Genomic DNA, 55,938 nt, shown 5'->3' with positions numbered 1-55,938 from the left:
AGGGGCGTTGGGTGGTGTTCATGGGGCCGAATCCTTTGAGGGGTCGGCTCCATTCTGGAGATCTTTAGAACGGCGAAATGCTCAAAAAGAAGCGGGCAAGCCAGCCTATTCCCTGCACATCATGCTTGGCGCCTCGTCCTGTTTGCTCCACTCTGACGTTGGCGACCTGGGTAGAGGTGACCGAATTGCCGGGTTGAATGGTGTTGGGGTCGACCTGCCCGGAGAACCTCAGGATGTCGACGTTCTGCCCGACGCCAATCTGTTTTTCGCCCGACACAATCAGGTGCCCGTTGGGCAGTACTTCGACCACGGTGGTGGTGATCGTGCCGGTGAAGGTATTGGTGGCTGAGGTCTTGCCGGTGCCGTCGAATTTGTTGTTGTTCGAGCCCGTGGCACCCAGCTTGGCCAACTGCGTGGCGTTCATCAGCGGCAGGGCCGAGATGGACGCATCCAGCGAGGCCTTTTTCTCGATGGTGCTGGTGTTTTCTTGTTTGGCGGAAATCGACTCGCTGATCACGATGGTGATCACATCGCCTACCATTCGGGCGCGCGGGTTTTCGTACAGGGGGCGATAGCCTGAACCCTGAAAGATGGCGCCGTTGTTGGCGGGTACATAAGCTTGGGGCGACGGGCGGGCCTGAGTGGGTTCGACCACGTCGACCTTGGGGGCGATGGTGGCTGCGCAGCCGCTCAGAACGATGCAGGCGGCCAGCGACGATCCGAGCAGCTTGTTCATCACAGTTGTCCCAGCTTTTGCAGCATCTGATCCGAGGTCTGGATAGCCTTGGAGTTGAGTTCGTAGGCGCGCTGAGTTTGAATCATGGTGACCAGCTCTTGCACGACGTTCACGTTGGAGCTTTCAACGTAGCCTTGGGACAGCGAGCCCAGATTGGACGTCGTTGGCGCACCGGTTTGCGGCGCCCCCGATGCCGCCGTTTCGGCAAACAAATTTTGCCCCTTGGGATCCAGGCCGGCCGGGTTGATGAAGGTCGCTAACTGGATCTGCCCCAAGGTCTGCAGGGCGGTTTGCCCTGGCAGGGTGTAGGTGATGGTGCCGTCGTTGCCTATCGTCAGATTGCTGGCTTCGCGTGGCACGGTGAAGCCGGGGGCCAACGGGTAGCCATTGTTGGTGACGATCTGGCCAGTCGAGTCCAGCTTGAACGAGCCGTCACGCGTGTACTGCGTGGTGCCATCCGGCATTGAGATCTGGAAGAAGCCTTGGCCCTGGATGGCCACGTCCAATGTGTTCGATGTCTGTTGCAGCGTGCCTTGTGTGAACTCGCGCGCCGTGGCCACCGGGCGCACACCCAAGCCGACCTGCAAACCCGTGGGCAGCTGCGTTTGCTCCGAGCTGTTGGCGCCGCTTTGCCGCAAGTTCTGGTACATCAGGTCTTCAAAGACCGCATGAGACTGCTTGTAGCCGTTGGTCGAGCTGTTGGCAAGGTTGTGAGAGATGTGGTCCAGCTGGGTTTGCTGGGCTTCCATGCCTGACTTTGAGACCCACAGGGAACGCATCATGGCCGTACTCCTTTGACTTCAATCGAGTCGATTGGCTGCATCATGGGGCGGATCAGCCGCCGGCACTCAGTAATTGAGCGGCAGCTTTCTCGTCCTGTTCTGCGGTCTGAATCATCTTCATCTGCGTTTCGAACTGTCGCGCAGCCGCGATCATGGACACCATGGTTTCGATCGGGTTGACGTTGGAGCCTTCCAGCGCCCCGTCTTGCACCCGGGCCGTGGCATCCGCGGGCAGCTCAGTACCATCTGCCGATCGGAAAAGACTGTCTTCGCCCCGAACCAGCTTGGCTTCCGGTGTGACCAGTTTCAGCTTGCCCACGCCCACGACTTTGCCGTTGGTTTGGCGGGCACTCACTGTGCCGTCGGGGGCGATGGAAGGGGTGGTGTTGGCTGGAATGTTGATGGGGCCACCATCGCCGATCACCGTCAGGCCGCTTTGTGTGACCAGGTTGCCTTCGGCATTCACCTGAAAAGAGCCGGCGCGTGTGTAGGCCTCTGTGCCGTCCAGACCTTGAACGGTCAACCAAGACTTGCCTTGCGGTGCCACATCCAGCGCTCGGCCTGTGAAGGTCAGGGGGCCCGAGGTGTCGTCGTAGCCCACGGTGGTTTCCAGTCCGTACACGCGGGTGCTGGCCCCATCGCCACGGACGGGCACCGCGCGCATGGCTTGCAGTTCGGCGCGGAAGCCGGTGGTGCTGACGTTGGCCAGATTGTTGGACAGCACGTCCTGGCGCTGCATGTTCATCTTGGCGCCAGCCATGCTGAGGTAAATCATGCGGTCCATGATGTCTGTCCTTTACTTCGTCGAAGCGCGCCTCAAGATCAGCGCAGGTTCACCAGGGTCTGCAGCACCTGGTCCTCGGTCTTGATCGTCTGCGCATTGGCTTGATACGTACGCTGGGCCACGATCATGTTGACCAACTCACCGGTCAGGTCCACGTTGGATTCTTCCAGTGCGCCCGCTTGCAGCAGACCGTACACGCCAGAACCTGGGGCACCCAGCGGCAGTGGCTCACCCGAGGAATTGGTGGGCTTCCATTCGTTGTTGCCAACGGGCTGCAGACCGTTCAGGTTCTTGAAGTCAGCCAGTTGCACACGGGCGATCGACTTGGACTGACCATTGGTGTAGCGCGCCTTCACGGTGCCGTCGGTTTCAATGATGAAATCCGACAGGTTGCCCTCTGCATAGCCACCACCACTCAAATCGGTCACGGCGTAGCTGCCAGCGTATTCCGTGACGCTGGTGAGGTCCAGCCCCAGCGTTGGGAAGTTGGCGCCGTTATCTCCACCGGGGAAGTCCGTGATGGTGAACGTGCCGCCGCTGATGACTTGGCCGCTGGAGTTGAATTCCAACGTGGTCACAGGCAGCGGGTATCCGGTGGTCGCATCCTTGGCCACCGATGCAGCATTGGTGTTGCCGTCGGCGCTCATGTATACCTCCCACTGGGCGTTGGTCACCGGGGTTGTGGATGGGTCGGCGTCTTGCGTCTTGCGGAAATAGTAGTTGACCGCGACGGGCGCACCTTTCGTCCCATAAATGGTTTGGGAGGTCACGAAGTTGTACGACTTAGAGTCATCCAGGCTGATGCCACCTGTGGTCGCATTGTTGCTGGGCAATGACGCGCTCGCGTTCAGGTTTGCCGTCATGTTGATGTTGGTGGCGGCCTGAGGGGGGGAGCTGTCGTTCGTCAGCTGAATGGGGTAGCCTGCTGGGCCGGCAGGTGCGCCGGTTTCGTCCAGAGCTTGCCCCAGCAACTGGTGCTTTTCGTTGTTGATGATGTAGCCTTCTGCGTCGCGTTTGAACTGACCGTTACGCGAATAGACCGTTTCACCCTGAGCTGTTTTGAGCGCAAAGAAGCCGCGGCCGTTGATGGCCAAGTCGAGGTTGTTCGCCGTGGTGGTGATGTTGCCTTGCGTGAACTGCTGCGCAACCGCACCAATCCGGGCGCCAATACCGATGTTGTTGCTGCCACCGCCACTCAGCGACGCCGCATACATGTCCGAAAACTCGGCGCGAGATGCCTTGGCACCATAGGTATTGGCGTTGGCCACGTTGTTGCCGATCACCTCCAGACTCTTGCTGGAAATGTTCAAGCCGGAAAGACCTTGCTGGAAGCCCATGATGATGTCCTTTCAGGGTGACTGCGCTGTATAGGGTGATGACCGATGAGCGATCAGGAGATGGCCTTGACCTTGCTGTAGGCGGTGCTGCCGCTGTTGCTCAGCTCGAGCGTCAGGTTCCCGTCAGTGGTGTTCACGGCTTCAACCAGGTCCGTCATCAGCGGCGTGGACTTCACGGCCGTGTTGTTGCTGGTGGCGGTGATCTTGAATTTCAGGTTGCTGGTGTCGGTGCCGGAAGGCGGCGTCCAGTCGAAACTTTGGCGACCGGCAGCCTTGCCTGTCTGCGTGATGCTGTCCACGACCGTGCCCGCCGAGTTGACGATGTCGATCTGCACTTTGGTCGCGGCTGATGCCAGTTCATACCCGCCGCCGGCTTTACCTGTGGTGCTGTTGTAGGCCAGTTGATTGCCTTCCAGCAGCACCGCATGCCCGACCAGGCTGGCACCTTGCAGCAACTGCATCTGAGTCAGATTGCTGCTCAGCGTTGTGACAGTGGTGTTCAGCTTGTCGATGCCGGTGACCGTGTTGATCTGCGCCATCTGGCTGGTCACCTGGGCGTTGTCCATCGGGTTGAGCGGATCCTGGTTCTGCATCTGCGTCACCAGCAACTTCAAAAAGCGATCCGAAGCATCTGTGGCTGACGTCGTGCTGGTCTTGGTGCTGCTGGTGGTGGCGGCGCTGGCGCCGGAAACTGCGGTCGTGCTCATGGCGATTCCTTATTCAGATGGGGCTGATGACAGGGAAGGGCTTAGCTGCCCTGGCCCATCTGCAAGGTTTTGCTCAGCAGTGTTTTGGCGGTATTCATCACCTCAATGTTGTTCTGGTAGGAACGCGAGGCGGCGATCATGTTGACCATCTCTTCCACAGCGTTGACGTTGCTGTAGGTCACGTAGCCCTCGGCATCGGCCTGAGGGTGCTTGGGGTCGTAGGTCCGGCGACCGGGCGTGTTGTCTTCGGTGACTTTGCTGACGGTGACACCTGCGGTGCCCACTTCGCCCATGGGGGTCGTGGTGAAAACCACCTGCCGAGCCTTGTACGCAGAGCCGTCAGGACCGGCCACGGTGTCCGCATTCGCCAGGTTGGATGCGACGACATTGAGCCGTTGCGACTGCGCGCTGACGGCGCTGCCGGAGACGTTGAAGATTTTGAACATCGACATGGGGCTCTCCTCCTGTCACTGTCTTATTGACCAGTGATGGCCGTGTTGAGCGTTCGCACCGTCGAGTTGATGAAGCGCAGCGTGGCTTCGTAGTGCACGGTGTTGTCTGCAAAGTTGGCGCGCTCGCGATCCATGTCCACCGAGTTGCTGTCGAGGTTGGTTTGCGCGGGTGCAGCGTAATTCATGTCGGGTGTGCCGCGGCTGCCTGCAGGCAGGCCATCCCGGGTCAGGTGACCGGTGCCGCTGGTTGCCATTTGAAGTTTGGTGGTGCTCAAAGCATTGCTGCCACTGGATGCTTGTCCTGTGGCCTGACGCAGGGCCTGGGCAAAATCGAAATCTCGTGCGACGTAGCCGGGGGTGTCCGCGTTGGCAATGTTGCTGGCGATCAGGCGCTGACGCTCGGAGCGCAGGTTGAGCGCTTCGGCCTGGAAATTCAGCGAGTCAGTGAGTCGGTTCAGCATGGTATGGCCCTCCGCGGTGGGCTGGTCTATCGAGCGTTGGCTGGCACCTCAATGCAGCCTGACCCCGATGGTGATCGTCTGGAGCGAAAACATGAGCCGGAATAAACAGTCTTTCAGGCTGTATTTCTTTGTCTATGTGCGGGGCGTGGCTCCGTACATTGGATGCACCATGAAAAAGCTGCTCATTCATTGGCTGATGTTCTGCGTGGCCAGCGCCCTGTCGCTGACGGTCGCAGCGCAGCCTGTGGGCGGTGATGCTCCAGGGGTGGATGCCCTTGGTGCCTACGTGCAAGATTTGCTGGCCAAGCAGCAGACCACATTGAAAGCGCCAGTGGGGCAGAAGCCTTGGCGGATTGAAGTGGTGTTGGGCCAGTTGGATCCGCGACTCAAATTGGCACCTTGCAGCAAGGTGCAGCCTTTCATGCCTGCTGGCTCGCCCATGTGGGGGCGCACCCGTGTCGGACTGCGCTGCGAGCAAGGGCCGGTTCGGTGGAACGTGTTTTGGCCAGTGACCGTGAAAGTTTGGGGCGAAGCGTTGGTCCCCGTGACGCCGTTGCGTCCTGGTGTGCCGGTGGTTGCAGCTGATTTCCGCCTGGCCGAGGTGGATCTCGCCGAGAAAACGTCGCCAGCCGTGATGCAACTCAGCGAGGTGGTTGGACGGACGGTGCTGCGGCAAGTTGAGCCTGGTCAGAGCATCCGGCAAGATGACTTCAAGGCCCGGCGATGGTTTGCGGCCGGGGATCCCGTGCAACTGAAGGTGCGCGGCGCTGGCTTTGCCGTCGGGGCCGAAGGCACAGCCCTTACCCACGGAGACGAAGGTCAGTGCGCCCGTATCCGCATGGATAATGGTCGCATCGTGTGCGCCCAACCTGTTGCAGAACGTGTCGCTGAACTCATATTGTGATACCGTTGTCCCGCATCCCGGAAAATCCCCCGTACCTGCGGGGTATGTCCATTTGGGCATTAAAGTCTGGTTCTTGCTCGCCGATAAGGCCTGTGTGAGCACCTGGAACTTACCGGGGCAAGGAGTACATCATGAAGATTGGCAACCCATTAGATAAGGCGTTAGGCGGCATCGCGCCCCGCACCGAGGGTGCCACCACGACGACCTCGTCCAGCAAGGCGAAGTCATCGGATGGGGGTATTGGCCAGAGTGCAACCGTCACACTCTCTGCTGCAGCCGCTGGGCTGATGGCTGGTCAGGCAGGCGATTTTGATGCGGGCAAGGTGTCCAGCGTCAAGCAGTCCATTGACGACGGCACGTACGAAGTCAATGCAGAAGTGATCGCTGACAAGCTGATCAGCAACGCACGCGATCTGCTGCAACCACGCCAGACCGCTTGAGCCTGATTTGAAAGAAAGCTGGCATGGATTGTCATTCTGTGCATGACCGGGTATCGGCACGTGTTGCTGATATTCAGTCATGCCTTGACGCTTTGGAAGCGGCTTTCGTTTCTGCAGATCCAGCCCAAATCGAGGCGCAAAGTCTTCGGTTTCAGCAAAGTTTGTCCGAATCACTGGATGTTTTTGGCGAAGCTGCGCGGGCCGGTGTTGCCCCGCTGTCGCCAGAGTTGCGGCAGCGCCTGATTCAAGTGCAGGCACGCATACAGGGGCAGCAAGCCGCTGTGCATCAGGCCACGGGTTCATTGGGGCGTACCTTGGGGGCTTTGTTCCCTGACCAATCCTCCGACACCTATGGCGCTCTTGGGCAGTCGCCTGCCGCTCGCGCGCTGAACAACGCCTATCGTTGAGCCTGCCTGAGCCTTGCTCAGGCTCAGTCGGCGGCGCCTTCCACCACCATTTGCACCCGCTGTCGTCCCTGGAACTCATCCAGATTGAGGCGGAAAGCCAGTTGCGCTTGGGCGGGCAGGGGCTCCGTGCGACCAAACCAGATGCCGTCTCGGACTTGGCCTTGAACGCGCAAACTGAGTTTCAGGTGTCGTTCTCCCACCAGACGTTGCCCCAGCACTTCCACGTGGTCACTGAACACGGGCGCATCAAAGCCCGGGCCCCACACGGCGGCATCCAGTTGGGCCACGGTTTCTGGCGTAAACCATTGCGCGTCCAGTGGGCCGTCGGTGGCCAGTTGTCGTGCCAGCAAGCTGGCATCCAGGCCGTCATGCGCAATGCGAGCCAAAGCCTCTTCAAAGGTGTCGATGTCTTCTTCGGCAATCGTGCATCCTGCGGCCGCTGCATGCCCCCCAAATTTGCGCAGCAAGCCTGGGTGGCGCTTGCTGATCAAGTCCAGCGCGTCTCGCAGGTGAAAGCCCGGAATGGATCGACCGGATCCTTTCAGAAAGCCATCCTGGCCCAGTGCAAACACAAAGGTCGGGCGGTGCAAGCGGTCTTTCAAACGTGATGCGACGATGCCCACGACCCCTTCGTGAAAGTCGGGATCGAACAGGGTCAGGGCAGGGGGCGGATCGCCCTCCGGCATCAAAGACTCCAGCAGAGACTCTGCGTGTTCACGCATGCCGGATTCCAGGTCCCGACGTTCCCGATTGATGGCATCGAGTTGTTGCGCCAGCGTTTGCGCCCGTACGGGATCATCGGTCAGCAAGCATTCGATGCCCAAGCCCATTTCAGCGAGGCGTCCTGCTGCGTTGACGCGCGGACCGATGGCAAAGCCAAAGTCCTGACTGGTGGCGCGCGATGGGTCTCGGCCTGCCGCCGCATACAGCGCAGCCATGCCGGCTTGCATGCGGCCAGCCCGAATGCGTTTGAGCCCCTGCGCAACCAGTCGCCGATTGTTGGTGTCGAGTCGCCCGACGTCGGCGATGGTACCCAGTGCCACCAAGTCCAGCAGCGCATCAATGCGGGGCTGGTTGCTGGCGTCAAACGCGCCACGTTGGCGAAGCTCAGCTCGCATGGCCAGCAAGATGTAGAACATCACGCCCACGCCCACCAAGGCCTTGCTGGCGAAGGGGCAGCCTGGCTGGTTCGGATTCACGATCACATCGGCTTCGGGCAGGCTCACCTCACCGTTGTCCAGCACGACCGGCAAATGGTGGTCGGTGATGACCACACGCATGCCCCGGCTGCGGGCCAGGCGAACGGCTTCGTGGCTGGCCATGCCGTTGTCCACCGTGATGAGCACATCGGCCCGCTGAGCCTGAACCAAATCCACGATGGGGGGCGTCAGCCCATATCCATGCACCGCACGATCGGGCACCACGTAGCTCAGCTGATGCGGTTGCGCCCCCAGCATGCGCAAGCCTCGCAGACCCACGGCACAGGCGGTTGCGCCATCGCAGTCGTAGTCCGCCACGATGCACAGACGCTGGCCTTGCGAGATGGCGTCCGCCAGCAGGGTGGCCGCTTCCTTGGCTCCTAGCAGATCGCTAGGGGGGAGCAGGCGGGCAGGGCTGTCATCCAGCTCATCCATGGCTTGAATGCCGCGTGCTGCAAACAGGCGAGCCATAAGAGGGTGTACGCCAGCTTGTTCCAGCGACCAGGCGGTACGTGGCGGCACGTCGCGTGCGGTGAGTTTCATGACGTCCTTGTCAGGCGGTGATCTGTAACGGATGAGGGCGGGGCGGCATGCTCAAAGCACACGCAAATGGCTGCTAAGTGGCCGTGTCTTGGGCCGCCACAGCCGCTGGATGCCTTGCCAGCACGAGCGAACCCAGCTTTCTGCAGGCACCGTGGCGAGTGTGACGGCTTGACGCTCGCCGCACAGCGTGAGTTGAAATGGCTCCCCTCGGTTCAGCCGCTCACAAAGCGGCCCCAGGATGTCACGGTCCAGTTGCGCCCAAGCCTCCAGCCAACCGTGCATGTCGTCCGTCAACATGGCTGTGCGGAGGTGGGGGCATACGTGGATGTGCTCTGGTATCGCCTGTATCTGAGGGGGGCGACCCACGCCCGATAGCCAAAATGAATTCACAGAGGGTAGCCCCGAGGCTTCTCGTTCATCGTTGATGGGGTGTTGATACAACAGCATTTGCACCTCACTTTGCAGTCGGCGCAGGGGGCGTGCCTGGGGGTGATCGGTCAGCCAGACGTCGGGGTTCCGTCCTACAACACGGTCCAGCGAGGCCGTGGGCAACCCCTCCAGCGATGGGTGTGCGGCGTACCAGCGGGTGGGCGCACCCCACAGCAGGGTCCAGCCGTCTTCTTCAAACAGCGGACGAATGGCCTCCATCAGCGCCTGGGACTCTGTCGCACTCAAGTCGAGCGACTCGGGATCCAGCAGCGTCAGATGGTCGCGCCCCATCAACCAATGCCCTGGGCTCAGCAGGCCCCAAACCTTGCCCGGCTCCAGTGTCACGCCATCTTGCCGGGCCCACCAACTGGCCCAAGGCTGATGACCGTCATCCAGGGGCCAGGCCATGGCAGCAGCCAGCACGCACTCGTGCGGCATGGACAGGGCGTATTCGTCGCCGGTCTGCGTTGAAAGGGGGCGCAGTTGTTCTAAAAGACGATGCAGGTGCGGCAGCGGCAATTGATCCAGATGAGGCAGGGCCTGCACGCAGGGTTCGGACAGACTGGCCGCATACGGGATGACCCAGTGTTGTGGGGGGGCAGAAGACGACAAAGAAGACGCAGGCATAGGACGGGATTATCGAATGAGTACACTTCCCACACCATGAACTTGCCTTATGAATGGCGCGTGGGCTGGCGATACACGCGCGCCAGCCGCTCTGCACGCCGCAACGGTTTCATTTCTTTCATCTCCGGGGTGTCCATTTTGGGCATCACTTTGGGGGTGGCGGCCCTCATCATCGTGCTGTCGGTGATGAATGGCTTCCAAAAAGAAGTGCGTGATCGCATGCTCTCCGTCGTGGCTCACATTGAGGTGTACGACGCCTACGGAAGCCAGTTGCTGGACTGGAAGGCGGTTGCCAACCAGGCGCGCCAGAACCCTGCCGTCATCGGTGCAGCGCCTTTCGTGCCTGCTCAGGCTCTGATCGCTCGCGGCGAAGACATGCGCGGCGTGATGGTGCGCGGCATCGTTCCGGCCGAAGAAGCCTCGGTGACGCCCCTCGCTGCGGCCATGCAAAGCACCTTTGCCCGCTTGCAAAGCGGGCAGTGGGGGGTGGTCATTGGTGAAGAGCTGGCGCGATCTCTGGGGGTGCGGGAAGGCGATCCGCTCACCGTGGTGGCGCCCAGCGGGCAGGTGACACCGGCCGGTGTGGTGCCCCGGCTCAAGCAGGTCACGGTGGTGGGCGTATTCAACGCCGGTCACTACGAATACGACAGCAGCTTGGTGCTCATGCATGCCGACGATGCGGCGCGTTTGTTCCGCACCGGAGGCCCGACGGGCGTGCAGCTCAAGCTCAAAGACGCTCAGCAGGCCCGCGCCGTGGCCAACGAACTGGCCCAGTCACTGGGGGCGCAGTACATCGTGCGCGATTGGACGCACACCAACCGAAACTGGTTTGATGCCGTTCAGGTCGAAAAGCGCATGATGTTCATCATCCTCACGCTGATCGTGGCCGTGGCTGCCTTCAATCTGGTTTCCACGCTGGTGATGACCGTGACCGACAAACGCGCGGACATCGCCATCTTGCGCACCTTGGGGGCCAGCCCCCGTTCCATCATGGGCATTTTCATGGTGCAGGGGGCCATGTCGGGCATTTTGGGTACGCTGGGCGGACTCGGTCTGGGTTTGCTGGTGGCCTTCAACATCGACGTGATCGTGCCGGCCATCGAACACATGCTGGGTGTGAGTTTTCTGCCTGGCAGCATCTACCTGATCAGCAAGATGCCCTCTGATCCGCAGTGGTCAGACATCGTCCCGATCGGGTTGATTTCGCTGGTGCTGTCTCTGGCGGCCACCTTGTACCCGAGTTGGCGCGCCAGTCGCGTTCAGCCCGCCGAAGCACTGCGTTACGAATGAACGGTTAGATATGTTTGGTTTGACGGAAGAGCAAATTGCGCATTGGGGCATGACGATTGGCGTGAGCGCCTTCATCCTCTACATGATGTTCATCATCTTGCAGCTGGCGCGTGAGTCCAAAGCGGGCAAGTTCGGCACCTTTGTCCTGTTCCTGGTGCTGGGCTTCGGTGTGCTCGGTTTTGTGGCCAAGAACATCATTGCCTGGTTGCTGAACATCTGATGAACACGGACACCCCCATCCTGCTCGCTCAGGGCCTGGTCAAGCGCTTTCACGAGGGCGCACTGGATGTCACGATCCTGCAAGGCGTTGATCTCAAGGTGCAACGCGGACAAACGGTCGCGATTGTCGGTGCCTCGGGTTCAGGCAAGAGCACGCTGTTGCATTTGCTGGGCGGACTGGATGCTCCCTCCAGCGGAAGCGTCGCGTTGATGGGCCGGGACCTGTCGGGCATGAGTGCGGCCGAACAGGGCGTGTGGCGCAACCAGCACCTCGGCTTCATCTACCAGTTTCACCACCTCTTGCCCGAGTTCAGTGCGCTCGACAATGTGGCCATGCCGCTGCTCATCCGTCGTCAATCGCTGGCACAGGCCCGCGAGCAGGCGCACCTGTGGCTGGACCGGGTCGGGCTGGGGCACCGCGTCGAGCATCGTCCGTCTGAGCTGTCGGGCGGCGAGCGGCAACGTGTGGCCGTGGCCCGAGCGCTGGTGACGCAACCCGCTTGCGTCCTGGCTGACGAACCTACCGGCAACCTCGATCGCGTCACGGCTGACGCCGTGTTCGACTTGATGCTCCAGTTGGCCGCCGATCAAGGCACATCCGTGGTCATGGTGACCCACGACCCGAGTCTGGCGGCACGTTGCGCGGTGCGCCACCAGTTGGTCAGCGGCCGCTTCTCAGACTGAACCCGGCACGGCAGGGCGGCCCCATGTGGATCGACAGCCATTGCCACCTTGACGCGCCGGAGTTCGACGCAGACCGTGCTGCGGTGGTGTCCCGGGCCGTTGCTGCAGGCGTCGGCATGGTGGTCATTCCGGCAGTGTCAACTCGGACCTTTGACTCGGCGCGTGAGGTGGCCGTCCAGTCGCAGGGCGCGTATGCCCTGGGTATTCATCCCCTGTATGTGGATCACGAACCGGACGACGCTTTGCACCAGCTGCGTGTGGCCTTGGCAGCCTCGGTGGATGACCCGCGTCTGGTTGCCGTGGGCGAGATCGGTCTGGATGCGTTCATCCCTGCTTGGCAAGATGCGGCGCACCGTGCACGCCAGGAGCATTTCTATGCGGAACAGTTGATCCTGGCGGCTGAACATGACCTGCCCGTCATCTTGCATGTCCGTCGCAGCGCCGACATCTTGCTCAAGCATTTGCGACGTTGTCGAGAGGCGGGGCGGCCCGTTGCGGGCGGTATTGCACACGCATTCAATGGCAGCTTGCAACAGGCGCAAGCCTTCATCGAGTTGGGCTTCAAGCTTGGATTTGGCGGGGCCGTGACTTACGACCGTGCGCTGCAGATCCGGCGCTTGGCAGCAGATGTGCCCGCAGAGGCCATCGTCTTGGAGACCGATGCCCCGGACATCCCGCCGCATTGGTTGTACAAAACCGCAGCGCAGCGCGCGGCAGGGCAGCACAGTCGTAATGAGCCTGCCGAGCTACCCCGCATGGCTGAAACCTTGGCTTTGCTACGCTGTTGGAGCCTGGCGCACACCGAACAGCAAACCGAAGCCAACACACTGGCCGCACTGCCCAAATTGCAGCGGCTTGTTCAGCGACTGTCTTCCTGACCAATCTGCAGCCAGTGGGCAATTGCCCACACCAACAACGCCCAGGCCACACCGGCCATCCAGCCCGCTACCACGTCAGATGCCCAGTGGACACCCAGATAGACTCTGGACATGCCCACCAGCCCGCTCAGCAAGGTGGCCACGCCCATGGCGTACAGGCGCAGGCGAGTGCGTGGCGCCAATCGCGCGATCAACATCGCCAGTGTCAGAAACACGATGGCCGACATCATGGCGTGACCGCTGGGGAAGCTGTAGCCGCCCGCCAGCGTGCCGTGAAAGCTGAACTCGGGTCGCTCACGCATGAAGACCCCTTTCAGGGCCGTGCTGGTGGCCCACCCTCCCAAGCAAGATAGTGCAGACAGCCATGCCATCCGGGTCTGCCTGGCCAACAGCAAATATGCCCACACCGCCGTGCCCACCAGGATCAGCACCGTGGGGCTGCCCAGCGCGGTGATGTCGCGCATGACGTCCGGCAGCCAGGCGGGGCCCCATGCGCCGCCATGGGCTCCTGCTGACCGGCACCATTGAAGAATCCATGCGTCAGCAGCACGCGTGGCGCCGCTGGTCATGCCGTTGGCCAGAGCCAGAAACCCCCATAAGGTGCCGGTTGCCAGCCCCAGAGGCCATAGCAGTTGGGCTTCGACGTTGTGGCGAAGACGGTGCAAAACTCTTTTCATGACGCCACGCCTGCCTGAATGAACACCTCTCGCCATGCCTGGAGTTTGCGCTCGAAAGACCACGAGGCGTTCGCAGGGCTGGTTGATGGCAGCTTGAAAACCGGCAGGCCCAGAGACCGAGTGATCTTCATGTGCCGAGCGGACTCGCCACCGTTGTGGGCAATGGCGCGCAAATGCGGTGATCGTGCCATCCATCCGGGCAGGTCATTCAGCTCGGCGGCCTCGATGGCGCTGTCGAGACTGCCCTCGCGCAGGCATCCGGCATACACATCCCAAATGGCCACCCCATGGGCCTGAACGATCGGAAGACGGTTGGCATAGGGGAGTGATGACAGTGCAGCCACCCCATGCAGCCCCCAAATGGCCGACAGCAGGGGCCAGAAATGGTTGCGCGGATGCGCGTAGTACTGCTGTGACGCCAAAGAAGCCACGCTCGGGAAGCTGCCCAGAATCAAAAGCTTGGCGTCGGCGCGCCAGATCGGTGCCAGTCCTTGCAGGCGTGGCGATGACGCTGTTCGGGATGAGGTGCAAACCATGCCCGCGACTGTGCCACACTCGCCGGCGTGAAACGGAAACCTACCTTGCCCGAAGCCACGATCTCCGAAGAGCGGGGCGTGCGCTATCTCCACCTTGAAACGCCCTGGATTCAAGGCGCCATGCGCATCCGACAGCCGCAAAAGCTGGAGTTGGAGTACATCCAGCGCATGATGTCCTGGCTGTTGCTGCGTGACCCTGCCGAGTTGTCTGAAACGCGGTGCCTGCAATTGGGCCTGGGCGCATCGGCCATCACCAAGTACTGCCACAGCGTCTTGCGACTCCCGACCACTGCGGTTGAGATCAATCCGCAAGTCATCTCGGTGTGCCGCAACTGGTTTCATTTGCCCGACGACGATGAGCGACTGAGTGTCATTCAGGCAGATGCCGCGCGCTATGTCATCCACAATGACCATGTCGCCAGTGCCGACGCCCTGTGTGTGGACTTGTACGACCACGAGGCCGCCAGCCCGGTGCTGGACGACGAGGACTTCTATCGCGCGTGCTGGCGCGTGCTCGATGACGGGGGCGTCATGACCGTCAACCTGTTCGGGCGAGATGCCAGTTTCGAGCGCAGTGCAGCGCGCATTCAGGCGGCGTTTGGCGAACACCGGGTTGCCAAGCTCAAGCCCACCACGGACGGCAACACCATCGTGTTGGCATGGAAAGGGTTCGACTTGCCAGACCGTGACACCTTGGTGCAACGTGCAGAAACTTTACAAGCACGCTATCAGTTGCCTGCGCCAAAATGGGTCAAGCTTCTGTCTACGTTTCAGACCTCACCGCGCCCTGCCAAGACATGACCGCTGCCGCCTCGTCTTCTGCCGTTTCAGCCCCATCTGCTGCGCGAGCGGCCATTCCACACAAAGGCTTGCTGGATTGGCGGTTGCTGCTCAACTGGCTGACCGAAGACAAGGTGCTGTCACCACAGGATGCCCAGACGGTGGCGCAGCGTTTTGCTGCAGGCGACAGTGCGCAGCATCCCTTGGTGCGGATTGCCGGACTGGGCCTCAAGCGCGCCGACACGTCGGGCACGCTGGACCTGGAACCCTTGACCGAATGGCTGGCACGCCGAGTGGGGCTACCCTACCTGCGCATTGACCCACTCAAGGTCGAAGTCTCCCGTGTGGGGGACATCATGTCCATCAACTATGCCGAGCGCCGCCGTGCCTTGCCGGTGCAGTTCGGGCTGCACGACATCACGATTGCCACCTGCGAGCCGCTGGATACCGCCTGGGTCGAGGAAATCGAGGCGCACACCCGCAAGACCGTCAAGCTGGTGGTGGCCAGCCCGCTGGACCTTCAGCGCTATCGCACCGAGTTCTACACCTTGGCGCGTTCCGTCAAGGACGCCAACAAAAAGTCCGGTGACTCGGTGGCGCACAATTTCGAGCAGTTGGTCGAGTTGGGCAAGTCCAACCGGCAACTAGACGCCAACGATCAAGGCATCATTCAGGTCGTGGACTGGTTGTGGCAGTACGCGTTTGACCAGCGTGCTTCCGACATCCACCTCGAGCCTCGTCGGGAAATGGGAGCCATGCGCTTCCGCATTGATGGCGTGTTGCATACCGTTTATCAGGTGCCTCTGTCGGTGATGCAGGCCATGGTCGCGCGGATCAAACTGCTGGGCCGCATGGACGTGGTGGAGAAGCGCCGCCCGCTCGACGGCCGCATCAAGACGCGCAACCCGGGTGGTGATGAAGTTGAAATGCGTTTGTCCACCATGCCGACGGCTTTTGGCGAAAAGCTGGTGATGCGGATCTTTGATCCTGACAACACCATCAAGTCATTTGATGCGCTGGGCTTTGCCCAGGCCGAGGTCCAGACGTGGGAACAACTCGTGGGTCGCTCGCACGGCATCATTTTGGTGACCGGTCCGACGGGCTCGGGTAAAACCACGACGCTGTACTCCACGCTCAAGCGCGTGGCGACCGATGAGGTCAACGTCTGCACCATCGAAGACCCGATCGAAATGATCGAGCCTGCGTTCAATCAGACGCAGGTTCAGTCCACCATTGACCTGAACTTCGCTGACGGCTTGCGGGCGCTGATGCGTCAGGACCCCGACATCATCATGGTTGGTGAAATCCGTGACCTGGAGACCGCTGAAATGGCGACGCAGGCCGCGCTCACCGGGCATCTGGTCTTCTCGACCCTGCACACGAATGATGCAGCCTCGGCCATCACACGGATGACCGATCTGGGCGTTCCCAGCTACCTCATCAGTGCCACGGTCATTGGCGTGCTCGCGCAGCGTTTGGTGCGCACACTTTGCCCGGCGTGCAAACAGCCAGACGATCAACTCGATGCAGAGGACTTGGCCGACGCGATCAAGCCTTGGCGGCTCAATGGCAAGCTGCAACCGTACAAGCCAGTCGGATGCCTGGACTGCCGCATGACCGGCTTCAAAGGACGGGTGGGCTTGTACGAGTTGCTGCCCGTCACCGAGGGCGTTCGCGCAGCGATGCACCCCGAAATCGACATGCGCAAGATCAGGCAGACGGCAGCGCGAGAAGGGCTGCGGCCCCTGCGCCTGTCCGGGATCATGAAGGTGGCAGAGGGCCTCACCACACTCGATGAGGTGTTGCGCAACACCCCTCAGTGGGAAGCCTGATCACGCCTGCTGGCTTGAAACGTACAGTTTTTTGTAGACGGCCTTGATGTGGTCGTTGACGGTGAACCATTTGAGCCCCATCAGCGACGCAATCTCTTTGACCGTGAAGCCTTTGCTCAGGTAAGTCAGCACATCGGCTTCACGTTGTGTCAGCGATTCTGCTTCCGGCAGTGCGGGCCCACTGTGGCTGCCTTGTTCGCCTGCGCGGAAATGGGTCAGCAAACGGCGGGCGATCGCAGGCGACAGCGGGGGATGACCTCGCACGATCTTTTGCAACTCTTCCACCAGAATCTCAAAGCGGTCTTCCTTGAGCAGGTAACCATGAGCGCCCATCTGCAGTGCAGGGTAGAGATGCTCGTCGTCCGCATACAGCGTGGTGACGATGCGCGTGGCAGGGTAGGCCGACAACTCACGCAGCATTTCCAGGCCGCTGCCGTCCGGTAGTTCCAGGTCAACCAGAATCAGTTGATAAGGCTCTGGGCCGACCGGTGCACGGTTGCCTGCGGCATAGCCCAATTCGCGACGTGCGGATTCCAGGTCTGCGACCTCGGTGATCTCGCTGACATCGCTGAGACTTTCGTGAACCACCTTGCACAAGAAGCCTCGTGCAACGGGGTTGTCTTCCAGAATCAATACCTTGACGGTCATGGCGGTCCTGCCGACGCAGCCTTTGTGAAAACTGCTGTGGTTGTGCTGATCACCTCTTGGGGATCAGTGCGTTGGAGTTGGCCCTGCTGGGGTGCTGTTGCGCGACATTATCAGACGATGGCCCCATCCCGCTACGGCCGAAACCCGAGACTGGGGTGTTTTGTCACTGTGACGACACGACGCTTCTACAATCACCGCATGCGAATTCTGATTGCCAACGACGACGGGTATCTGGCCCCGGGGATTGCCGCCTTGGTCGAGGCGTGCCAAGGCCTTGGCACGATTGATGTGTTTGCGCCTGAGCGCAACGCCAGCGGAACGTCCAATGCGCTGACCCTGCATCAGCCATTGAGTTTGCACACGGCGCCCAACGGCTTTCGCTATGTGAGTGGCACGCCATCTGACAGTGTTCATTTGGCGCTGACGGCCGGCCTGATTCCCAAGCCTGATCTGGTGCTGTCCGGCATCAACAACGGCGCCAACATGGGCGACGACACCTTGTACTCCGGCACCGTGGCTGCAGCGACCGAAGGGTATCTGTTCGGGATTCCTGCCATCGCCTTTTCGCTGGTTGACAAAGGCTGGGGCCATCTGGATGTGGCAGCGCGTGTGGCGCGCCGGGTGATTGACCACGTGTTGGCACATCCGCCCGCCAAGGCGCCGTGGTTGCTCAACGTCAACATTCCAGCCATGGCCACAGCCGATCAGGCGCCTTGGGCGATCACCCGACTGGGCCGTCGCCATGCCAGTTTCCCAGCCGTCGCGCAAGCCAACCCCCGCGGCGATCTGTTCTACTGGATTGGCCCAGCCGGTGAAGCACGCGAAGACGGTGAGGGAACGGACTTCCATGCCGTACGCAGCGGTCAGGTCTCCATCACCCCGCTGCAAGTCGACATGACCGATCATCAGCGTCTGCCCGCCTGGCAGACTTGGTTGGAGCCCAGATGAGTCAAAGCCCATCGGACCGCAAGCCACGACGCTTTCCGCTGCAACTGGATCAGCTTGCAGCCAGCCGGTCTCATGGGCCTCGTCCTTCGTCCTCATCCGGGGTGCGCGTTCCGCCCAAAGCGCCTGAACTGTTGAGGCCCCAGGCACATCTGCAAGCCGTCGAGCGCGAACGCCGCCGGCAACACGCACCACAAGGCCTCGGTCTGGATTCGGTGCACGTGCGCCGACGCATGGTGGAGCGCTTGATGGCCGATGGCATCAGTCACGCGGGTGTGCTGGAAGCGTTTGCTGCCGTGCCGCGACACATGTTCGTGGACACCGCCTTGGTCAATCAGGCTTATGAAGACACCAGCCTGCCGATCGGCTTGGGCCAAACGATCTCCAAACCCTCCGTGGTCGCTGCCATGATGCAATTGCTGTGTGTGCGCCCCGGTTTGAATGGCGCCGAGATGGGCGTAACGCCCGTGCGGCCACCTCTCGGGCGCTGCCTGGAGATTGGCACGGGCTGCGGGTACCAGGCTGCTTTGCTGGCCTACTTGTCCAGCAGAGTGGTGTCGATCGAGCGTTTGCATGATTTGCATGCCAAGGCTCGCACCAACCTGGAGCAAATGCGATCGGTCCTGCCACAATGGCCAGAAATCCGTCTGATTTACGGGGATGGCATGGTGGGGCACACCCCTCACGCGCCCTATGACACCATCATTGCGGCTGCGGGTGGATCGGCTTTGCCTCAGGCTTGGGTGGACCAACTGGCGCCTGGTGGTCGGTTGGTGGCGCCCACTCAAGAGGGGGCCGGGCAGGTATTGACCGTGCTGGATCGCTTGCCGGATGGTTCTTTGCAATACAGTCGTGCCGGCGCGGTCTTGTTCGTCCCCCTAAAATCTGGCACCACGTGATCTTGAATGACGCCACTTTCTGGTGGCGTCAATCGAACCTCTACATGTCCATGACCTCTATCTGTCGTCTGGCCTCCGCTCTGGCCGTTGTGGCTGTGCTGGCCGGTTGTGCATCTCCCAACCATCGTGCGCCGGTGGATGATCGGGTTCGCACGGGCTCTACGCCTGCTGCGCCCATCACTTCGTCGCAGCCCGTGCGTCTGCCGCCTGGTGCTGAAAATGCTGGCAAGCCCGGTTACTACACCGTCAAGCCCGGTGACACGCTCATCCGAATTGGTTTGGAAACAGGCCAGACGTGGCGGGACATCGCTACCTGGAACAGTGTCACCAACCCCAATTTGATCGAAGTGGGGCAGGTGCTGCGTGTGGTGCCGCCGGTCGCTGAGGCTGGTGCTGCTGCGGCCCCGGTCGTTGCGGCCAAACCGATTACGTCGTCTCGCATCGAGGCGCGTCCGTTGGAGGCCGGAAAGCCTGCGTCGGCTGCCTCCGCCGGTGCCAAGCCGACCCCACCCGTGGCATCGTCCAATGCTGCGTCGTCGTCGGCCGCCTCTGCCTCCGATGCCCGTGACACATCCAAAGATGCCAAGGACAGCAAGGACGCTGACGAACCTGCCTGGATCTGGCCCGCTAATGGCGCCATCATTGGCCAGTTTGAAGAGGGCAAGCGCAAAGGCGTGGCCATTGCAGGCAAGGCTGGGGACCCTGTGGTGGCCGCCGGTGACGGGCGCGTGGTGTATGCCGGCTCCGGCTTGCGCGGCTACGGCAACCTGGTCATCATCAAACACACCGGTGACTACCTGACCGCCTACGCGCACAACCAGACCTTGCTGGTCAAGGAAGATCAGGTGGTGCGCAAGGGCCAGAAGATCGCCGAGATGGGCGCCACCGACGCGGATCGCGTGCAACTGCACTTTGAAATCCGCAAGCAGGGCAAGCCGATTGACCCGGTCAGGCAACTGCCTGCTCGTTAAGTCGTTTCATGCCGGTTTTCGGATCGGCCCAGAGTCCTGAGACAATCGGGGGATGAGCGAATCATCCCCCGTTTCTGTTTCTGCCGCCCCTGCTGAAGCCGAGGTGGCATCCGTTCCGCCGCACCTGGAGTGGCTGAAGGTTGAATCCCTGGATCTCGAAGCCCAGGGCGTGGCCCACCGTGCCGATGGCAAGGTGGTCTTCATTGAAGATGCCTTGCCCGGCGAAGAGGTGCGTGTCAGCGTGACCCGCCGCAAGAACAACTGGGAGCAGGCCACGATGACCGACCGTCGTCGTGACAGCTCGCAGCGTGTGACTCCGAAGTGTGAATTCTTCGGCTTGTGCGGCGGCTGCAAGATGCAGCATTTCCATGCCAGCGCCCAAGTGGCTGTCAAGCAGCGTGTGCTGGAAGACAACCTGTGGCATCTGGGCAAGGTCAAGGCCGAAACCCTGCTGCGTCCCATCGAAGGGCCCGCCTGGGGCTACCGCTACCGCGGTCGCCTGTCGGTGCGTTACGTGGCCAAGAAAGGCACGGTGCTGGTGGGCTTCCACGAGCGCAAATCGCGCTACGTGGCCGACATGCGCTCCTGCGAAATCCTGCCCCCACACGTCAGTCGTCTGTTGGTGCCGCTGCGCGAGCTGATCGGCAGCATGGACCAGCGCGATCGCCTACCCCAGATCGAGGTGGCGGTGGGCACGCAGGTGACCGTGCTGGTGCTGCGTCATCTGGAGCCCCTGACTGCCGCGGACACGCAGCGTCTGCTGGACTTTGCCGCGCACCACAGTCCCGCTGAAGGCGGTCAGGAAACGCTGTCCTGGTGGTTGCAGCCCAAGGGGCCGGATACCGTTCACCCGCTGGACGAATCGGCGCCCAAGCTCGATTACACCTTGCCCGAGTTCGGCATCACCATGCCGTTCAAACCGACCGACTTCACGCAGGTCAATCACGCCATCAATCAAGTGTTGGTGGGGCGTGCGCTGCGCCTGCTGCAGGTGCAAAAGAGCGAGCGCGTCATCGACTGGTTCTGCGGTCTGGGTAACTTCACGTTGCCCTTGGCCACCCAGGCGCGCGAGGTGTTGGGCATCGAAGGCAGCGAAACCCTGGTGGCGCGTTCGCGCGAAAACGCCCGTCACAACGGCGTGGCCGACAACACCAGTTTCGTGGCGCGCAACCTGTTTGAAATCACGCCGCAAGAGCTGGCGGGCTATGGCCATGCCGACAAGTGGCTGATCGATCCACCTCGTGAAGGGGCCTTCGCCTTGGCCAAGGCCCTGGCCGACTTGCATCAGGACCCGACGTTGGTGCCGGACTGGGTGCCGCCCAAGCGCATCGTGTACGTCAGCTGCAGCCCCAGCACCCTGGCGCGTGACGCTGGCTTGTTGGTGCACCAGGCGGGCTACCGTTGTGTGTCTGCGGGTGCGGTCAACATGTTCCCGCACACGGCGCACGTGGAAAGCATGGCCGTGTTCGAGTGCGCCTGATCGTTCGCCACATCACCATGAAAAAAGCCGAGGCGTTGACCTCGGCTTTTTGTTGGGAGAAGGGCTGCGACTTACAGCACTTCAGAGGCAAAGTCCGCCAGACGCGAGCGTTCGCCGCGTGCCAGGGTCACGTGACCACTGTGTGGCCAGCCCTTGAACTTGTCGACCGCATAAGTCAGACCGGATGAGCCCTCGGTCAGGTAGGGGGTGTCAATCTGGGCCAGGTTGCCCAGGCAGACGATCTTGGTGCCGGGGCCTGCACGGGTGATCAAGGTCTTCATCTGCTTGGGCGTCAGGTTCTGCGCCTCGTCGATGATGAGGAACTTGTTCAGGAAGGTGCGTCCCCGCATGAAGTTCATGCTCTTGATCTTGATCTTGCTGCGCACCAGTTCATTGGTGGCTGCACGGCCCCATTCGCCTGCGCTGGTGTCGCCGCGGGCGAGCACTTCCAGGTTGTCATCCAGCGCGCCCATCCAGGGCGACATCTTTTCTTCTTCCGTGCCGGGCAGGAAGCCGATGTCCTCACCCACAGGCACGGTCACACGGGTCACGATGATCTCGGTGTAGCGGCGCTCGTCCAGCACCTGCGACAGGGCCGATGCCAGGGTCATCAGCGTCTTGCCAGTGCCTGCCGACCCAGTCAGCGTCACGAAGTCGCACTCTGGATCCATCAGCAGGTTCAGCGCGAAGTTTTGTTCGCGGTTGCGAGCGGCCACGCCCCACACGGCATTCTTCTGGTGCGCGTAGTCCTTCAGCGTCCGCAACACGGCCGATTTGCCTGTGACTTCCGCGACCTTGCCGTACCAAGGCGTGGCGCCAGGGCTTTCGAGATAAACAAACTGGTTGACCATGAAGGCCGGCACCATGGGGCCGCTGACGCGGTAGTAAGTGGCGCCGCCTTGCTGCCAGCTTTCCATGCCTTTGCCGTGCCGCTCCCAGAAGTCCGAGGGCAGGGCGAGCACGCCGGTGTACAGCAGGTCGCCGTCTTCCAGCGTCTTGTCGTTGAAGTAGTCTTCGGCAGGCAGGCCCAGGGCACGGGCCTTGATGCGCATGTTGATGTCTTTGGACACCAGCACCACATCGCGACCAGGGTGGCGGTGGCGCAGTGCTTGCACCACGCCCAGAATCTGGTTGTCAGCTTTGCCTTGAGGCAAACCCATGGGCAACTCGACCGCCAGACCCGTCGTCTGGAAGTACAGCTTGCCACCCGCTTCGGTGTGCCCAGTCTTGGCGAGGTCAATGCCCGCAGCGGGATCGGCTTGCAGGCGATTGCTCAAGTCGGCAGCCAAAGCATCCAGGTCCCGACTGACTTGGCGAGCATTGCGCGCCACTTCGGTCATGCCTTTCTTGTGCCCGTCCAACTCTTCCAACGTGATCATGGGCAGGTAGATGTCGTGTTCGTCAAAGCGGAACAGCGACATCGGGTCGTGCAGCAACACGTTGGTGTCCAGTACAAACAGCTTGGGCGGGCCGTCGCTGGTGCGAATGCGTCGTGTGCCACTGGTCTGGGGCTTTGCTTTCGGGGGCTTGGTGCTTGTGCTTTCGGTGGCGGCTGGCGACGTATCGGTGCGCTCTGCGACCACAGGCGCGACGTCGGATTTACCTTTCTTTGCCAAGTTCTTGCGAGGCACTTTGGCAACGCTCGGGGCCGCAGCATCCACCACGGGTGCCGCTGGTGGTGGCGTCACCAATTCCAGCGAGGGACTCAGTGCGGGTTCATTGGCAGCTTTGGCTTTGTGGGCGTTTTGAGGCGCCTTGGAGGACCGGGCCGGCTTGGCTTGCGCGGAATACGCGTCATCCGGCAGCATGTCAGCACGTTTGGTGGGCGGCTTGGGCAGAGGCATAGGCAGGTCCGCAAGTGGATGAATCAGAAACAAAAAAGGCCGCACAGGCAAGGTGCGGCCTTTGGCTGAGTCGTCTTGGTGCTGCCGGTGGCGCAGCAAGACAACGTGAGGGCAAGTGGTGAACCGAGTTGGAAAAAGCTCAGGTGCATGCAAACCATTATGCACACTCCATGCCTGCTGCACGTTGTCAGCGTCATGGCGTTGCCGGGTGTCTGCATGGCGCGACATCTGCGGGCATGAAAAAGGCGCCACATGGGCGCCTTGATTCAGACAGCGAGCGAGTTGGCTCAGGCTGCTTCTTGCTTCATGCCTTGAACAGACTTCAGCACTTCTTCTACGTGGCCGGCGACCTTGATGCCGCGCCATTCTTCACGCAGTACGCCATCGGGGCCGATCAGGAAGGTCGAGCGCTCGATGCCCTTGACCTTCTTGCCGTACATGATCTTGTTCTTGACCACGCCGAACATGTGACACAGCTTTTCTTCCGTGTCAGCGATCAGTTCAAAAGGCAACTCCAAGGTTTCCTTGAACTTGTCGTGGGACGCCAGGTTGTCGCGCGAGACGCCGAACACCACGGCACCAGCCTGGACGAATTCCTTGTGCATGTCGCGGAATTGCATGGCTTCAGTGGTGCAGCCTGGGGTGTGGTCCTTCGGATAGAAGTACAGCACCACGGTTCGACCGATATAGCCTTGGGGCGTGAATTTCACGCCGCCAGTCGCGACGGCCTCGAATTCCGGCAAAGGTTTGTTGAGGGCGGGTGTCATGTTCTAGAGATCAGCTACCTGCTTGAATAGCCTTCCATTATAAGCGGTTCGCGGGGGCTCCTGAGCACTGGGGGCGGACACCGAGTAGAGGGGGCTGCTCACTCGCTCGATTCGATCAAGAGCGCTGCCAGAACTCGGCGGCCTTCTGCTGCGAGCACGTTGTAGGTGCGGCATGCGGCCGTGGTGTCCATGGTCTCAACGCCGATGCGGGCTTGCAGCAGGGCGGCCATCAGGCGTGGGTGCAGGAATTGCTGACGTTGGCCTGTGCCGAGGATGACCACTTCGGGCTGGAGTGCTGCCAATGCCTCCAAGTCTGCCGCCTGCAGATCGGTTGCACTGGCGGGAGTCCAGCGCTGAATGTCCCCGGTGTGGGGGATGAGGATGCTGTGGGCGTAGCGGGTTCCGTTGACGGAAACCGATTGAACGTCACAGGCATGGATGACATTGACGCCTTCGGCGCGGTCGGCATGCAGTTTCATGGTGCATAAAAAGGCAAAAAGCCCGCCCCATCGTCGTGCCCAGGTGCATCGTGCGGGGAGCGGGTGTGGTTAAATTCTAGCTTTCCCTCCTTTCGTCCGTCCTGGAGTCCGTCTTGAAACCCGTTACCAAGTCCAGCAAACTCGCCAACGTCTGTTATGACATCCGTGGGCCCGTGCTGGAGAAGGCGCGCCAGATGGAAGAAGACGGGCACAAGATCATCAAGCTCAACATTGGCAATCTGGCCGTGTTCGGGCTGGAGCCGCCAGACGAGATCGTGCAGGACATGATCCGTAATCTGTCGGGCGCGGCGGGTTACACCGATTCCAAGGGGCTCTTTGCCCCGCGCAAATCGGTGGTGCATTACTGCCAGGAAAAGGGCATTCAGGGCGTCACAGTCGATGACGTGTACCTGGGCAACGGCGCGTCCGAGTTGATCGTGATGGCCCTCAATGCCATGCTCAATGAGGGCGATGAGGTGCTACTGCCGTCGCCGGATTACCCGCTCTACACCGCTGCGGTGTCGCTGTCGGGGGGGCGTCCCGTGCACTATGTGTGCGACGAAGCCGACGACTGGAATCCGGATATCGCAGACATCCGCGCCAAGATCACGCCTCGTACCAAGGCCATCGTCGTCATCAATCCCAACAACCCGACGGGTGCGCTGTACCCCGAGAGCCTGTTGAAGGAAATTATCCAGGTGGCCCGTGAGCATCAGCTCATCGTGCTGGCCGATGAGATCTACGACAAGACCCTGTTCGATGGCAACACCCACACGTCCATGGCCTCGCTGGCCGATGATGTGTTGTTCCTGACCTTCAATGGTCTGTCGAAGAACTATCGTTCGTGCGGTTACCGTGCCGGCTGGATGGTGGTGTCGGGTGAGAAGCGCCACGCCAAGGACTACATCGAGGGGCTGAACATGCTGGCGTCGATGCGCCTGTGTGCCAACACCCCGGGTCAGCTGGCGATCCAGACGGCGCTGGGTGGCTACCAAAGCATCAAGGATCTGGTGGCACCGAGCGGGCGCCTGTGCAAGCAGCGCGACCTGGCGTTCGAGATGCTCAACAAGATCCCCGGTGTGAGCGTGGTCAAGCCCAAGGGCGCGCTGTACATGTTCCCGCGTCTGGACCCCAAGATCTACCCGATCGCTGACGATCAGCAGTTCGCCTACGAGTTGCTGGCCGAAGAGAAGGTGCTGATCGTGCAAGGTACGGGCTTCAACTGGGCGCACCCCGACCACTTCCGTCTGGTCTTCTTGCCCAACAGTGACGATCTGGCTGAGGCCATCAACCGCATTGCCCGCTTCCTGGAGGGGTATCGCAAGCGTCACGGCACATCCACGGTGTGATGCCACGCTGCGCGCCCTGATTACCCATTTTTGAATTTGTTGCGCCGCCCACGAGGCGGCGCGCTGCGAGAGAAGAGAACCATATGAGCCAAGAACAACTGCGTCCCGTCAAAGTCGGTCTGCTGGGTATCGGTACGGTCGGTGGCGGCACCTTCACAGTGTTGAGCCGCAACCAGGAAGAAATTCGTCGTCGCGCCGGTCGTGGCATCGAAATCGCCATGGTCGCTGACCTGAACGTCGATCGCGCCAAGGAGATCGTGGGCGACGCAGCTCAGGTGGTCAATGACGCACGCGCCGTGATCGCCAACCCCGACATCGACGTGGTGGTTGAGCTGATCGGTGGCTATGGCATCGCCAAGGCCCTGGTGCTCGAAGCCATTGCCGCCGGCAAACATGTGGTCACCGCCAACAAGGCGCTGCTGGCCGTGCATGGCACTGAAATCTTTGCCGCAGCCCGTGACAAGGGCGTGATGGTGGCGTTTGAAGCGGCTGTGGCCGGTGGCATTCCCATCATCAAGGCCCTGCGTGAAGGCCTGACCGCCAACCAAATCCAATGGGTGGCCGGCATCATCAACGGCACCACCAACTTCATCCTGTCCGAAATGCGTGACAAGGGCCTGGACTTCGATGTGGTGCTGAAAGAAGCCCAACGTCTGGGTTACGCCGAAGCCGATCCCACCTTTGACATCGAAGGCGTGGATGCGGCACACAAGGCCACGCTGCTGAGCGCCATCGCGTTCGGTATCCCCGTGCAGTTCGACAAGGCTCACGTGGAGGGCATCACCAAGCTGTCCGCCACCGACATCAAGTACGCCGAGCAACTGGGCTACCGCATCAAGTTGCTGGGCATCGCCCGTCGCCGCGACAACGGCGTGGAACTGCGTACCCATCCCACGCTGGTGCCGATGAAGCGCCTGATCGCCAATGTGGAAGGCGCCATGAACGCCGTGCTGGTGCAAGGCGATGCCGTGGGCACCACCATGTATTACGGCAAGGGCGCTGGCTCTGAACCCACCGCTTCGGCGGTGGTGGCTGACCTGGTGGACATTGCTCGCCAGATCGCCGCACCGGCCGCTTCGCGCGTGCCCGCGTTGGCCTTCCAGCCCGACGCGCTGTCGACCCTGCCCATCCTGTCGATCGAAGAAGTGGTCACGTCCTTCTACCTGCGCCTGCGCGTGGCCGACAAGGCCGGCGTGCTGGCCAAGATCACCGGCATCCTGGCTGAACAAGGCATCAGCATCGACGCCGTGATCCAGCGCGAAGCCGATGAGGTGAGCGGTGAGGGCGGCAACCAGACCGACCTGATCATCCTGACGCACGACACCAAGGAAGGTGCCATGAACACGGCCCTGGCCGCGATGCAGGCCCTGCCCACCGTGCTGGCCCCCATCGTCAAGCTGCGCAAGGAAGAGCTGGCCTGATCGCCGCTGCTGGAGTGACCATGAAATACATCAGTACCCGCGGTGACAAGACCGAACGCCACTTCTGCGAAATCTTGCTTGAAGGTCTGGCACCCGATGGTGGCTTGTACCTGCCTGTGGCTTACCCGAAGGTGGACGACGCCACGCTCACCAAGTGGCGCGGCCTGAGCTATGCCGAGCTGGCGTTTGAAGTGCTGTCGCTCTACATCGACGACATCCCGGCCGCCGACCTGAAGGACATCACGGCCCGCACCTACAACAAGTCGGTGTATGGCTTTGACGAGATCACGCCCTTGAAGCCACTGGAGCCCGGTCTGGCACTGGAAGCCCTGTCCAATGGCCCCACGCTGGCCTTCAAGGACATGGCCATGCAACTGCTGGGCAACCTGTTCGAGTACGAACTGGGTCGCCGTGGTGAGCAACTCAACATCCTGGGCGCCACCTCGGGGGATACCGGCAGCGCGGCCGAATACGCCATGCGCGGCAAAAAGGGCGTGCGTGTGTTCATGCTCTCGCCCAATGGCCGCATGAGCCCCTTCCAGCAGGCGCAGATGTTCAGCCTGCAGGACCCCAACATTCACAACCTGGCCGTGGAAGGCGTGTTCGACGATGCACAAGACATCGTCAAGGCCGTTTCCAACGACCTGGAGTTCAAGCGCAAGTACAAGATCGGCACGGTCAACTCGATCAACTGGGCTCGTTTGCTGGCCCAGGTCGTGTACTACTTCGCTGGCTACTTCTACGCCACCAAGTCGAACGCCGAGAAGGTCAGCTTCACGGTGCCGTCGGGCAACTTCGGCAACGTCTGCGCCGGCCACGTGGCCCGCATGATGGGCCTGCCCGTTGACCAACTGGTCGTGGCCACCAACGAGAACAACGTGCTCGACGAGTTCTTCCGCACCGGCAGTTACCGCGTGCGTGGCAGCGCCGAAACGTACGAAACCTCGTCGCCCTCGATGGACATCTCCAAAGCATCCAATTTCGAGCGCTTCGTGTTCGACCTGCTGGGGCGTGACGGTGCGCGCGTGAAGGCGTTGTTCAAGGACGCCATCGAGCAGCAAGGCGAGTTCCACCTGTCTGCCGACGAGTTCGCCAAGGTGCCGGGCTACGGTTTCGTGTCGGGCACCAGCAAGCACAGCGACCGCCTGGCCACCATCAAGGACACCTTCGAGCGTTTTGGCGTGATGATCGACACCCACACGGCCGACGGACTGAAGGTGGCGCGCGAGCACGTCAAGCCCGGCGTGACCATGCTGGTGTTGGAAACCGCCTTGCCTGCCAAGTTTGCCGAAACCATCGTCGAAGCCACGGGTCGTCAGCCCGAGCGTCCTCACTGGATCAAGGGCCTCGATGGTCTGGAGTCGCTGCCCAAGCGTTTCGTGGTGGTGCCCAACAGCGCCCAAACGGTCAAGGACTACATCACCCAGCACTGCAACGACTGATCGGGTCGGAGCGCAGTTGGCGTAGCCACAAGGAGTGTCGCGATGGCGGCCGCTTTCAAGCCTTTGATGCCCTTGGACGAGGCTTGGTCTCGTCTGTCGGCAGCCGTGGTCGACCACTTGGGGCAGCAGCCCCTGTTGACCGAACCGGTGGATAGCTTTGACGCCCTCGGGCGGGTACTGGCAGAGAGTCTGGTGTCCCCGGTGGACGTGCCGCCGTTGGACAACAGCGCCATGGACGGGTACGCCGTGCGGGCTGCCGATCTGGCTCAGGCCGGTCAGGCTGGAGTGCCGGCTACTGCGGTGACGCTGCCCAAGGCGCAACGCATTGCAGCAGGGCAGGTGGGGGTGACCTTGCAGCCTGGCACCTGTGCGCGCATTTTCACGGGCGCACCCGTTCCGGACGGGGCCGATGCCGTGGTGATGCAGGAGCACACCACCGCCGATGCCGCATCGGACACCGTCCGCTTCAACGAAGTCGTCAAGCTGGGTCAGAACATCCGTCGCCGAGGCGAAGACATTGCGCAAGGACAGACGGTGCTACACGCAGGTGTGCGACTCAGCGCGGCGGCCATGGGTGTGGCCGCATCGGTGGGGGCTGCGCAACTGAACGTGTTCAGGCGTCCCCGAGTGGGTGTGTTGACCACTGGCAACGAGTTGGTGATGCCGGGCGCGTCCTTGCCACCCGGTGCCATCTACAACAGCAACCGACACACCTTACGGGGGCTGGTGCAGGCCACGGGGGCCATGGCGAACGATCTGGGCGTGGTGCCCGACGATCTGGATGCCACCCGCTCAGCCTTGCGTGCAGCCGCCGAACAAAGCGACCTCATCATCAGCAGTGGTGGCGTCTCGGTGGGCGAGGAGGATCATCTTCGCAACGCCGTGCTGGACGAGGGCGGGCTGGATTTCTGGGCCCTGGCTATCAAACCGGGCAAGCCGTTTGTGTTCGGCTGGATCCGTCGCGCCGATGGCAGTCGCGCCCTGTACATGGGGCTGCCCGGGAATCCGGTGGCCAGCTTCGTGACTTTCCTCTTGCTGGTGCGGCCGGTCCTGGGCGTGTTGGCAGGCGAGGGATGGCACCTGCCGCGTGCCACTTCGCTGGTTGCCGATTTCCACTGGCCCAAGCCCGACAAGCGCCGGGAGTTTTTGCGCGCTCGCCTGCAGGCCGATGGCCAAGTGGTTCTTCATCCCCATCAGGGGTCAGGCGTGCTGAGTTCGGCAGCCTGGTCCGAGGGGGTGGTGGACCTGTCGCCCAACACTATGGTTGCACCCGGTGATGTGGTGTCCTTCATTCCCATGTCTGAGTTGCTGCAACCCGGCAGCGCGGCACTCCAGCCCTGAGTCTCAACATGACAGTCACGGTTCGTTATTTCGCCGCGGTGCGTGAGCAATTGGGTGGATCGGAGACCATCGATTGGTCCGTTACGCCCGCCCGCACTGTGGGTGCCTTGCGTGAGTGGTTGCAAAGCCGATCGCCTTCGCATGCCGCAGCACTGGATGGGGCCAAGGGCTTGCGCATGGCGCGCAACCAGACCCTGTGCACGGCCGACGAACCCTTGTCCGATGGTGACGAGGTGGCGTTCTTCCCGCCCGTGACGGGAGGTTGACATGGGTGCTCCCTTGTCATCTGAACTGCAGGCCGCTTTGGCCTGTGTGATCGTCGGTCCGGATGATTTCGATCTGGGGGCCGAAGTGGCCGCTTTGCGTGCCGGTGACGGGCGCGTCGGGGCCGTGGTGAGTTTTGTGGGTACGGTGCGCGAATGGCGAGAAGCGGGTGCCCCGGCGTCGGCCGCAGACGCATCTGTCATGGAGTTGGAGCATTACCCCGGCATGACCGAGCGCAGCATTGCCGAGATCATCGTCGAGGCACGCCGCCGGTTTGACGTCTTGGGCGTGAAGGTGATCCACCGCGTGGGTCCGCTGGCCGTCTGCGACCAGATCGTGCTGGTGGCGGTGAGTTCGGCCCACCGTGGTGAGGCCTTCCACTGTGCAGAATTCCTGATGGATTGGCTCAAGACCCAGGCGCCTTTCTGGAAAAAAGAAAGCAGCGGAGGCGAGAGCAGGTGGGTGGACGCCCGAGTCAGTGACGATGAGGCCGCCGCACGCTGGGGCGGATTAGCCACACCGAAAAACGCTCACATCGTGGCAGACTGACAGCCATGCAGTCGACAGACATCTTCACCTGTTATTCCATCTCTGGTGGGGGCTCCTTGGTGGGGCTGGGTCTGATGTCTCTGCTGCGTACGCGCCAACCTCGGGTCCGCGAGGCGGTCAGCCTCTATCGGCTGGCTTTCGCTTGTTTGTCTGCCTTGTTGCTGATTCAGTTTTGCCCAGAGGAATGGCAGCGACCCATCAGCCAGTTTGCGATTGGTTTGGCCGTCTCCGGCGTGACCTTGTTGGCGTGGGCGTTCCGTCAGTTGAACGGGCGGCAGACCACCCCGTTGGCAGGCTGGGGCATCACCGGTTTGTTGACGCTGGGCCTCTGGTTGGCCGCTTGGACGGGTTCTGACGGTCTGTTCACGCAGGCCATTGCCTTGGCGTTTGCGTTCATCAGCCTGTGGTTGTTGTTCGATCAAGGCTGGTTGATTTTGCGCAGCCCCCGGGTTGCACGCAGTGAAATGAGCCTGCTCATCGTGGCGGCGGCATTTGCGGCGAACTGGTTGATTTCGCTCTGGTACGCCACCAACCGTGAAGGGCCATATCCGGAGCACTGGCTCTATGCACCGACATGGTTGCTGCCTTTCACCGGCTTGAGTTTTGCACTGTTGCCCTTGGCAGTGGCGGCGTTGGTGTTTGCGATCATCAATGAGCGCTTGAATCAGCAGTTGAGAGCCCGCTCTTTGTCCGATGACCTGACTGGCGCATTGTCTCGGCGTGGGCTGCGAGAATTGGGGCAACGAATGTTGTCCATGCTGCCTGCCGAGGGCAATCCGGTGGCGGTGATGATGATCGACATCGATCGTTTTCGCGCCATCAATCACCAATACGGGCATGAGGTTGGCGACGAGGTGCTGCGTGAGGTGACGCAGATCGTGCGAGATACCCTGCGGTTTGATGCCTTGTTGGCCAGGTATGGTGGCGAAGAACTGACTGCCATGTTGTCCGTGAAAAGCCGGCTGGAAGGGCGCAGTCTGGCCGAATCGGTGCGGCAAGCGATCGAGAACACACCGTGTCGCACGGCTGGCGGGCCCATCAAAGTGACCGCCAGCATCGGCCTGAGCTTTCTGCGTGCCGATGGATCACTGGAGGACGCACTGGCGCGCGCGGATGTGCGCATGCACGAAGCCAAGCGTGATGGCCGCAATCGTGTCGGTGCCAGCGAGTTGACCATGGGCGTGCCTGCACCCACTACCATCATTTGACCTGTCTCAAGCGCACGCTGCAGGCGTGAGGTTGGGGGGCTTGAAAAGCGCAGTCGCTGCCCTATCTTCATGAGCAATCGGCCCCGATGCACGGGGCAACAGGAGTGCTCATGCGACTCGACAAACTCACAAGCAAATTTCAGGAAGCGTTGACCGAGGCCCAAAGCCTGGCGGTCACCCGCGACAATCCCTACATCGAACCGGCTCACATCCTGCTGGCCATGCTGCAGCAGGAAGACGGCCCCAAAGCATTGCTGGAACGCGCTGGCGTGAAGGTGGGCGCACTGGCCGCAGCCGTTTCCAAACAGATGGACCGCCTGCCTCAGGTGCAGGGTGCCGAACAGGTGCAAGCCGGGCGCGACACCATCAGCCTGCTGCAAGGCGCTGAGAAAGAAGCCTACAAGGTGGGCGACCAGTACATTGCCAGCGAGATGTTCTTGCTGGCGCTGGCCGACCATAAAGGCGAAACCGGCGAGTTGGCCCGCGACCATGGCCTGACCCGCAAAGCCCTGGAAGCGGCCGTCAAGGCTGTGCGTGGAGATCAGAACGTGGACAACCCCGAAGCCGAAGGTCAGCGTGAAGCGCTGAAAAAGTACACCCTGGACCTGACCGAACGTGCGCGCTCCGGCAAGCTCGACCCGGTGATTGGCCGCGACGAGGAAATCCGTCGCGCCATTCAAGTGCTGCAACGCCGCTCGAAGAACAACCCCGTGCTGATCGGTGAGCCCGGCGTGGGCAAGACCGCCATCGTCGAAGGCCTGGCGCAGCGCATCGTCGCTGGCGAAGTGCCGGATTCACTCAAGAACAAGCGTGTGCTGGTGCTGGACATGGCGCTGCTGCTGGCAGGGGCCAAGTACCGCGGTGACTTCGAGGAACGGCTGAAGAACGTCCTCAAGGAAGTGGCCAAGGACGAAGGCCAGACCATCATGTTCATCGACGAGATCCACACCATGGTCGGTGCGGGCAAGGCCGATGGCGCGATGGACGCCGGCAACATGCTCAAGCCCGCGCTGGCGCGTGGCGAACTGCATTGCATCGGCGCGACCACGCTGGATGAATACCGCAAGTACATTGAAAAGGATGCCGCGCTGGAGCGTCGCTTCCAGAAGATCCTCGTGGACGAGCCGACCGTCGAGGCCACCATTGCCATCCTGCGTGGTCTGCAGGAAAAGTACGAGGTGCACCACGGGGTCGACATCACCGACCCGGCCATCGTGGCGGCCGCCGAACTGTCCCACCGCTACATCACCGACCGCTTCCTGCCTGACAAGGCGATTGACCTGATCGACGAGGCTGCGGCCAAGATCAAGATCGAGCTGGATTCCAAGCCCGAGGTGATGGACCGCCTGGACCGTCGCATGATCCAGCTGCAGATCGAGCGTGAGGCCGTCAAGCGCGAGAAGGACGAGGCATCGGTCAAGCGGTTCGAGCTGATCAACGAAGAGATCGCCGCGCTGCAAAAGGAAATCGCCGATCTGGACGAGATCTGGAAGGCCGAGAAGGCGCAAGCCCAAGGCAGCCAAAGCGTGCGCGAAGAGATCGACAAGCTGCGCCAGAAGATCGAGGAGTTGACCCGCAAGGGCGACTTCAACAAGGTGGCCGAACTTCAATACGGCAAGCTGCCCGAGCTGGAAAAGCGCCTGCAAGAAGCGCAGGCCAAGGAAAACGCCAAGAAGGGTGGGGAATCCGGCCGTCCGACCTTGCTGCGCACGCAAGTGGGGGCGGAAGAAATTGCCGAAGTCGTGGCCCGCGCCACAGGCATCCCTGTGTCCAAGCTGATGCAAGGTGAGCGCGACAAGCTGCTCACGATGGAAGACAAGCTGCACGAACGTGTGGTGGGTCAGCAAGAGGCCATCGTGGCGGTGTCGGATGCCATCCGTCGTTCGCGTGCAGGCTTGTCGGACCCCAACCGTCCCTACGGTTCCTTCCTGTTCCTGGGCCCCACCGGCGTGGGCAAGACCGAGCTGTGCAAGGCCTTGGCTGGATTCCTGTTTGACGGCGAAGAGCACCTGATCCGCATCGACATGAGCGAGTTCATGGAGAAGCATTCGGTGAGTCGCCTGATCGGGGCGCCTCCCGGCTATGTGGGTTACGAAGAGGGGGGCACGCTGACCGAAGCCGTGCGTCGCAAGCCGTACAGCGTGGTCTTGCTGGACGAGGTCGAAAAGGCGCATCCGGACGTGTTCAACGTCTTGCTGCAGGTGCTGGACGATGGCCGCCTGACCGATGGTCAAGGCCGCACTGTGGACTTCAAGAACACGGTCATCGTGATGACGTCGAATCTGGGCTCACATCACATCATGCAGATGGCCGGTGAGCCTGCCGAAACCATCAAGGATGTGGTGTGGGGCGAGGTCAAGCAGCACTTCCGTCCGGAGTTCTTGAACCGCATTGACGAGGTGGTGGTGTTCCACGCACTGGATCAGCAGCACATCGAGTCGATCGCCAAGATTCAACTCAAGGGCTTGGAAGCACGTCTACTCCAGATGGACATGGGGCTGGATGTGTCACCCGAGGCCTTGGCCGAACTGGCTAAGGTGGGCTTCGATCCGGTGTTTGGTGCACGTCCGCTCAAGCGGGCCATCCAGCAGCGCATCGAAAACCCGGTGGCCAAGCTGATCTTGCAAGGCAAGTTCGGGCCGAAGGACGTCATCCCGGTGCAGGTGAATGCCGAGGGCGACTTCACCTTCGAGCGCACGGTGCACTGACGCTCAACGCTGGCGGGCGGGCAAGCGCCAGGTTTGTCCAATCGCCAGCACCCTGAAATCGTCCGGGCTGATGCCTTGACGATGCAAAGCCGAGGCGAGGGCTCTGGGTGGTTCGTCCAGAGCCTCGTCCGTCAACTGAAACGTGCCCCAGTGCACGGCCATGGCACGTTTGCAGCCCAGGTCCTGAAAGATCTGCACCGACTCCTCGGGGTTCACGTGTTGGTCTTTCATGAACCAGCGTGGCTCATAAGCGCCGATGGGTAACAGTGCCAGGTCAAAGCCGCCACCTTGCTCCGGTGTGTGCTGACGCGCAAAGTGCTGGCGGATGTCCACGAAATCCCTGGAATAGGCCGTGTCCCCCGCGAAGAACACGTGGCTGTCTGGCGAGCACACGGCAAAACCACCCCACAGGCTGCGCAGCGCATCGGTGGCGGTGCGTGCGGACCAGTGCTGCGCTGGTGTGAGGGTCACGGACATGGGATGTGACTGCTCGGTGGCGGCCAGTTCGTGCCGGTCCCACCAGTCCAGTTCGACCACGCGGTGGATGCCGCGGCGTGCAAACCACTGTTTGTGACCCAAGGGCGTGATGAACAGAGGCGTGCCGTGCGCTTGCTGCGAAAGGTGCCGCAGCGAAGCCTCATCCATGTGGTCGTAATGATTGTGAGACAGCAGCACCACGTCAATGCGCGGCAGTTGTGCCAAGGTCAGCCCCGGAGGTGTTTGACGTTGAGGCCCCGCCCATTGCACTGGAAAGCACCGATCTGAAAACACCGGATCCGTGAGGATGTTCAGCCCGCCGATCTGCAGCAACACGGTGATGTGACCAATCCAGGTCGCTGCCGGCTGCATGGCCAAGCCCGCTTTGGCATTGGTGTGGATGAAGTCCAGATCCGGCGCGATCACTGTGATGGGTGTTTGCAGCGGGCGAGGGTGCCCGGCGCGCCATGCCTGCCAACGCCAGCGCAAGACTTCGTGCCAGCGCTTGCCTCGGAACGACTGGTAATTGTTCTGAAAACCATCCGGCCGGTGATGCGTCTTGGCTGGGTTGTAGTAGGGGTTCTTCATGGTGGGCATTGAAGGGGCAAAACAAAGCCCCGACAGGCTTGACGCTTGACGGGGCTTGTGGGATCCGGTTCAGGTGACCGGGTTCCGTGTGGGCGCAGATCAGACCACCGACACAGGAATCTTGCCAATCTTGGCTTGCCAGACCTTCGGTCCTTCGATGTGAGCGCTGGTGCCGCCGGCGTCCACGGCCACGGTCACAGGCATGTCAACCACGTCGAACTCATAAATGGCTTCCATGCCCAGGTCTTCAAAGCCCACCACCTTGGCGGCCTTGATGGCCTTGGACACGAGGTAGGCTGAGCCGCCCACGGCCATCAGGTAAGCCGACTTGTGCTTCTTGATGGCTTCGATGGCTGCGGGACCACGCTCGGCCTTGCCGATCATCGAGATCAAGCCGGTTTTCTCCAGCATCATGTCGGTGAACTTGTCCATGCGCGTGGCGGTGGTCGGGCCAGCGGGGCCGACCACTTCGTCGCGCACGGGGTCCACGGGGCCCACGTAGTAGATGACACGATTGGTGAAGTCCACGGGCAGCTTCTCACCCTTGGCCAGCATGTCCTGAATGCGCTTGTGCGCGGCGTCGCGGCCGGTCAGCATCTTGCCGTTCAGCAGCAGGGTGTCACCGGGCTTCCAGCTGGCCACTTCTTCCTTGGTCAAGGTGTTCAGGTCCACACGCTTGGACTTGTTGTAGTCCGGCGCCCAGTGCACGTTGGGCCACAGGTCCAGGCTGGGAGGATCCAGATAAACCGGGCCCGAGCCGTCCATCACGAAGTGCGCATGGCGGGTGGCCGCGCAGTTCGGGATCATGGCGATGGGCTTGGATGCCGCGTGCGTGGGGTAGGTCTTGATCTTGACATCCAGCACGGTGGTCAGGCCACCCAGGCCTTGCGCGCCAATACCCAGAGCGTTGACCTTTTCGTACAGCTCAATGCGCAGCTCTTCCAGCTTGTTCTGGGGGCCGCGCTCGAGCAGTTCGTACATGTCGATGTCGTCCATCAGGGCTTCCTTGGCCAGCAAGGCAGCCTTTTCGGCCGTGCCACCCACGCCAATGCCCAGCATGCCGGGCGGGCACCAGCCCGCGCCCATGGTTGGCACGGTCTTCAGCACCCAGTCGACGATGTTGTCAGACGGGTTCAGCATGTAGACCTTGGACTTGTTTTCCGAGCCACCGCCCTTGGCAGCCACGGTCACGTCCAGCTTGTCGCCCGGCACCAGATCCATGAACACCACCGCGGGGGTGTTGTCCTTGGTGTTCTTGCGTTCGAAGATGGGGTCGGAGAGCACCGACGCACGCAGCTTGTTGTCCGGGTTGTTGTAGCCACGGCGCACGCCTTCATCGATGGCGTCTTGAATGCTGCGGGTGCCGAAGCCTTCCCACTTCACGCTCATGCCGACCTTCAGGAACACGTTGACGATGCCGGTGTCCTGGCAGATGGGGCGCTTGCCTTCGGCGCACATGCGCGAGTTGGTCAGGATCTGCGCAATGGCGTCCTTGGCTGCAGGGCTCTCTTCACGGTCGTAAGCACGAGCCAGATGAGCGATGTAATCGGCAGGGTGGTAGTAGCTGATGTATTGCAGCGCGGCAGAGACGCTTTCAACGAGGTCGTCGTAACGAATGGTCGTCATGGCAGATGGCCTTTGTGGGGCTTGTGGGGAAGAAACCGACATTGTGCCAAGGACCGGGCGTCCTGAGCACCTGTCATCCATGTGCAGGGGTCAGTGATTATCCGAGCCCACATTGTGTGTGGGGTGCAGGATGCGATCTGCTGCTGCAATCGCCATTGCAGACAACAAGAAGGCAATGTGAATGACCGTTTGAGAAATCAGTACTTTGTCGGAGTAGTTCTCGGCGTTGATGAACGTCTTGAGCAGGTGGATGGATGAGATGCCAATGATGGCCGTGCCCAACTTGACCTTGAGGACCGAGGCGTTCACGTGATCGAGCCACTCAGGCTGATCAGGATGATCTTCGAGGTTCATGCGCGAAACGAAGGTTTCGTACCCGCCCACGATGACCATGATCAGCAGGTTGGAGATCATCACGACGTCAATCAGACCGAGTACCACCAACATGATGGTGGTTTCGGTGAGGTGCGTCGGGATGGTGTCGCTGTGTTGGCCTGTGGCGGTAAAGATCGCTCGCAAGGCATCTTGGTTGCCCATGGCCGCTTCGATCAAGTGAATCAATTCCACCCAGAAATGGAACACGTATACGGCTTGCGCGAGGATCAGGCCGAGGTAAAGCGGTAGTTGCAACCATCGACTTGCAAAGATGAAAGCAGCGAGTCCGCCGGTTTTGCGCGTGGGATTGGTCTTGCTCATGCTGGTTAGGAGGGCTGGAGTTGGCCGCTATTTTGACGTGTTGCGGACGCCGTTGCGTGACGCGGGTTTCTGAGCCAGGGCTGTATCGGATGGCGACTGCCCTGGCTGCCAAAGGAATAGTGGGCGTCAAATCATGTAAGGTGATGTAACTGGACGGAATCTGTTGGGGCGACGTTTGGTTGGTTGGAATGATGTTGGTTAAATGAAAGCTATATCTTCAGGGGCGACGCGCGTTTTCTACGAGCGCGTATGGGTTGGGCGTTCTGCGTGGCGACAGCAGTTATGGCCGTTTTTGGCAGGCTGGGTGGCTTGTTCTGCGGCGTTTTCTGCCTGCATGGTTCCACGGTGGGCGGCCAAGCAATTCGGCAAAGTAGGGTTCGATCAGTTTCTGTTTACCTTGTGGGATAGCCATGGTGCATGGGTGGGGGCCGACCAGCGCATGGTCCGCGCCTTTGTGCGTGTCTGCCTGATCAATCCAAGCCTGCTGGCCTTGCTGCTCCTGTTGGCCCTGACGTGGTGGCGACACGGGGTGCGACGCTATGTCCTTGTACTGGCTTGGCTGATGGCGGCCATCTCCGTCGTACGGGATTTTGACGTTCCCAAATATCTGGCTGCTCAATTTGGTCAGGATCAGTTTGCTTCGGAGTATGTGGATCCGGCAACGGTTGCGATTCATGCGCCGCAAATGAAGCCTAATCTTCTTTTGATATATGTTGAGAGCCTGGAGAAGGCTTACGGTAATAAAGAAGTTTTTGGCGAAGATTTGTTGGCCACCATGCGGCCCTTTGAAGCAAAAGGCTTTCAGTTTTCGCAAATCAAACAAACCCCAGGGACTGGATGGACCATTGCGGGCATCATTTCATCGCAGTGCGGCATCCCGCTCAAGATATTGGGTTTGTGGGATGCGAATTCGCAAGATCGAGCATTTCCTTCTTTTTTGCCCAATGCCTCATGTTTGGGTGATGTGCTCGCCGCCCATGGGTACCTGAACGTGTTTTTCAATGGCCCCGATCTTCAGTTTTCAGGGATGGGGAAGTTCATGCATACCCATGGGTATCACGAGGTGTTGGGTAAGCAGGAGTGGCTGGCGCGAGGCGTGTCCCCGGATGATGTCCACGACTGGGGCGTGGCCGATGATCAATTGTTGAAGCAGGCGCGGCAAAAACTGGACGACTTGATGCAGCAAACGCAGCCTTTCAACCTGACTTTGCTGACGATCGACACCCACGGTCCGGATGGGTTCGAGAACCGCTCGTGCGGACCAGCGCATGGTTTCAATGGATTCCAAGGGGTTGTTCGCTGTTCAGTCACGGCTGTTTCTCGCCTGCTGCAGCACATCGAAGAGCGCGGCTGGCAGTCGCGCATCAAGGTGGTGGTTTTGGGCGATCATCTGGCAATGAAGAACCCCGTAGAAGTCAAGTTGGAGAAAGTGTCAGAGCGCACCCCCTATAACTTGTTCTATCCCTCGGACCGACTTGGCCTGATTCAACAGCGCATGGCTTACTTTGATTTCTATCCCACCATCCTGTCATTCATGGGTTTCGACATTGAAGGCGAAAAATTGGGTTTGGGAAGAAATGCTTTGCGAGCCTCCGGGATGGATGATCCGCAACGCTGGGAGAAATTGGAAGGGATGCTTCACCCTAGTACGAGGTATGCAAGGTTGTGGGGTGAGCGGTAATGTTCTGAATGGTGCGGTTGCACGTCGCCTGGGTTATATCGATCAGGGTTATTGCTAGGTTTTGGAAGTGTGGGCTGCGTCCGACAGAGTTCTCAGTGTTATCGCCAATGTCCAACTGGGGGATTGCGCATTTTTCAGAGATGCCTTTGCATTTTTTCGTGCTTTGTCGGGAAAGTCCGAGGTAACAAATTTCGGAGTTGGGGGCATTGTGTAGGCCTGTAAGGGTCAACATGCAAGATGTGATGGCTCTTTCAGATTGACACTAGGCGCCACAAGCGCCGACTCCAGGAGCTACAGACATGACTGGTTCTAACCAGACCAACCTCTATCCCGTACCCGAGGCCTTTGCACGTTCCGCTCACATCGGTAGCCGTGCAGCCTATGACGAACTTTGCGCGGAGGCTCAAAAAGACCACGCCGCTTACTGGGCCCGTTTGGCCCGCGAGTTCTTGACATGGCAAAAGCCGTTCACCAAGGCGCTTGATGAGAGTCAAGCCCCGTTCTACAAGTGGTTTGACGATGGCCTGTTGAATGCCTCGTACAACTGCCTGGACCGCCATGTTGAGGCAGGTCATGGTGACAAGGTTGCCATCATCTTCGAAGCTGATGATGGCAAGGTTACGCAAGTCACGTACAAGGATTTGTTGAGCCGCGTTTCCCGCTTGGCCAATGCCCTGAAGGCTCAGGGTGTCAAGAAGGGCGATCGCGTCGTGTTGTATCTCCCCATGTCCGTGGATGGCGTCGTCGCCATGCAGGCATGCGCTCGCATTGGTGCCACCCACTCTGTAGTGTTTGGCGGCTTCTCTGCTCAAAGTCTGCGTGACCGCATCGAAGATGCGGGTGCCGTCATGGTCATTACGGCCGATGAGCAGGTCCGTGGTGGCAAGACATTGCCCCTGAAGTCGATTGTTGACGAAGCCATTTCGCTGGGTGGTTGCGACTCCATCCGTCAGGTTCTGGTCGTCAAGCGCACAGGCGGCAACGTTGCCATGACCGCAGGTCGCGACCTGTGGGTGGATGAGCTGCTGGCAACCCAGTCCGACGAATGTGCGCCAGAGTGGGTCGAAGCAGAGCACCCTCTGTTTCTGCTCTATACATCCGGCTCCACCGGCAAGCCCAAGGGTGTGCAGCACAGCACCGGTGGCTACCTGCTGCACGCTGCCCTGACCACCAAGTGGACCTTCGATCTGAAGTCCGATGATGTGTTCTGGTGCACCGCCGACATTGGCTGGGTCACTGGTCACACCTATGTGGCGTACGGCCCTCTGGCCAACTGCGGTACGCAGGTGGTCTTTGAAGGTGTGCCGACATTCCCCGATGCCTCTCGCTTCTGGCGCATGATCCAGTCGCACAAGGTCTCCATCTTCTACACCGCGCCCACAGCCATTCGTGCGCTGATCAAGGCGGCCGAGTCGAATGCCGAAGTGCATCCTCGCAACTTTGACCTCAGCTCTCTGCGCTTGCTGGGTACCGTGGGCGAGCCCATCAACCCCGCTGCATGGGAGTGGTACCACCGCGAAATCGGTGGCGGCCGTTGCCCGATCGTTGACACCTTCTGGCAGACCGAAACGGGTGGTCACATGATCACGCCTCTGCCTGGCGCTCACGCCTTGACTCCCGGCTCCTGCTCGCTGCCATTCCCTGGCATCGATGCGGCTGTGGTCGATGAAACTGGCAAGGAAGTGCCATGGGGTCAGGGCGGTGTGCTGGTGGTGCGCAAGCCTTGGCCTTCCATGATCCGCACCATCTGGGGCGACGCTGAGCGCTTCAAGAAGAGCTACTACCCCGCTGACTTTGGTGGCAAGTACTACTTGGCCGGTGACGGTGCCATCCGTGACGAGAAGACGGGTTACTTCACCATCACAGGCCGGATCGACGACGTGTTGAACGTCTCCGGTCACCGCATGGGCACGATGGAAATCGAGTCTGCGCTGGTGTCGCATCCCCTGGTGGCTGAAGCCGCTGTGGTGGGGCGTCCGGACGACCTGACCGGTGAAGCCATCTGTGCTTTCGTGGTGCTCAAGCGGCCTCGCCCCGAGGGTGAAGAAGCCAAGCAACTTGCCGCCGAACTGCGCAATCACGTGGGTCAGGAAATTGGCCCGATCGCCAAGCCCAAAGACATCCGTTTCGGTGACAACCTGCCTAAGACCCGCTCGGGCAAGATCATGCGCCGCCTGCTGCGCGTCATCGCCAAGGGTGAGGTGGTCACGCAAGACACCAGCACTTTGGAAAACCCCGCCATTCTGGACCAGTTGGCACAAAGCAACTGATGGTCTGACGGGCATCGACCTACCCGGCTGATGCCCGCCTAGACCCCTCTCCAAGCGCCTCGCAGCCAGGTTTTATGACCTGGCTTGGGATGGTGTTGCCTGAAACAGGCAATTCAATCCCGGGGACATGCCGTTTGGTCAGGCCAGCTCAATTGCGAGACCCCCGCATGTCCCTCTGCGGTCCAGCATTCGTCAAACGAGTCGACACGATCGACCAGGAGTGTGCAATGACAGATTCGGCAATCGCCCGTATCGGAAAGAACCCGAAATACCAAGAGTTGAAGGCCAAACGTAGCTCGTTTGGATGGACCTTGGCCATCGTGATGTTGATCGTCTATTACGGCTTCATCGCTTTGATCGCTTTCAACAAACCTTTCTTGGCACAGCGCTTGGGCGCCGGTGTCACCACCCTAGGCGTGCCCTTGGGGATGGGTGTCATCGTGTTCACGGTGCTGATTACCGGCTTTTATGTGCGCCGTGCGAACAATGAGTTCGACGCACTGACGGCTGAAATCCTGAAAGAGGAGTCCAAGTGATGTTCGGAAATAAAAAAGCACTCCTCGCGCTGGCCGGCCTGATGGCTGCTGGTGGGGCGATGGCAGCGGGTGGTGACCTGGGTCAGACGACCAAGCAGGCCACCAACTACACCGCCATCATCATGTTTGCCTTGTTCGTGGCAGCAACGCTGTGGATCACGAAATGGGCTGCTGCCAAGACGCGTTCTGCAGCTGACTTTTACACGGGCGGCGGCGGCATCACCGGCTTCCAGAACGGTCTGGCCATTGCTGGTGACTATATGTCGGCGGCATCGTTCCTGGGTATCACCGCCGCGGTGATGGCCAACGGCTTCGACGGTCTGCTGTACTCCATCGGCTTCCTGGTGGGCTGGCCCATCATCACATTCCTGATGGCGGAGCGTCTGCGTAACCTCGGCAAGTTCACCTTTGCTGACGTGGCTGGCTATCGCTTCAAGCAAGGCCCTATCCGTGCCTTCGCGGCCTCGGGTACCTTGGTGGTGGTGGCTTTCTACCTGATCGCGCAAATGGTGGGCGCAGGTTCGCTGATCAAACTGCTGTTCGGCCTGGATTACTGGGTTGCAGTGGTGCTGGTGGGCGTGCTGATGATGGTGTACGTGTTGTTCGGTGGCATGACCGCGACGACCTGGGTGCAGATCATCAAGGCTTGCTTGCTGTTGTCTGGTGTGACCTTCATGGCCTTCATGGTGCTGAGCCAGTTCGGGTTCTCGCCTGAGGCACTGTTTGCCAAGGGTGTTGAGGTCAAGGCGATGTTGTCCGCAAAGGGCAAGGATGTGGCTTTGGCTGCAGCAGCTTCTGCCGCAGCGGCAGCCTCGTCGCCAGAGGCGGTCGCCAGTGCGGCATCTGCGCTGGAAGCCGCACAGAAGATCGATCCGGCCAAGGTGGGCCAAGCCATCATGGGCCCTGGTGGCTTCATCAAGGATCCCATTTCCGCCATCAGCTTCGGCATGGCCCTGATGTTCGGTACCGCTGGTTTGCCTCACATTCTGATGCGCTTCTTCACGGTGCCTGACGCCAAGGAAGCTCGCAAGTCGGTGTTCTGGGCGACCACTTGGATCGGCTACTTCTACATCCTGATCTTCATCATTGGCTTCGGCGCGATCACGCTGGTTCTGACGAACCCCGAGTTCCTTGATGCCAAGGGTGGATTGAAGGGCGGCGCCAACATGGCGGCGGTGCTGGTCGCCAAGGTCGTCGGTGGTGACGTGTTCTTCGGCTTCATCTCGGCTGTGGCTTTCGCAACCATCCTCGCGGTGGTGGCGGGTCTGACACTGTCCGGTGCCTCGGCGGTGTCGCACGACATCTACGCCGTGGTGCTGAAGAAGGGTAAGGCTGACAGCGCGTCCGAACTGAAGGTATCCCGTCTGACGACTGCTGCGTTGGGTGTGATCGCTGTGGCTCTGGGTATCGCGTTCGAGAAGCAGAACATTGCCTTCATGGTGTCGCTGGCCTTCGCGGTTGCCGCATCGGCCAACTTCCCAGTGCTCTTCCTGTCCATGATGTGGAAGGGTTGCACGACCAAAGGCGCCGTGATCGGTGGCTTCCTGGGCTTGATCAGCTCGGTTGGCCTGACCATCGTGTCGCCAGCCGTGTGGGAGGCAACGCTTGGCTATGCCAAGGGCTCTGCATGGTTCCAGTACAGCTCGCCTGCACTGTTCTCCATGACGATTGGCTTTGTGGGCGTCTGGTTGTTCTCCATCCTGGACAACAGCGACCAAGCCAAGAAGGAGCGTGCTGATTTCGAGGCGCAGCAAATTCGCTCCGAAACCGGTATGGGTGCAGAAGGTCCTTCCGGCCACTGATCCCCGGACTGTGTCCCAGTCACAGAAAGGCCGACGAAAGTCGGCCTTTTTCATTGGACGGATGCCCCAAAAGAAAAAGCCCGCAACGTCAGTTGCGGGCTTTGTGCTCCAGAAGCGAGTCCCGAAGAATTACTTCAGAGACAGAACCCAAGAAACCAGTTGCTTGGCTTCGGCTTCGGTCACGTTGTTGGCAGGCATCGGCACGGGGCCCCAAGTACCAGCGCCACCCTTGATCACTTTCTGAACCAGCATGGCGTCAGCGCCTTTTTGGCCCTTGTACTTCTTGGCCACATCTTTGTACGAAGGGCCGACGATCTTGTTGTCGACGCCGTGGCATGCCAGGCAGCCCTTCTTTTGGGCCAGATCTTGGTTGGCCAGAGCGGGGGCGGCTGTGATGGCGGTCAAAGCCAGTGCAGTCAGGGCGGGGGCGAGGACTTTCATGGTGATTCCTTCTGCTTCAGTCAATTACAGTTGAGGGGTGTTTCTTTAACGCCGAAACAACGGGGCCGTTGACATATTACGCCGGTCCTGAATTGTGTTTCAAACGTAAAGGGTAAATCATGTGGCTTGTCGTCGTGGGCGTCTTGATGTTGATCATGAATTTCGCTGGTATCGGGCCGATTGGTGCCTGGACCTGGGGTGATCACTGGTGGGCCATGCTGTTGCCCTTTCTGCTGGCCGTGTTGTGGTGGTCTTGGTCAGATTGGTCTGGGCTGACGCGTCAGCGTGAGATGGACAAGATCGACGCCAAGCGTGAGGCGCGACGCCAGAAAAGCATTGACGCTTTGGGCTTACAAGACAAGAACAAGCGCCGTTGATGCTCAACAGATAAAATCAGTCTTTTACCGAATCCAGTCCGGAGTCATTTCATGCCTCAGTATCGTTCCCGTACCTCAACCGCCGGTCGCAATATGGCTGGCGCCCGTGCCTTGTGGCGTGCCACAGGCATGAAGGACGGTGACTTCGAGAAGCCGATCATCGCCATCGCCAACAGCTTCACGCAGTTCGTGCCAGGTCACGTCCACCTCAAGGACTTGGGCCAACTGGTCGCGCGCGAGATCGAGGCAGCCGGTGGTGTGGCCAAAGAGTTCAACACCATCGCGGTGGATGACGGCATTGCCATGGGTCATGGCGGCATGTTGTACTCGCTGCCTTCGCGTGACCTGATCGCTGACAGCGTCGAGTACATGTGCAATGCCCACACCGCCGACGCGCTGGTGTGCATTTCCAACTGCGACAAGATCACGCCCGGCATGTTGATGGCCGCGCTGCGACTGAACATCCCTGTGATCTTCGTGTCCGGTGGTCCGATGGAGGCCGGCAAGGCCAAGATCGAAGGCAAGGTCATCGCGCTGGACTTGGTGGACGCCATGGTCAAGGCCGCGGACAAGAACTGTTCCGATGAAGAAGTGAATGTGGTCGAGCGCTCTGCCTGCCCGACCTGCGGTTCGTGCTCTGGCATGTTCACGGCCAACTCGATGAACTGCCTGACCGAGGCGCTGGGCTTGTCTTTGCCCGGTAACGGCACCATCGTGGCCACCCATGCGGACCGCGAAAAGCTGTTCCGCCAAGCCGGTCGAACCATTGTGGAACTGGCCAAGCGCTACTACGAACAGGACGACGAGTCCGCGTTGCCTCGCAACATCGCGACGTTCAAGGCCTTTGAAAACGCCGTGGCTCTGGATGTGGCCATGGGCGGTTCGACCAACACCGTGTTGCACCTGCTAGCCGCCGCGCGTGAAGCCGGTGTCAACTTCACGATGGCCGACATTGATCGCATGTCCCGCAAGGTGCCTTGCCTGAGCAAGGTGGCCCCTGCAGTGCCCGACGTGCACATCGAAGACGTGCACCGCGCTGGCGGCATCATGGCCATCTTGGGCGAACTGGCCCGTGGTGGTCTTCTGCATACCGATGTGCCCACCGTTCACAGCCCCACCATGGCTGACGCCATCGCCAAGTGGGACGTGTCGGTCACGACCGACGAAGCCGTTCACACCTTCTACAAGGCTGCGCCGGGAGGTATCCCCACGCAGGTGGCTTTCTCGCAAGACAGTCGCTGGAAGGCATTGGACTTGGATCGCGAAAAGGGCGTGATCCGCTCCAAGACCCATGCCTTCACCGCTGATGGTGGCCTGGCGGTCCTGTACGGCAACATCGCTGAAAAGGGTTGTATTGTCAAAACTGCTGGTGTGGACGAGTCCATCTGGAAGTTCACCGGCAAGGCGCGCGTGTACGAAAGCCAGGATGACGCCGTGGCCGGCATCCTGGGTGAAGAGGTGCAAGCCGGTGACGTGGTCATCATTCGCTACGAAGGCCCCAAGGGTGGTCCGGGCATGCAGGAAATGCTGTACCCCACCTCGTACCTGAAGAGTCGCGGCTTGGGCAAGGCTTGCGCCTTGCTGACCGATGGCCGCTTCTCGGGTGGTACATCGGGGCTGTCGATCGGTCATGCCTCACCTGAGGCTGCTTGTGGTGGTGCCATCGCCCTGGTGGAAGATGGCGACACCATCGAAATTGACATCCCCAATCGTCGCATCCATCTGGCCATCAGCGATGCCGACATGGCCGTGCGCCGTGCCAACATGGAAGCCAAGGGTGCCTTGGCCTGGAAGCCGGCCAACCGTGAGCGCGTGGTGTCCGCAGCCCTGCAGGCTTATGCCTTGCTGACCACCTCGGCCGATACCGGCGCGGTGCGTGACTTGACGCAGTTGAAGCGCTGAGTCGCTCGGGCACACGTCCCCCGTGTGTCCCGCTGAGCGCAATCAGGCCCGTCTTGGACGGGCCTTTTTTCTTTTGACACACAACATCGGTTATCGTTCGCGCCATGCTGATTCATCCCCAATTTGATCCGATCGCCATCGCCCTGGGGCCCCTCAAGGTGCATTGGTATGGCCTAACCTATCTCATGGCGTTCGCCGGCTTTTATGTCTTGGCTGCACTGCGTATTCGGCAGCCTGCATTTGTGCAGCGTGGATGGACGCGTCACATGGTCGAGGACATGCTCTTTTTTGGCGTGATGGGGGTGGTACTGGGTGGCCGACTGGGCTATGTCCTGTTCTACAAGCCGGATTACTACTTGGCGCATCCGGGCGAGATTTTGGCTGTTTGGCAAGGTGGAATGGCGTTTCATGGTGGCCTGCTGGGTGTGATCGGGGCCATGGCCTTCTACGCTTGGCGCCAGGGGAAGCACTTTTTTGAAGTGGCGGATTTGGTCGCCCCTTGCGTTCCTGTGGGCTTGGCTGCCGGGCGCATTGGCAACTTCATCAATGGTGAGTTGTGGGGCAGGGCGGCCGACCCGTCCTTGCCGTGGGCCATGATCTTTCCGCAGTCGGGTACCGACACGCCACGCCATCCTTCTCAGTTGTATCAGTTCAGCCTGGAAGGCATGCTGCTGTTTGTGTTGCTCTGGTGGTATGCCCGTTCACAGCGTCCGCAAGGTGCGGTGGCTGGCATGTTCTTGATGGGCTATGGCACGTTCCGTTTTGTGGCGGAGTACTTCCGGGAGCCAGACAGTTTCCTGGGCTTGCTGGCGCTCAACATGAGCATGGGCCAGTGGCTGTGCGTTCCCATGATTGTGTTAGGTGCACTGTTTTGGGGAATGGCACAAAAAAATGCCTTCCAGTCCGAGTGAACTGGAAGGCCTAAAGAGGTCTGTGGCGTTTCGCGGACCCACTGACCCCCGCTGAGGAAGACGGGCTGGCTCTGGCGAATCAACCCGTCCCATTCACTCAAGCAAGGGGTGTGCCAGCATTTGATATGTGCAAATTTTGATGGGGTCAGGCCGCCTGTTTGTGTGACACGCCGTGGCGCGTGTACAAAAAGTCCAGGACTGCTTTGCGGCAGGCCATGTAAGTTGGATCTTCGGCCAAGGTCACTCGATTGCGCGGGCGCGCCAGTGGAACTTCCAAGATCTCACCGATGGTGGCGGCCGGGCCATTCGTCATCATCACGATGCGATCGGACAGCAGAACCGCCTCATCCACATCGTGGGTCACCATCACGACTGTGCTCTTGGTTCGTGCCACGATTTTGAGCAACTCGTCTTGAAGGTGCGCGCGGGTGAGGGCGTCCAGTGCACCAAATGGCTCGTCCATCAGCAACACTTTGGGCTCCATGGCCAGCGCACGGGCAATGCCAACACGCTGCTTCATGCCCCCCGAGATTTCATTCGGGCGCTTGTGGGTTGCGTGGGCCATGTTGACCAGTTCGAGTGCCTCTTGGGTGCGTTTTTTCAGTTGGTCCTTGCTCTCCTTGCCGCCAAACACACGTTCAACAGCCAGGTAGACGTTGTCGAAGCATGTCAGCCAAGGCAGAAGCGAGTGGTTTTGAAACACCATGGCTCGCTCTGGTCCTGGCCCTGCAATTTCCTTGTTGTCACAGATGAGTCCGCCGTCGGTAGGCAGCAGCAACCCGGCAATCAGGTTCAGCAGCGTCGACTTGCCGCATCCTGAATGCCCGATCAAGGCGATGAACTCACCCTTATCGATGCCCAGATGGATGTCGCGCAGGGCATGGAATCGCCCCTTTTTGGTGTTGAACACCATTTCGGCGCCTTGAATGTCAATGAACTTGCTCATGTCTGACTCCTTGGTGGGGTGCTGATTCACTCAAAGCTGAAACGCTTGGCCAGGCTGACGAGCGCTTGCTCCAGCAGCAGGCCGACGATGCCGATCACAAAGATCGCGATGATGATGTGCTGAACGTTGAGGTTGTTCCACTCGTCCCACACCCAGAAGCCGATACCGACGCCACCAGTCAGCATTTCGGCCGCGACGATCACCAGCCAGGCCGTGCCCACCGACAAACGAACGCCGGTCAGCATGTAGGGCAGCACCGAGGGAAAGAGGATCTTGGTGGTGATCTTCCATTCCGACAGGTTCAGGACCTTGGCTACGTTCAGGTAGTCCTCGGGGACGCTTTGCACGCCCACGGCGGTGTTGATGATCATCGGCCAGATCGAGCAGATGAAAATCGTCCAGATGGCAGCGGGATCAGCTGACTTGAAGACCATCAGGCCGATGGGCAGCCAGGCGAGCGGCGAGACGGGGCGCAGCAGGCTGATGATCGGGTTGAGCATGCTGCTGGCGATCTTTGATCGGCCGATCAGAAAGCCCATCGGGATGCCGACCAGGGCCGCCAAACCAAAGCCCATGGCCACACGCTTGAGTGAGAACAGGATGTTCCAGCCAATGCCTTGGTCATTGGGGCCGTTGCTGTAAAACGGGTCAGAGAACAGTGTGACAGCAGCGTCCCATGTTGCCGCTGGGGTTGGGAAGGCGCTGCCTTCCTTCATGGTGAGAAGTCCCCAAATGGCGATGAGCAGGGCGATGCCGGCCAAAGGGGGCAGCAGGCGCAAGGCCCAGCCGCTCCAGTCGATGGCGGGTTGGGTGCTGGCTTGATTTGCTTGGGTGGGCGAGGTGGTCATGACGGGTGTCGCGTTGGGCTTGATGCTGACGGCATCTGCGCGCAAGGCATCGCTGGCTTCGGTGGGGCTGTGAAATACGGCGCTGACCATGGTGGGCTCCTGGCGTCAACAAAAGGAAATCAAGGGTGGGCAGGGCCTGCCCGTTCGTTGATCGGTAAAAGTGGCTTGCGGGGCCATCCTGATCGGATGACCTGGTCTGGTGCGTGTATCGCACCGCCGGTGCCTTCGAGGGCGCCCCGGCAGGCCGGTCTCAGCGGGACTCAGTGAACAATGCGAAACGAACGAATCGGACTGCTTGCAACCAGAAGTGGGGTCAGGCTTTCAGCTTGAAGCTGTCGGCGTATTTCTTCGGGTCCTTGCCATCCCAAACGGTGCCGTCAATGAGCTTGCTGGTGCGCATCACGTCCTTGGGGATGGCTGCGCCAACTGCTGATGCAGCCTGCTTGTACAGATCGATCTTGTTGACTTGCTTGGCGATGGCCTGGTAGTCCGGGTGGTCCTTCAGCAGGCCCCAACGCTTATGCTGGGTCATGAACCACATGCCGTCGCTCAGGTACGGGAAGTTGACCTTGCCGTCATTGAAGAACTTCATGTGGTTCGGGTCGTCCCATGTCTTGCCGAGGCCATTTTGGTAGCGGCCGAGGATGCGTTGGTTGATCGCGTCGACACCGGTGTTCACATAGGATTTCGCGGCAATGGTTTCGGCCATCTTCAGCTTGTTTTGCAGGCCTGCATCAATCCACTTGCTGGCTTCCAGGATCGCCATGATCACGGCGCGAGCCGTGTTGGGGTACTTCTTGGTGAACTCGTCGGTGCAGCCGAGCACCTTTTCGGGGTGGTCTTGCCAGATGTCCTGGGTGGTGGCTGCCGTGATGCCAATGCCATCCATGATGGCGCGGTGGTTCCAGGGCTCGCCGACGCAGAAGCCATCCATGTTGCCAACGCGCATGTTGGCCACCATCTGGGGTGGTGGCACCGTGATCACCTTGGCATCCTTCATCGGGTTGATGCCATAAGTGGCCAGCCAGTAATACAGCCACATGGCATGGGTGCCGGTCGGGAAGGTCTGCGCAAAGGTGTATTCACGCTTTTCCGTGTTCATCAACTTGGCCAGCGATGCACCGTCAACGGCTTTCTTGTCTGCGAGCGCCTTGGACAGCGTGATGGCTTGCCCGTTGTTGTTCAGGGTCATGAGCACAGCCATGTCCTTCTTGGGGCCGCCGATGCCCATCTGAACGCCGTACACCAGACCATACAGAACATGTGCCATGTGCAGGTCGCCATTGACCAGCTTGTCGCGCACGCCGGCCCAGGAGGCCTCTTTGGAGGGAATGATCTTGATGCCGTACTTCTTGTCGAGCCCCAAGACAGACGCCATGACGACCGAGGCGCAGTCCGTCAAAGGGATGAAGCCAATCTTCACCTCCTCCAACTCAGGCTTGTCCGAGCCTGCGGCCCAAACAGCACTCTGCAGTCCTGGCACAGCGCCCACGGCGCCCGCTGCAGCGGCAGTTTTCAAAATGGTGCGGCGAGAGAGGTTCAGATCCTGCGAGTTCATGGTGCAAGGCTTTCCGGGTTTGAAAAACAAAAAAGGTGTCCCCGTCGGCCCCTCGAATCTCGAAATGAGACACGAAGGCCCGTCGATGACACCTTTGTCAATGCTTGGGACCCATCTTTGGGCGCCCAAGACTCGCAAAATCGCCGTTGACTTTGCTTGGTTTGTATTAAGCAATACCTGTGCCAGATTTTGTGTGTGTTTCTCCGGTCTACACTTCAGGTATGTCTGAAGCACCTGCAAGCAAGTCTGAATTCATGCCCGCAACGGGGCGGCCCTGCCTGATTTTGGGCGTGGAGTCGTCGTGCGATGAAACCGGGTTGGCCTTGGTCTCGTTGCCAGAGCGTGGTGCGCCTCAGTTGTTGGCGCACGCTCTGCACAGTCAGATCGACATGCACCAAGCTTATGGTGGTGTGGTGCCGGAATTGGCTTCGCGGGATCACATCCGACGCGTCGTTCCGTTGGCGCGGCAAGTTCTGGCGGATGCCAACAAGTCCATGGCGGACATTGACGTGGTGGCTTACACGCGTGGCCCCGGACTGGCTGGCGCGCTGTTGGTCGGGGCAGGGGTTGCGTGTGCGCTGGGGGCCGCGTTGGGTAAGCCCTTGCTGGGTGTGCACCACCTGGAGGGGCATCTGCTTTCTCCCTTCTTGTCGGTGGATCCGCCTGAATTTCCGTTCATTGCGCTGCTGGTTTCAGGTGGGCACACGCAGATCATGCGTGTTGACGGGGTCGGGCAATACGAGTTGCTGGGTGAAACGGTCGACGATGCAGCCGGCGAAGCCTTCGACAAGTCAGCTAAATTGATGGGGTTGCCATATCCGGGTGGCCCCCATCTGTCCAAATTGGCGGTGGGGGGTGACGCTCAGGCGTTCGATTTGCCTCGACCCATGCTGCACAGCGGCAATCTGGACTTCTCCTTTGCGGGCCTGAAAACGGCCGTCCGCACGCATTTGGTGCGCTTGGGGTGGCTGGATCGGCCCGACTTGTTGGCGGCACAAGAGGCGCAGCCGGTTTTGGCCAATCTCGCCGCATCCACGCAAGCCGCCATTGTGGAAGTCTTGGTCAAGAAGGTGTTGGCAGCGCTGAAGAGCACAGGACTCAAGCGCGTGGTGGTTGCTGGCGGGGTGGGGGCCAACCGGTCCCTGCGCGAGCAACTGGATCGCGCATGCGCGCGCCGCCAGATCCGGGTGCATTACCCTGAGCTGCATTTGTGCACCGACAACGGTGCCATGATTGCGCTGGCTGCGGCCATGCGTCTGCAAGCCGGCAAAGCGACTCTGGTTATCGAGCCGAGTTTCGATGTGAGGCCTCGCTGGGATTTGGCCGCAATCTAACTTCTTGCTATACTCAAAGGCTTGACGCTCTTAAAGTGTCATGTTCTCGCACGACCGGGGTCGGTTTCACCTCGTGTCGCAAGTTCAACGCAGAAGCCTCGTTGCCTCTTTTTTTAGAAGGCGGCAGGCCTGCACTGTTTTTCAGGAAACAAACATGTCCGTCGCAGACATCAACACCGCAGCCATCATCAAGGACAACGCCCGTGCCACTAACGACACCGGTTCTCCTGAAGTGCAAGTGGCCCTGCTGACTGCTCGCATCAACGAACTGACCCCTCACTTCAAGGCCAACAAGAAGGACCACCACGGTCGTCGCGGTCTGCTGCGTATGGTCAGCCGTCGTCGCAAGCTGCTGGACTACCTCAAGTCCAAGGATGCTAGCCGCTACGTCGCTCTGATCCAGAAGCTGGGCCTGCGTAAGTAAGCACCATATGACGACAAAAAGCCTGTCTGGACCCTTCCAGCACAGGCTTTTTGTTTTTTAACGCCAGCCACTCGACTCCTGCGAACGCTGTGTCATTCCAACGAGGCTGAGGCCTCAACCTCGCTGGAATGGCATCGCGATTGAGTGTTGGCCAAACAAGGAGGGCGGGGAACTGCCCTCATTCAATCGGAGACTCATCCATGACCATGTTCAACAAAGTCACCAAGACCTTCCAATGGGGCAAGCACACTGTCACCATGGAAACCGGTGAAATCGCACGTCAAGCCACTGGCGCCGTGCTGGTCGATATCGAAGGCACCACCGTGCTGGCCACCGTCGTGTGTGCCAAGAGTGCCAAGCCTGGCCAGGACTTCTTCCCCCTGACCGTTGACTACATCGAGAAGACCTACGCAGCCGGCAAGATCCCTGGCAGCTTCTTCAAGCGCGAAGCCAAGCCTTCCGAGCTCGAAACCCTGACCTCGCGTCTGATCGACCGTCCGATCCGCCCCCTGTTCCCCGAAGGCTTCTACAACGAAGTGCAACTGGTCATCCATGTTGTCTCGCTGAACCCTGAAGTGCAGGCTGACATTGCCGCCATGATCGCCTCCAGCGCTGCGCTGTCGATCTCTGGTATCCCCTTCAACGGCCCGATTGGCGCCGCCCGCGTTGCCTATCTCAACGGCGAATACGTGCTGAACCCCAGCCTGGCCGAAGTGGCTCAGTCCAAGATGGACTTGGTCGTTGCCGGCACCGAAACCGCTGTGCTGATGGTGGAATCCGAAGCCGACCAGCTGTCGGAAGACGTGATGCTGGGCGCCGTGGTGTTCGGTCACGAGCAAGGCAATGTGGCCATCCAGGCCATCCACGACTTCGTTCGTGAAGCTGGCAAGCCCGAGTGGGACTGGCAGCCTCCCGCCAAGGATGAGGCCTTCATCGCCAAGGTCAACAGCCTGGCCGAAGGTCCTCTGCGCGCCGCTTACCAAATCCGCTCCAAGCAAGCTCGTACCCAGGCATGCCGCACCGCCTACGCTGAAGTGAAGGCTGCTCTGGCTGCTGAAGGCGTCGAATTCGATGCGGTCAAGGTCGAAGGCCTGCTGTTCGACATCGAAGCCAAGATCGTCCGTAGCCAGATCCTGGCCGGCGAGCCACGCATCGACGGTCGCGACACACGTACCGTGCGTCCCATCGAGATCCGCACGGGTGTGCTGCCTCGCGTTCACGGCTCCGCTCTGTTCACCCGTGGTGAAACCCAGGCTCTGGTGATTGCCACCCTCGGTACCGAGCAAGACGCTCAGCGCATCGACGCACTGGCTGGCGAGTTCAAGGACACCTTCCTGTTTCACTACAACATGCCTCCGTTCGCCACCGGCGAAACCGGTCGCGTGGGCTCGCCCAAGCGCCGCGAAATCGGCCACGGTCGTCTGGCCAAGCGCGCCTTGGTGCCGCTGCTGCCTGCCAAGGACGACTTCGCCTACACCGTTCGCGTGGTCTCTGAAATCACCGAGTCCAACGGCTCCTCGTCCATGGCTTCCGTCTGCGGTGGCTGTTTGGCCATGATGGACGCCGGCGTGCCCATGAAGGCGCACGTGGCTGGTATCGCCATGGGTCTGATCAAGGAGGGCAACAAGTTCGCCGTCCTGACTGACATCCTGGGCGACGAAGATCACCTCGGCGACATGGACTTCAAGGTGGCCGGTACCACCGCTGGTGTGACCGCTCTGCAGATGGACATCAAGATCCAGGGCATCACCAAGGAAATCATGCAAGTCGCGCTGGCGCAAGCCAAGGAAGCCCGTCTGCACATCCTGGGCAAGATGGTGGAAGCCATGGGTTCGGCCAACACCGAAATCTCCCAGTTCGCGCCTCGCCTGTACACCATGAAGATCAATCCGGAGAAGATCCGTGACGTGATCGGCAAGGGTGGCGCAACCATCCGTGGTCTGTGCGAAGAAACCGGTTGCCAGATCAACATCGCTGAAGACGGCGTGATCACCATCGCTTCGTCTGACGCTGACAAGGCTGACTTCGCGATGAAGCGCATCGGCGAAATCACGGCTGAAGTCGAAATCGGCGCCGTCTACGAAGGCGCTGTGACCAAGCTGTTCGACTTCGGTGCGCTGGTGAACCTGCTGCCTGGCAAGGACGGTCTGCTGCACATCAGCCAGATTGCTCACGAGCGCGTCGAGAACGTCACCGACTACCTCAAGGAAGGCCAGATCGTGAAGGTCAAGGTCCTCGAGACCGATGACAAGGGTCGCGTGAAGCTGTCCATGAAGGCGTTGCTGGAGCGTCCTGAGGGCATGCCTGAAGAGCAGCCGCGCGAGCGTCGTGATCGCGGCGATCGTGGTGACCGCCGTGATCGTGGTGACCGCGGCGACCGTGGTGAGCGTCGTGAGCGTGCACCCCGTGCCGAGCAGCAACAGCCCGGCGATCAGGGTGAAGGCGCTCAAGGTCAGCAACAACAGCAGCAATAAGCCGTATGAAGAAACTGGTTGTTGGTAA

Annotated in this window: 54 protein-coding genes (1 of these 54 only partly in view); 31 read left to right on the top strand and 23 right to left on the bottom strand. The window is 60.5% G+C overall.

Annotation, left to right across the window (positions count from 1 at the left end; all coding sequences use genetic code 11):
• The 8 genes in view from ACOYNB_RS10270 to flgB are tightly spaced (at most 53 nt apart) and all read right to left on the bottom strand, a layout consistent with a single transcriptional unit that may run on beyond the window.
• A protein-coding gene (locus ACOYNB_RS10270; RefSeq protein WP_420818191.1) for a flagellar basal body P-ring protein FlgI crosses the window boundary here: on the bottom strand, positions 1-22 show its beginning. 1,109 nt of this gene lie to the left of the window's left edge; the window shows 22 of its 1,131 coding nt (coding positions 1-22); the start codon lies at positions 20-22; the stop codon falls past the left edge of the window.
• Between the two features lie 42 nt (positions 23-64).
• Positions 65-736, bottom strand: a complete 672-nt coding sequence (locus ACOYNB_RS10265) for a flagellar basal body L-ring protein FlgH (RefSeq protein WP_422838988.1) — start codon at positions 734-736, stop codon at positions 65-67.
• A complete protein-coding gene (gene flgG / locus ACOYNB_RS10260) occupies positions 736-1,518 on the bottom strand; it encodes a flagellar basal-body rod protein FlgG (protein ID WP_422838987.1) in 783 nt (260 codons plus the stop codon). Before flgG ends, ACOYNB_RS10265 begins: the two co-directional genes overlap by 1 nt.
• Before the next feature lie 52 nt (positions 1,519-1,570).
• Entirely contained in the window at positions 1,571-2,302 is a 732-nt protein-coding gene (gene flgF, locus ACOYNB_RS10255) for a flagellar basal-body rod protein FlgF (protein WP_374256792.1), read from the bottom strand.
• 38 nt (positions 2,303-2,340) lie between these two features.
• Positions 2,341-3,639 carry a flagellar hook protein FlgE gene (flgE, locus tag ACOYNB_RS10250; RefSeq protein ID WP_422838986.1) on the bottom strand — a complete coding sequence of 433 codons (1,299 nt, stop codon included), beginning with the start codon at positions 3,637-3,639 and terminating at the stop codon, positions 2,341-2,343.
• A gap of 53 nt (positions 3,640-3,692) precedes the next feature.
• On the bottom strand, positions 3,693-4,346 hold the full coding sequence (locus tag ACOYNB_RS10245; protein WP_422838985.1) for a flagellar hook assembly protein FlgD: 654 nt from the start codon (positions 4,344-4,346) through the stop codon (positions 3,693-3,695).
• Positions 4,347-4,387: 41 nt separating this feature from the next.
• The gene (flgC, locus tag ACOYNB_RS10240; RefSeq protein WP_374256787.1) at positions 4,388-4,798 is read right to left on the bottom strand and encodes a flagellar basal body rod protein FlgC; all 411 of its coding nucleotides are present in this window, start codon (positions 4,796-4,798) and stop codon (positions 4,388-4,390) included.
• 23 nt (positions 4,799-4,821) lie between these two features.
• On the bottom strand, positions 4,822-5,259 hold the full coding sequence (gene flgB / locus ACOYNB_RS10235; RefSeq protein WP_422838984.1) for a flagellar basal body rod protein FlgB: 438 nt from the start codon (positions 5,257-5,259) through the stop codon (positions 4,822-4,824).
• Between the two features lie 169 nt (positions 5,260-5,428).
• On the opposite strand from flgB, the gene flgA reads away from it, so the two are divergent.
• The 3 genes from flgA (at position 5,429) to ACOYNB_RS10220 (ending at position 7,010) form a co-directional block, all read left to right on the top strand.
• Entirely contained in the window at positions 5,429-6,163 is a 735-nt protein-coding gene (gene flgA / locus ACOYNB_RS10230; RefSeq protein ID WP_422838983.1) for a flagellar basal body P-ring formation chaperone FlgA, read from the top strand.
• Positions 6,164-6,294: 131 nt separating this feature from the next.
• Entirely contained in the window at positions 6,295-6,603 is a 309-nt protein-coding gene (gene flgM / locus ACOYNB_RS10225) for a flagellar biosynthesis anti-sigma factor FlgM (RefSeq protein WP_374256781.1), read from the top strand.
• A gap of 23 nt (positions 6,604-6,626) precedes the next feature.
• Positions 6,627-7,010 carry a hypothetical protein gene (locus tag ACOYNB_RS10220; RefSeq protein WP_422838982.1) on the top strand — a complete coding sequence of 128 codons (384 nt, stop codon included), beginning with the start codon at positions 6,627-6,629 and terminating at the stop codon, positions 7,008-7,010.
• Between the two features lie 23 nt (positions 7,011-7,033).
• On the opposite strand, the gene recJ is transcribed toward ACOYNB_RS10220, so the two are convergent.
• On the bottom strand, positions 7,034-8,752 hold the full coding sequence (recJ, locus tag ACOYNB_RS10215; RefSeq protein WP_422838981.1) for a single-stranded-DNA-specific exonuclease RecJ: 1,719 nt from the start codon (positions 8,750-8,752) through the stop codon (positions 7,034-7,036).
• 51 nt (positions 8,753-8,803) lie between these two features.
• Positions 8,804-9,808 (bottom strand): hypothetical protein, encoded by a 1,005-nt coding sequence (locus ACOYNB_RS10210; RefSeq protein ID WP_422838980.1) that lies wholly within the window; start codon positions 9,806-9,808, stop codon positions 8,804-8,806.
• A gap of 36 nt (positions 9,809-9,844) precedes the next feature.
• On the opposite strand from ACOYNB_RS10210, the gene ACOYNB_RS10205 reads away from it, so the two are divergent.
• The 4 genes from ACOYNB_RS10205 to ACOYNB_RS10190 are packed head-to-tail and all read left to right on the top strand — an operon-like array spanning position 9,845 to position 12,879.
• Positions 9,845-11,098 (top strand): lipoprotein-releasing ABC transporter permease subunit, encoded by a 1,254-nt coding sequence (locus tag ACOYNB_RS10205; protein WP_422838979.1) that lies wholly within the window; start codon positions 9,845-9,847, stop codon positions 11,096-11,098.
• 10 nt (positions 11,099-11,108) lie between these two features.
• Positions 11,109-11,318: a DUF2788 domain-containing protein gene (locus ACOYNB_RS10200; RefSeq protein ID WP_374256773.1), complete on the top strand. Its 210-nt coding sequence runs from the start codon at positions 11,109-11,111 to the stop codon at positions 11,316-11,318.
• Positions 11,318-12,001, top strand: coding sequence for a lipoprotein-releasing ABC transporter ATP-binding protein LolD (lolD, locus tag ACOYNB_RS10195; RefSeq protein ID WP_422838978.1), 684 nt, complete (start codon positions 11,318-11,320; stop codon positions 11,999-12,001). Before ACOYNB_RS10200 ends, lolD begins: the two co-directional genes overlap by 1 nt.
• A gap of 23 nt (positions 12,002-12,024) precedes the next feature.
• Positions 12,025-12,879, top strand: coding sequence for a TatD family hydrolase (locus ACOYNB_RS10190; protein ID WP_422838977.1), 855 nt, complete (start codon positions 12,025-12,027; stop codon positions 12,877-12,879).
• On the opposite strand, the gene ACOYNB_RS10185 is transcribed toward ACOYNB_RS10190, so the two are convergent.
• Positions 12,861-13,556, bottom strand: coding sequence for a phosphatase PAP2 family protein (locus ACOYNB_RS10185; RefSeq protein ID WP_422838976.1), 696 nt, complete (start codon positions 13,554-13,556; stop codon positions 12,861-12,863). The genes ACOYNB_RS10190 and ACOYNB_RS10185 overlap by 19 nt on opposite strands.
• Positions 13,553-14,092: a DNA-deoxyinosine glycosylase gene (locus ACOYNB_RS10180; protein ID WP_422838975.1), complete on the bottom strand. Its 540-nt coding sequence runs from the start codon at positions 14,090-14,092 to the stop codon at positions 13,553-13,555. The genes ACOYNB_RS10185 and ACOYNB_RS10180 overlap by 4 nt, the downstream gene beginning before the upstream one ends.
• A 27-nt stretch (positions 14,093-14,119) precedes the next feature.
• On the opposite strand from ACOYNB_RS10180, the gene ACOYNB_RS10175 reads away from it, so the two are divergent.
• Positions 14,120-14,893 carry a methyltransferase domain-containing protein gene (locus ACOYNB_RS10175; RefSeq protein WP_422838974.1) on the top strand — a complete coding sequence of 258 codons (774 nt, stop codon included), beginning with the start codon at positions 14,120-14,122 and terminating at the stop codon, positions 14,891-14,893.
• Complete coding sequence (locus ACOYNB_RS10170) at positions 14,890-16,704, top strand: GspE/PulE family protein (protein ID WP_422838973.1); 1,815 nt, start codon at positions 14,890-14,892, stop codon at positions 16,702-16,704. Before ACOYNB_RS10175 ends, ACOYNB_RS10170 begins: the two co-directional genes overlap by 4 nt.
• On the opposite strand, the gene ACOYNB_RS10165 is transcribed toward ACOYNB_RS10170, so the two are convergent.
• Positions 16,705-17,352: a LuxR C-terminal-related transcriptional regulator gene (locus ACOYNB_RS10165; RefSeq protein WP_422838972.1), complete on the bottom strand. Its 648-nt coding sequence runs from the start codon at positions 17,350-17,352 to the stop codon at positions 16,705-16,707.
• Positions 17,353-17,550: 198 nt separating this feature from the next.
• Here ACOYNB_RS10165 and surE point away from each other — a divergent pair, with 198 nt between their 5' ends.
• The 4 genes from surE to rlmD are packed head-to-tail and all read left to right on the top strand — an operon-like array spanning position 17,551 to position 21,647.
• The gene (surE, locus tag ACOYNB_RS10160; protein WP_374256760.1) at positions 17,551-18,300 is read left to right on the top strand and encodes a 5'/3'-nucleotidase SurE; all 750 of its coding nucleotides are present in this window, start codon (positions 17,551-17,553) and stop codon (positions 18,298-18,300) included.
• Positions 18,297-19,196, top strand: a complete 900-nt coding sequence (locus ACOYNB_RS10155; protein WP_422838971.1) for a protein-L-isoaspartate O-methyltransferase family protein — start codon at positions 18,297-18,299, stop codon at positions 19,194-19,196. Before surE ends, ACOYNB_RS10155 begins: the two co-directional genes overlap by 4 nt.
• Before the next feature lie 44 nt (positions 19,197-19,240).
• A complete protein-coding gene (locus tag ACOYNB_RS10150; RefSeq protein WP_422838970.1) occupies positions 19,241-20,167 on the top strand; it encodes a peptidoglycan DD-metalloendopeptidase family protein in 927 nt (308 codons plus the stop codon).
• 52 nt (positions 20,168-20,219) lie between these two features.
• Positions 20,220-21,647: a 23S rRNA (uracil(1939)-C(5))-methyltransferase RlmD gene (gene rlmD, locus ACOYNB_RS10145; protein WP_422838969.1), complete on the top strand. Its 1,428-nt coding sequence runs from the start codon at positions 20,220-20,222 to the stop codon at positions 21,645-21,647.
• Between the two features lie 71 nt (positions 21,648-21,718).
• Here the strand turns inward: rlmD and ACOYNB_RS10140 are convergent, their stop codons facing one another.
• From ACOYNB_RS10140 to ACOYNB_RS10130, 3 genes are all read right to left on the bottom strand, one after another.
• On the bottom strand, positions 21,719-23,491 hold the full coding sequence (locus ACOYNB_RS10140) for a PhoH family protein (protein WP_422838968.1): 1,773 nt from the start codon (positions 23,489-23,491) through the stop codon (positions 21,719-21,721).
• A gap of 287 nt (positions 23,492-23,778) precedes the next feature.
• Entirely contained in the window at positions 23,779-24,258 is a 480-nt protein-coding gene (locus tag ACOYNB_RS10135; protein WP_374256752.1) for a peroxiredoxin, read from the bottom strand.
• Positions 24,259-24,356: 98 nt separating this feature from the next.
• Positions 24,357-24,737, bottom strand: coding sequence for an Mth938-like domain-containing protein (locus tag ACOYNB_RS10130; protein ID WP_422838967.1), 381 nt, complete (start codon positions 24,735-24,737; stop codon positions 24,357-24,359).
• 113 nt (positions 24,738-24,850) lie between these two features.
• Between ACOYNB_RS10130 and ACOYNB_RS10125 the strand changes: the two genes are divergently transcribed.
• From ACOYNB_RS10125 to clpB, 8 genes are all read left to right on the top strand, one after another.
• Entirely contained in the window at positions 24,851-26,086 is a 1,236-nt protein-coding gene (locus ACOYNB_RS10125; RefSeq protein WP_422838966.1) for a pyridoxal phosphate-dependent aminotransferase, read from the top strand.
• A gap of 98 nt (positions 26,087-26,184) precedes the next feature.
• Positions 26,185-27,507, top strand: a complete 1,323-nt coding sequence (locus ACOYNB_RS10120; protein WP_422839007.1) for a homoserine dehydrogenase — start codon at positions 26,185-26,187, stop codon at positions 27,505-27,507.
• Between the two features lie 20 nt (positions 27,508-27,527).
• Positions 27,528-28,949: a threonine synthase gene (thrC, locus tag ACOYNB_RS10115; RefSeq protein ID WP_422838965.1), complete on the top strand. Its 1,422-nt coding sequence runs from the start codon at positions 27,528-27,530 to the stop codon at positions 28,947-28,949.
• Positions 28,950-28,991: 42 nt separating this feature from the next.
• Positions 28,992-30,290 (top strand): gephyrin-like molybdotransferase Glp, encoded by a 1,299-nt coding sequence (gene glp, locus ACOYNB_RS10110; RefSeq protein WP_422838964.1) that lies wholly within the window; start codon positions 28,992-28,994, stop codon positions 30,288-30,290.
• Positions 30,291-30,298: 8 nt separating this feature from the next.
• Positions 30,299-30,556 carry a molybdopterin converting factor subunit 1 gene (moaD, locus tag ACOYNB_RS10105; protein ID WP_422838963.1) on the top strand — a complete coding sequence of 86 codons (258 nt, stop codon included), beginning with the start codon at positions 30,299-30,301 and terminating at the stop codon, positions 30,554-30,556.
• Position 30,557: 1 nt separating this feature from the next.
• Positions 30,558-31,103, top strand: a complete 546-nt coding sequence (locus ACOYNB_RS10100) for a molybdenum cofactor biosynthesis protein MoaE (RefSeq protein WP_422838962.1) — start codon at positions 30,558-30,560, stop codon at positions 31,101-31,103.
• 5 nt (positions 31,104-31,108) lie between these two features.
• Positions 31,109-32,311 (top strand): GGDEF domain-containing protein, encoded by a 1,203-nt coding sequence (locus ACOYNB_RS10095; protein WP_422838961.1) that lies wholly within the window; start codon positions 31,109-31,111, stop codon positions 32,309-32,311.
• A gap of 110 nt (positions 32,312-32,421) precedes the next feature.
• Positions 32,422-35,019 carry an ATP-dependent chaperone ClpB gene (gene clpB, locus ACOYNB_RS10090; protein ID WP_422838960.1) on the top strand — a complete coding sequence of 866 codons (2,598 nt, stop codon included), beginning with the start codon at positions 32,422-32,424 and terminating at the stop codon, positions 35,017-35,019.
• A 3-nt stretch (positions 35,020-35,022) separates the two neighbouring features.
• Here clpB and ACOYNB_RS10085 read toward each other — a convergent pair whose 3' ends face one another.
• The 3 genes from ACOYNB_RS10085 to ACOYNB_RS10075 all read right to left on the bottom strand — a co-directional run bounded on the left by ACOYNB_RS10085 (position 35,023) and on the right by ACOYNB_RS10075 (position 38,406).
• Positions 35,023-36,084 (bottom strand): MBL fold metallo-hydrolase, encoded by a 1,062-nt coding sequence (locus tag ACOYNB_RS10085; RefSeq protein ID WP_422838959.1) that lies wholly within the window; start codon positions 36,082-36,084, stop codon positions 35,023-35,025.
• Positions 36,085-36,183: 99 nt separating this feature from the next.
• Positions 36,184-37,710 (bottom strand): fumarate hydratase, encoded by a 1,527-nt coding sequence (locus ACOYNB_RS10080; protein WP_422838958.1) that lies wholly within the window; start codon positions 37,708-37,710, stop codon positions 36,184-36,186.
• A 90-nt stretch (positions 37,711-37,800) separates the two neighbouring features.
• Complete coding sequence (locus ACOYNB_RS10075) at positions 37,801-38,406, bottom strand: TIGR00645 family protein (protein WP_422838957.1); 606 nt, start codon at positions 38,404-38,406, stop codon at positions 37,801-37,803.
• A 202-nt stretch (positions 38,407-38,608) separates the two neighbouring features.
• Between ACOYNB_RS10075 and ACOYNB_RS10070 the strand changes: the two genes are divergently transcribed.
• The 4 genes from ACOYNB_RS10070 to ACOYNB_RS10055 all read left to right on the top strand — a co-directional run bounded on the left by ACOYNB_RS10070 (position 38,609) and on the right by ACOYNB_RS10055 (position 44,695).
• Complete coding sequence (locus tag ACOYNB_RS10070; protein WP_422838956.1) at positions 38,609-40,087, top strand: sulfatase-like hydrolase/transferase; 1,479 nt, start codon at positions 38,609-38,611, stop codon at positions 40,085-40,087.
• A gap of 299 nt (positions 40,088-40,386) precedes the next feature.
• A complete protein-coding gene (gene acs / locus ACOYNB_RS10065; protein WP_422838955.1) occupies positions 40,387-42,357 on the top strand; it encodes an acetate--CoA ligase in 1,971 nt (656 codons plus the stop codon).
• Positions 42,358-42,584: 227 nt separating this feature from the next.
• Positions 42,585-42,893, top strand: coding sequence for a DUF485 domain-containing protein (locus tag ACOYNB_RS10060; protein ID WP_374255585.1), 309 nt, complete (start codon positions 42,585-42,587; stop codon positions 42,891-42,893).
• The gene (locus ACOYNB_RS10055) at positions 42,893-44,695 is read left to right on the top strand and encodes a cation acetate symporter (RefSeq protein WP_422838954.1); all 1,803 of its coding nucleotides are present in this window, start codon (positions 42,893-42,895) and stop codon (positions 44,693-44,695) included. The genes ACOYNB_RS10060 and ACOYNB_RS10055 overlap by 1 nt, the downstream gene beginning before the upstream one ends.
• Positions 44,696-44,824: 129 nt before the next feature.
• On the opposite strand, the gene ACOYNB_RS10050 is transcribed toward ACOYNB_RS10055, so the two are convergent.
• Entirely contained in the window at positions 44,825-45,136 is a 312-nt protein-coding gene (locus ACOYNB_RS10050; RefSeq protein WP_422838953.1) for a c-type cytochrome, read from the bottom strand.
• Positions 45,137-45,255: 119 nt separating this feature from the next.
• On the opposite strand from ACOYNB_RS10050, the gene ACOYNB_RS10045 reads away from it, so the two are divergent.
• The 3 genes from ACOYNB_RS10045 (at position 45,256) to lgt (ending at position 48,326) form a co-directional block, all read left to right on the top strand.
• The gene (locus ACOYNB_RS10045) at positions 45,256-45,513 is read left to right on the top strand and encodes a TIGR04438 family Trp-rich protein (protein ID WP_422838952.1); all 258 of its coding nucleotides are present in this window, start codon (positions 45,256-45,258) and stop codon (positions 45,511-45,513) included.
• Between the two features lie 51 nt (positions 45,514-45,564).
• Positions 45,565-47,415 carry a dihydroxy-acid dehydratase gene (gene ilvD, locus ACOYNB_RS10040; protein WP_422838951.1) on the top strand — a complete coding sequence of 617 codons (1,851 nt, stop codon included), beginning with the start codon at positions 45,565-45,567 and terminating at the stop codon, positions 47,413-47,415.
• 104 nt (positions 47,416-47,519) lie between these two features.
• Positions 47,520-48,326 (top strand): prolipoprotein diacylglyceryl transferase, encoded by an 807-nt coding sequence (gene lgt / locus ACOYNB_RS10035; protein ID WP_422838950.1) that lies wholly within the window; start codon positions 47,520-47,522, stop codon positions 48,324-48,326.
• A gap of 145 nt (positions 48,327-48,471) precedes the next feature.
• Here the strand turns inward: lgt and ACOYNB_RS10030 are convergent, their stop codons facing one another.
• The 3 genes from ACOYNB_RS10030 to ACOYNB_RS10020 all read right to left on the bottom strand — a co-directional run bounded on the left by ACOYNB_RS10030 (position 48,472) and on the right by ACOYNB_RS10020 (position 51,678).
• Positions 48,472-49,272: an ABC transporter ATP-binding protein gene (locus ACOYNB_RS10030; RefSeq protein ID WP_422838949.1), complete on the bottom strand. Its 801-nt coding sequence runs from the start codon at positions 49,270-49,272 to the stop codon at positions 48,472-48,474.
• A gap of 26 nt (positions 49,273-49,298) precedes the next feature.
• A complete protein-coding gene (gene ntrB / locus ACOYNB_RS10025) occupies positions 49,299-50,210 on the bottom strand; it encodes a nitrate ABC transporter permease (RefSeq protein WP_422838948.1) in 912 nt (303 codons plus the stop codon).
• 223 nt (positions 50,211-50,433) lie between these two features.
• A complete protein-coding gene (locus ACOYNB_RS10020; RefSeq protein ID WP_422838947.1) occupies positions 50,434-51,678 on the bottom strand; it encodes a CmpA/NrtA family ABC transporter substrate-binding protein in 1,245 nt (414 codons plus the stop codon).
• Positions 51,679-51,932: 254 nt separating this feature from the next.
• On the opposite strand from ACOYNB_RS10020, the gene tsaD reads away from it, so the two are divergent.
• The 3 genes from tsaD to pnp all read left to right on the top strand — a co-directional run bounded on the left by tsaD (position 51,933) and on the right by pnp (position 55,910).
• A complete protein-coding gene (gene tsaD, locus ACOYNB_RS10015; protein WP_422839006.1) occupies positions 51,933-53,012 on the top strand; it encodes a tRNA (adenosine(37)-N6)-threonylcarbamoyltransferase complex transferase subunit TsaD in 1,080 nt (359 codons plus the stop codon).
• A gap of 154 nt (positions 53,013-53,166) precedes the next feature.
• Positions 53,167-53,436 (top strand): 30S ribosomal protein S15, encoded by a 270-nt coding sequence (gene rpsO, locus ACOYNB_RS10010; RefSeq protein WP_422838946.1) that lies wholly within the window; start codon positions 53,167-53,169, stop codon positions 53,434-53,436.
• Positions 53,437-53,636: 200 nt separating this feature from the next.
• Positions 53,637-55,910 carry a polyribonucleotide nucleotidyltransferase gene (pnp, locus tag ACOYNB_RS10005; protein ID WP_422838945.1) on the top strand — a complete coding sequence of 758 codons (2,274 nt, stop codon included), beginning with the start codon at positions 53,637-53,639 and terminating at the stop codon, positions 55,908-55,910.
• Positions 55,911-55,938 lie beyond the last annotated feature (28 nt).

It is taken from the genome of Aquabacterium sp. (assembly GCF_049317225.1).
In the GTDB taxonomy this organism is placed as follows: Bacteria; Pseudomonadota; Gammaproteobacteria; order Burkholderiales; family Burkholderiaceae_C; genus Aquabacterium.
Note: the sequence above shows the minus strand (reverse complement) of the source record. Positions and strands in the feature narration are given on the sequence as shown.

Bases quoted from the DNA above. Each gene is read 5' to 3' on its own strand.
- ACOYNB_RS10100 (WP_422838962.1), top strand. From the start codon at position 30,558: ATGGGTGCTCCCTTGTCATCTGAACTGCAGGCCGCTTTGGCCTGTGTG.
- flgA (WP_422838983.1), top strand. From the start codon at position 5,429: ATGAAAAAGCTGCTCATTCATTGGCTGATGTTCTGCGTGGCCAGCGCC.
- ACOYNB_RS10155 (WP_422838971.1), top strand. From the start codon at position 18,297: ATGAGTCAAAGCCCATCGGACCGCAAGCCACGACGCTTTCCGCTGCAA.
- ACOYNB_RS10130 (WP_422838967.1), bottom strand. From the start codon at position 24,737: ATGAAACTGCATGCCGACCGCGCCGAAGGCGTCAATGTCATCCATGCC.
- ACOYNB_RS10080 (WP_422838958.1), bottom strand. From the start codon at position 37,710: ATGACGACCATTCGTTACGACGACCTCGTTGAAAGCGTCTCTGCCGCG.
- clpB (WP_422838960.1), top strand. From the start codon at position 32,422: ATGCGACTCGACAAACTCACAAGCAAATTTCAGGAAGCGTTGACCGAG.
- ACOYNB_RS10205 (WP_422838979.1), top strand. From the start codon at position 9,845: ATGAACTTGCCTTATGAATGGCGCGTGGGCTGGCGATACACGCGCGCC.
- rpsO (WP_422838946.1), top strand. From the start codon at position 53,167: ATGTCCGTCGCAGACATCAACACCGCAGCCATCATCAAGGACAACGCC.
- ACOYNB_RS10245 (WP_422838985.1), bottom strand. From the start codon at position 4,346: ATGAGCACGACCGCAGTTTCCGGCGCCAGCGCCGCCACCACCAGCAGC.
- ACOYNB_RS10265 (WP_422838988.1), bottom strand. From the start codon at position 736: ATGAACAAGCTGCTCGGATCGTCGCTGGCCGCCTGCATCGTTCTGAGC.
- flgC (WP_374256787.1), bottom strand. From the start codon at position 4,798: ATGTCGATGTTCAAAATCTTCAACGTCTCCGGCAGCGCCGTCAGCGCG.
- ACOYNB_RS10030 (WP_422838949.1), bottom strand. From the start codon at position 49,272: ATGAGCAAGTTCATTGACATTCAAGGCGCCGAAATGGTGTTCAACACC.
- ilvD (WP_422838951.1), top strand. From the start codon at position 45,565: ATGCCTCAGTATCGTTCCCGTACCTCAACCGCCGGTCGCAATATGGCT.
- ACOYNB_RS10165 (WP_422838972.1), bottom strand. From the start codon at position 17,352: ATGACCGTCAAGGTATTGATTCTGGAAGACAACCCCGTTGCACGAGGC.
- ntrB (WP_422838948.1), bottom strand. From the start codon at position 50,210: ATGGTCAGCGCCGTATTTCACAGCCCCACCGAAGCCAGCGATGCCTTG.
- flgB (WP_422838984.1), bottom strand. From the start codon at position 5,259: ATGCTGAACCGACTCACTGACTCGCTGAATTTCCAGGCCGAAGCGCTC.
- ACOYNB_RS10020 (WP_422838947.1), bottom strand. From the start codon at position 51,678: ATGAACTCGCAGGATCTGAACCTCTCTCGCCGCACCATTTTGAAAACT.
- ACOYNB_RS10070 (WP_422838956.1), top strand. From the start codon at position 38,609: ATGAAAGCTATATCTTCAGGGGCGACGCGCGTTTTCTACGAGCGCGTA.
- ACOYNB_RS10075 (WP_422838957.1), bottom strand. From the start codon at position 38,406: ATGAGCAAGACCAATCCCACGCGCAAAACCGGCGGACTCGCTGCTTTC.
- thrC (WP_422838965.1), top strand. From the start codon at position 27,528: ATGAAATACATCAGTACCCGCGGTGACAAGACCGAACGCCACTTCTGC.
- ACOYNB_RS10050 (WP_422838953.1), bottom strand. From the start codon at position 45,136: ATGAAAGTCCTCGCCCCCGCCCTGACTGCACTGGCTTTGACCGCCATC.
- surE (WP_374256760.1), top strand. From the start codon at position 17,551: ATGCGAATTCTGATTGCCAACGACGACGGGTATCTGGCCCCGGGGATT.
- acs (WP_422838955.1), top strand. From the start codon at position 40,387: ATGACTGGTTCTAACCAGACCAACCTCTATCCCGTACCCGAGGCCTTT.
- ACOYNB_RS10055 (WP_422838954.1), top strand. From the start codon at position 42,893: ATGTTCGGAAATAAAAAAGCACTCCTCGCGCTGGCCGGCCTGATGGCT.
- ACOYNB_RS10045 (WP_422838952.1), top strand. From the start codon at position 45,256: ATGTGGCTTGTCGTCGTGGGCGTCTTGATGTTGATCATGAATTTCGCT.
- glp (WP_422838964.1), top strand. From the start codon at position 28,992: ATGGCGGCCGCTTTCAAGCCTTTGATGCCCTTGGACGAGGCTTGGTCT.
- recJ (WP_422838981.1), bottom strand. From the start codon at position 8,752: ATGAAACTCACCGCACGCGACGTGCCGCCACGTACCGCCTGGTCGCTG.
- ACOYNB_RS10135 (WP_374256752.1), bottom strand. From the start codon at position 24,258: ATGACACCCGCCCTCAACAAACCTTTGCCGGAATTCGAGGCCGTCGCG.
- flgE (WP_422838986.1), bottom strand. From the start codon at position 3,639: ATGGGCTTCCAGCAAGGTCTTTCCGGCTTGAACATTTCCAGCAAGAGT.
- ACOYNB_RS10185 (WP_422838976.1), bottom strand. From the start codon at position 13,556: ATGAAAAGAGTTTTGCACCGTCTTCGCCACAACGTCGAAGCCCAACTG.
- moaD (WP_422838963.1), top strand. From the start codon at position 30,299: ATGACAGTCACGGTTCGTTATTTCGCCGCGGTGCGTGAGCAATTGGGT.
- ACOYNB_RS10200 (WP_374256773.1), top strand. From the start codon at position 11,109: ATGTTTGGTTTGACGGAAGAGCAAATTGCGCATTGGGGCATGACGATT.
- ACOYNB_RS10210 (WP_422838980.1), bottom strand. From the start codon at position 9,808: ATGCCTGCGTCTTCTTTGTCGTCTTCTGCCCCCCCACAACACTGGGTC.
- ACOYNB_RS10150 (WP_422838970.1), top strand. From the start codon at position 19,241: ATGTCCATGACCTCTATCTGTCGTCTGGCCTCCGCTCTGGCCGTTGTG.
- tsaD (WP_422839006.1), top strand. From the start codon at position 51,933: ATGCCCGCAACGGGGCGGCCCTGCCTGATTTTGGGCGTGGAGTCGTCG.
- ACOYNB_RS10060 (WP_374255585.1), top strand. From the start codon at position 42,585: ATGACAGATTCGGCAATCGCCCGTATCGGAAAGAACCCGAAATACCAA.
- flgM (WP_374256781.1), top strand. From the start codon at position 6,295: ATGAAGATTGGCAACCCATTAGATAAGGCGTTAGGCGGCATCGCGCCC.
- ACOYNB_RS10190 (WP_422838977.1), top strand. From the start codon at position 12,025: ATGTGGATCGACAGCCATTGCCACCTTGACGCGCCGGAGTTCGACGCA.
- flgF (WP_374256792.1), bottom strand. From the start codon at position 2,302: ATGGACCGCATGATTTACCTCAGCATGGCTGGCGCCAAGATGAACATG.
- lolD (WP_422838978.1), top strand. From the start codon at position 11,318: ATGAACACGGACACCCCCATCCTGCTCGCTCAGGGCCTGGTCAAGCGC.
- ACOYNB_RS10170 (WP_422838973.1), top strand. From the start codon at position 14,890: ATGACCGCTGCCGCCTCGTCTTCTGCCGTTTCAGCCCCATCTGCTGCG.
- ACOYNB_RS10095 (WP_422838961.1), top strand. From the start codon at position 31,109: ATGCAGTCGACAGACATCTTCACCTGTTATTCCATCTCTGGTGGGGGC.
- lgt (WP_422838950.1), top strand. From the start codon at position 47,520: ATGCTGATTCATCCCCAATTTGATCCGATCGCCATCGCCCTGGGGCCC.
- ACOYNB_RS10085 (WP_422838959.1), bottom strand. From the start codon at position 36,084: ATGAAGAACCCCTACTACAACCCAGCCAAGACGCATCACCGGCCGGAT.
- flgG (WP_422838987.1), bottom strand. From the start codon at position 1,518: ATGATGCGTTCCCTGTGGGTCTCAAAGTCAGGCATGGAAGCCCAGCAA.
- ACOYNB_RS10220 (WP_422838982.1), top strand. From the start codon at position 6,627: ATGGATTGTCATTCTGTGCATGACCGGGTATCGGCACGTGTTGCTGAT.
- rlmD (WP_422838969.1), top strand. From the start codon at position 20,220: ATGAGCGAATCATCCCCCGTTTCTGTTTCTGCCGCCCCTGCTGAAGCC.
- ACOYNB_RS10180 (WP_422838975.1), bottom strand. From the start codon at position 14,092: ATGGTTTGCACCTCATCCCGAACAGCGTCATCGCCACGCCTGCAAGGA.
- pnp (WP_422838945.1), top strand. From the start codon at position 53,637: ATGACCATGTTCAACAAAGTCACCAAGACCTTCCAATGGGGCAAGCAC.
- ACOYNB_RS10140 (WP_422838968.1), bottom strand. From the start codon at position 23,491: ATGCCTCTGCCCAAGCCGCCCACCAAACGTGCTGACATGCTGCCGGAT.